Here is a 53,231-nt window from a genome sequence, read left to right as displayed (position 1 = left end):
CTGGCGAGCAAGCGCCATGCGGGCGGGGGCTGAGGCCATTGCATAATGGCGGTGCGTGGTTCGACAAGCTCACCATGAGGGAGGGTGAGGGTTGCAGGGAGCTATATTCTGCAGCGTCTAAGATTAGCTTTGCAGTCCACCCACTTCCCTCATGGTGAGCTTGTCGAACCACGCACCAAGAACCACGCTTATTGCAACTGCGACCGCCGCAAACAAATTCAGCGGCGGGACATTTCCCGGGCGATGCGGGTGAAATCCGCCTGCTTGATGCCGATATCGGCGCGGTCGGCCGGGCTCATGGCGTTGAGGAGAGCCATGGCGTTGCGGAAATCCTGGTCCTTGCGGCGGCGTCCGCGCGCGGTGAAATCGAAGATGAAGCTCATTGGTGTGTAACCCGTGTCGATGTAGTGTTACCCCAAGGATAAATCCACACGCCCGGATTGTGCAGTGCAATATGCGCATGGGTGGTATGTCGACATAAAGGGAAACGCCAAGACGATGGACAAGACGGTAACAACCAAGACCGAAAACCCCTCAGCGCTGATCGATGCGCGGATCAAAGAACTCAGCGACTGGCGCGGCCCGATGCTGGCGCATGTGCGCGCGCTCATCAGACAGGCGGACCCCGAGGTGGTGGAAGAGGTGAAGTGGCGCGGGGTGCCGGTCTGGGAGCATGCCGGGATCATCTGCACCGGCGAGACCTACAAGAGCGCGGTGAAGCTGACCTTTCTCAAGGGCGCGGCACTCGCCGACCCGGCAAAGCTTTTCAACTCCAGCCTCGAGGGCAATGCCCGGCGCGCCATCGACCTGCACGAGGGCGATGTCATCGACGAGGAAGCCTTCAAGGCGCTCATCCGCGCCGCCGTCGCGCTGAACACCGCCAAGCCGCGCACATAATCAGGCGGTCAGCGACCCACCTGTTCGGCCTGTTCGACCGTCAGCGGCTTGATCTCCGGCGGCAGCGGTTCCGGCCTGTCCGCCTGCAGGACAGGCGCCGACGGAACGGGCGGCCGCACCGTGGTGCAGGCGGCCGCACAGGCCAGAATGCCAAAAAGGGCGAGCATCCGCGCCAGGGCGCGGGGAAAACCGGCTTGCATCAAGCCTCAGTTATCGCTCATCTTCAGCGCCTGGATGAAGGCTTCCTGCGGGATTTCGACCTTGCCGAACTGCCGCATGCGCTTCTTGCCTTCCTTCTGCTTTTCCAGAAGCTTGCGCTTGCGCGAGACGTCGCCGCCATAGCATTTTGCCGTCACGTCCTTGCGCAGGGCCGAGATGGTTTCACGCGCGATCACCGTGCCGCCGATGGCCGCCTGGATCGGGATCTTGAACATGTGCTTGGGGATGAGGTCCTTCAGCTTTTCGCAGAGGTCGCGGCCGCGCTTTTCCGCGGCGGCGCGGTGCACCATCATCGACAGCGCATCGACCGGCTCGCCGTTGACCAGCACCGACATCTTGACCAGGTTGCCCTCGCGGTAATCCGAAAGGTGGTAGTCGAAGGAGGCATAGCCCTGGCTGATCGACTTCAACCGGTCGTAGAAATCGAACACGACTTCGTTGAGCGGCAGGTCATAGGTGACCATGGCGCGCTTGCCGACATAGTTGAGATCGATCTGGATGCCGCGGCGGTCCTGGCAGAGCTTCAGGATGGAGCCGAGATAATCATCGGGGGTGAGGATCGTCGCACGGATCCACGGTTCCTCGATGGTGGCGATCTTCATCACCTCGGGCATGTCAGCGGGGTTGTGCAACTCCTTCTGCGTGCCGTCGGTCATGTTGAGCTTGTAGACGACGCTCGGGGCGGTGGCGATGAGATCGAGGTTGAACTCGCGCTCCAGCCGTTCCTGGATGATTTCGAGATGCAGGAGCCCGAGGAAGCCGCAGCGGAAACCGAAACCCAGCGCGGCGGAGCTTTCCATTTCGAAGGAGAACGAGGCGTCGTTGAGGCGCAGGCGGCCCATGGCGGCGCGCAGATCCTCGAAATCGGCGGCATCGACCGGGAAGAGGCCGCAGAAGACCACCGGCTGCGCCGGCTTGAAACCGGGCAGGATGGAATCGGTCGGACGCTTGTCCTCGGTGATGGTATCGCCGACGCGGGTGTCGGCGACTTCCTTGATCGAGGCGGTGATGAAGCCGAATTCGCCCGGTCCAAGCTCGTCAACGGCCAGCATCTTCGGCGTGAACACGCCGGTGCGCTCGACCGGATATTTGGCGCCGGTGCCCATCATGCGGATGGTCTGGCCCTTTTTCAAAACGCCGTCGATGATGCGCACGAGAACGATAACGCCGAGATAGCTGTCGTACCAGCTGTCGACCAGCATGGCCTTCAGCGGCTTGGTGCGGTCGCCTTCGCGCGGCGGCGGCAGCTGGTTGACGATGGCTTCCAGAACATCGGGAATGCCGAGACCTGTCTTGGCGGAAATCAGCACGGCCTGGCTGGCATCGATGCCGATGACTTCCTCGACCTGTTCGCGGATGCGCTCGGGTTCGGCGGCCGGCAGATCGACCTTGTTCAGCACCACGACGATCTCGTGGTTGTTGTCGATGGCCTGATAGACATTGGCGAGGGTCTGCGCTTCGACGCCCTGCGAGGCGTCGACGACGAGCAGCGAACCTTCGCAGGCCGACAGGGACCGCGACACCTCATAGGCAAAGTCGACGTGGCCGGGCGTGTCGATCAGGTTGAGAACATAGGTCTCGCCGTTGTTGGCCTTGTAGTTCAGCCGGACGGTCTGCGCCTTGATGGTGATGCCGCGCTCGCGCTCGATATCCATCGAGTCGAGCACCTGTTCCTTCATGTCGCGCAGCTCAAGCCCGCCTGTCTGCTGGATCAGGCGGTCGGCAAGGGTGGATTTGCCATGGTCGATATGGGCGACGATGGAAAAATTACGGATGTGGTCAAGTGGAGTGCTCATGCGCGCGATTTAGCAGTGAACAGGCAAAACGCAAAGCGGGAAATGCAATCCGCCCGCCCGGACCGTCACAAGATTGCATCGTCTGTGCTATATTTTGCCCCTGCGCCACACACCGGGGATGTGATGATGGACGAATTCTTCAATTTCAAGGAGACGGATGGTTTCCGGGTCAAGCTCTGGCGGGGCGAGTATATGTGCCTGCTGGGCTTCGACGTAGATGCGCCGGAGGATGATTTTGTCGGTTTCGCGGTGGAGTACAAAGAGCCGAAGGGCGACACATTCCTCAACCTGCGCAACCGCATCGCCTTCGATTACGGCGAACCGGCCAAGAAGGCGGTGACCGGCGGGGTCAAGTTCCCCACCACCGAAGCGCCGCTGCAGATGTTCCGCTGGGTGCATTTTCCCTATGAGCCGCAGGACGGCATTTACACCTACCGCATCACCAAGATGCACATGCCGCAGGACGGCAAGCTGGTGCGCGGCACCATGATCGAGCTGCCGATCCGCTATGACAGCGTCACCTATGACGGCTTTCTCGATATCGGTTTTACCCGCAACTTCGCCTCGTCGCAGGCTTTCGAGGACAAGAAGAAGCGGCTGCACCTGACCAATGACATCATCCCCGCCAATGCGGATGACGGTCTCGCCTTTGCAGCCAGGAAAGCCGAAATCGCCAAGACGGGTATCTACGACTGGCTGGGGTTCGAGGCGCACCGGCTGCTGTTCGGCTTCCTCGACTGGGCGGTGAAGGACCCGACCATCGAGGTCGACGCGCTGGCCTACGACCTGAATGAGCCGGACTTTCTGGCACAGCTGGAAAAGCTCGGCAGCCGCCTGCGGGTGATCATCGACGATTCCGGCGTGGCGGACAAGAAGACCGGCGGACTAAAAAGCGGGCATGGCGCGCCGGAAAGTGCGGAAAGCCAGGCGGCGGCGCGGCTTGTTGCCAGCGCCGGGGCGGACCGTGTCAAACGCGGGCATTTTCGCGGGCTGCAGCACAACAAGGTGCTGATCGCCAAGCGCAACGGCGTGCCGGTGCGGGTGCTGGGCGGCTCCATGAACTTTTCGTTCCGCGGCTTTTACATCCAGGCCAACAACCTGTTCATCTTCGACGACGAGGCGGTGGCGGGCCTGTTCGCGCAGATGTTCACGCTGGCCTTCACCGACATGGCCAATTTCCAGAAAGACCCGTTTTCGAAAGTCTGGCATTCGGTGAAACGCGAAGGCCGCCCGGCGGTGCATGTCTGTTTCTCGCCGCACAAGACATCGGAACTGTCGCTGCGGCCGGTGGGCGGCGCCATCGACCAGGCGACATCCTCGGTGTTCTATTCCTTCGCCTTCATGAACCAGACCAAATCCGGCCCGGTGCGCGAGGCGCTGGACCGTCTGATCAAGAAGCCGCTGTTCAGCTATGGTGTGGTGGACAAGAAGAGCGGGATGGAAATCCAGAAGCCGAGCGGCGAGAACGGCCTTGTCGATTTCGCCTATCTGGCCAAGAACGCGCCGGAGCCGTTCAAGAGCGAATGGTCCGGCGGCAGCGGCATCAATATTCACCACAAGTTCGCGGTGGTGGATTTCGACAAGCCGACGGCCAAGGTGTTCACCGGATCGAGCAATTTCTCGCCTTCGGGGGAAACCGGCAATGGCGATCATCTCGTCATCATCGAGGATCAGCGGGTGGCGACGGCCTTTGCCATCGAGGCACTGCGCATGTTCGACCACCTGAACTTCCGCAACCGCATGCAGGTGGAAATCGCCGCGCTGCCGAAGCAGATCACCCTGAAGAAACCCAAGGCGATCTCGGGCGAAAGCACCGCGTGGTTCGACAAGTTCTACGTGGCGGGAAGCCAGCGCGAGCGCGACCGGCTGACCTTTTCGCGTCAGTCCTAGCGCAGGTCGCGCGCCTTGCCGCCGAACACCCGGTAGGCGAAGATGGAATAGCCGACGATGGCGGGCAGCACGACGATGACGCCGACGAGGATGATGCCAAGGCTTTCCGGCGCGCTGGCGGCGGCGAAAATCGTCAGCCGGTCCGGCACCACATAGGGATAGAAGGAATAGGCGAGCCCGGCAAAGCCGAGGGTGAAAATACCCGCCATCAGCGTGAATGGCAGCGCCGAATAGCGGTCATTGGCGGCGGGCAGCCTGGCAAGCACAGCCCAGAGTGCAGCAAAGAGCGCGGCAGTGACCAGCGGCAGCGGCGCGAGCAGGATCATCTGCGGCAGCACAAACCATTTGGCGAAAATGCGCGGGCTGGCCAAGGGCGTCGCCAGCGAAACCGCAACCATGCCGAGCGCGGCGAAAACCAGCGACCGGCGCATCAGGAGGACGGCCTTGTGCTGCAAGGCGCCCTCTGTCTTGTGGATGATCCATGCGGCGCCGATGGCGGCGTAAGACGCGGTGAGGCAAAGACCGACCAGCAGGCCGAACAGGATGCAGGCCGCTGACTGGTCAAGCCCCAGCACATAGACACCGAGCATGTAGCCCTGCGCCAGGGAAGCGGTGATCGAGCCGGCGGCGAAGGCAAAATTCCAGCGCGGCTTCACATGCAGGTCAACCTTGGCGCGAAAATCGAAGGCGACACCGCGCAGGATCAGGCTGATCAGCATGACGGTGACGGGAACATACAGCGCCGGCAGCACGATGCCGTGCGCTGCGGGAAAGGCCACCAGCAGCAGACCGATGGCGAGGACCAGCCAGGTTTCATTGGCGTCCCAGAACGGGCCGATGGCCGCGACCATCGTGTCGCGCTCCGCATCGTCCGTTGCGGCGAAAAGAATGCCGACGCCGAGATCAAAACCATCGAGGATGACATAGACCAGAATCGACAGGCCCATCAGCCCGGCAAAAATCAAGGGAAGGATGATGGCGGGATCAAAGGTCATGAATGATGCCGCGTCTGATTTTGGCTATGGCTTCAGAACACCCCCCTCTGTCCTGCCGGACATCTCCCCCACAAGGGGGGAGATCAGCTATCACAGCTGTTTCGAATAGTTCTGAGACATTGCAAAGTAAGCAAAAGCGTTGATGTCGATGTGATCTCCCCCCTTGTGGGGGAGATGTCCGGCAGGACAGAGGGGGGTGAGTTGTGAAAGAATGCATCATCAACTCCCCCGCACCGGCTGGCCCAGCGGCTGGTCCTCGACGCCGGGTTCCGGCTGCCGGTCACCCTCGCGGGCAGCCTTGACCGTCAGCCGCAGGATCACGCCGACATAGGCCAGCAGCAGCACGGCATAGACGATGAGATAGGCAGCAAGCGACGCGGCGACCGTACCGGCGGGCACCGGCCCGAGTGCGTCCGCCGCTTTGAGCACGCCGTTGACCAGCCAGGGCTGGCGGCCGATCTCCGCCGTGTACCAGCCGGCCAGCGTTGCCACCCAGCCGGACAGCGCCATGGGCACCAGCACGAGCGCGAGCGGCCGCGTGAGCGTGCCGCGCCGCCACAGCGTCCACGCGGCTGTCCACGACACCAGCAGCATCAGGATGCCGGTGCCGACCATGATGCGGAAGGCGAAAAACAGCGGCAGAACCGGCGGGTGATTACCCGCGAACTGGTCGAGGCCGGGCACGGCACCTGCAGCGTCGTGCCGCAGGATCAGGCTGGCACCATCCGGCACGGCGACCTCGACACGATTTTCGCGTGTCGTCTCGTCAGGCAAGGCAAACAGCAGCAGCGGCACATGGGAGCGGGTTTGCCAGTTGGCTTCGATCGCCGCGATCTTCTGCGGCTGATGCGCCAGCGTGTTCAGCCCGTGCTGTTCGCCCGCGACGATCTGCACCGGGATGAGCACCGCGGCGAGATAAACGCCGGTGCGCAGGGCTTTGCCCATGGCATCGCTGCGGTCGCCCAGCAGCCAGCGCAGGGCGGACAGGCCCGAGATCAGAAAGGATACGGTGAGCCCCGATGCCAGCAGCATGTGCACAAGCCGGTAGGGCATGGACGGGTTGAAGATGATGGCGGCCCAATCGGTGGCAAAGGCCTTGCCGCCGCGCATCTCGAAGCCATCGGGGGTCTGCATCCAGGAATTCAACGCAATGATCCAGAATGCCGACACCGTCGTGCCGAAGGCGACAAGCAGGGTTGCCAGCGTGTGGATGCGATTGGACACGCGGCGGAATCCGAACAGCATGATGCCGAGGAAGGCCGCCTCGAGAAAGAAGGCGGTGAGAATTTCATAGGCCAGCAGCGGCCCGGCGATATTGCCGACCGTTTGCATATAGCCCGGCCAGTTGGTGCCGAACTGGAAGCTCATGGTCACGCCGGACACGACGCCGAAAGCGAAGGACAGGGCGAAAACCTTGACCCAGAAATGGTAGGCCTTCATCCAGCCTTCGTCGCTGGACCGGCGATAGCGCAGCTTGAAATACAACAGCACCCAGCCGAGCGCGATGGTGATCGTCGGGAACAGGATATGGAACGAGATATTCGCAGCGAATTGTATTCTCGACAGAATGAACGGATCCATGACGGCGTCCTTTCGCTGCGGACATATGTCACCCGAACGGACGGCGTGAGAAGTAGACATGCTGTCGCGTGCGTGGTTCGACACGCTCACCATGAGGGAGGGCGAGGATTGCAGGGAGCCAGATTTAGCAACGCTGGCGATTGGCTTGCAGCCAAACCACATCCCTCATGGTGAGCTTGTCGAACCACGCACGATTGACCTGCAAATTGAGCCTCTGCACCTATACCTTGGTCTAAACCCACCTTCTTTGGCACGGATGTTGCGTTTCCATTCACGTTCTCTTGCGAGCAAATCCGCGATTTCGGTCCAACTCGCAGGAAATATCAATGTTTTAAAAATTTTTCGAGCGGCCCGAACCTTTGGGGGTAACGGCCCGCCAAACCAGGGGTTCTTGAGATGATACGATGGTTGAATAAACGCGCACGATGCGCGTGCCTATTTGCCGTGCTGCTTGCCGCTTTGGCAGGCTGTACCGGCGATGATACGGGGGCGCCGCAGCAGCAAGGCACTTTCGAGACGACACCGCCGGACGAATCGGTGCCGGATCAGGCCAATATACCGGAAGTGCCTGCCACACCCGCTTCCCAAGACGGGCAGGCGACCTTTGTCACCGATCAGGCCGGCATACCCCGCGAACCTGTCATCGGCACAGTGACGCCGGTTTCCGGCACGGAACCGCCGCCGCCTGTGGCGACGGGCGGTGAGGCGATACCTCTGAGCAGAGAGAGTGAACCTGTTCCGCCTGGTCCGGTTGCGATCGTTCCGCCCGCTGCGGACCGTCAGATCGTACTGCCTCGCCCCGAACCGGTCGTTCCACCGATTGTTGTTCCCGAAAAGATAACCCGCTTTACCGAAATCGCACCCGATACGATTGGCGGGGCGACCCATGTGTCATCGCCTGCGCTTTCATACGATCTCGGAAATCTCGTTGCGCAGTGGAGCGAAGATTCGACCGCCTTTACGTCTGCCACGACATTTATAACGCCAATAAAGGGCTGGGTCCGCTATCCTGAACAGCCAATAACTCCCTCGCCCCCCCCCCAATTACCCCGTGATCATATTCCTGCACGGTATGCACGCACCCAGCGATCCAAGCTACCAGGGATATGATTATCTGGCGAAAGATTTGGCAGAGCACGACTATGTGGTGCTATCAATCGACGCCAATGCGATTAACGCTACAGGTGCCTACCAAACCCCTGAAGGATACACATGGTATTCTGGAGATCAATCCAGCCATGCACGTGCTCAATTGATACTTGGCACGCTCGACCGTATGCGTCAAATCGACGGCTTTGGACAAGTTAACCTCGGCGGCACTCAGGGGAAACTCGATCCACTGAAGGGCAAGCTTGATTTTGACCGCATCGGCATCATGGGACACTCCCGTGGCGGTCAGGCGGTTGCCAATGCGATTGTCTTCAACAAAACCCGCCGTGGTGTGACGGAGACCGACTTCAAAAATGCATTACGCACAAAACCTGATGACTACAGGGCCTTGTTCCCAGATCTCGCTGCCGCAGTGAACCCCAAGACTGCGAAGACAGCGGCGAGTGTAGACGATAAAAAAGCCAAAAAAGCGATTGAGAAGTACAACATATTCTACGCTGCAGGCAGCGACGCCTCGGCTTACAAATTCAAAGGCGCATTCATGCTAGCACCAACCGATCTTGCAGGCGTGACCGGGCTCGACCACGTACCATTAGCCAATCTTCTGCCGTCTTGCGATGGAGATGTTTCGAATCTGCAGGGAGCAAGAGCATTCGACCACAATCGCTTCGGGCCTGCTGATGATATGACACCACGCTACCAAATCCTGCACCGCGGCGCCAACCACAATTTCTACAACACGATATGGTCGGCTCGTGATGGCGTAACAAACATCTGTAAATTCACCCGATCTTATCTCGACGCCAAGGAACAACGCCGTGGTGGCCTTTTTATCATCAATTCGTTCATGCGTTATCACGTCGGCGGCGAACAGAAATTCGCCGCCTACTGGAATGGTCTCGCTCAGATGCCAAAGCAGTCCTGTCCCGATCGCAAGACCACCTGCGACGAACGCGTGGTGCTGACCGTGCAGAAGGATGCAACCCGCATCAAATTGATACAACGTTTCGACGACCTAGACAGTATGATAAAGAACAAGCTTGGCGGTGCCGCATCATTTACCGGCTTCGACGAGACGCAGCGTTATGGCATGCCAAGTGGTGGCAACAGTGCAGGGTGGGAGACACCACCCCTCGACGGCTTCGGTGATATCAACTCGTTGGCCGACCATGTCGAACTTGTATGGACCAAGGAGAATCCGACGATCACCAACGACCTAACCGGTGCTTCAGCGACGGGATTGGATAGCCTGACAATCCGAGTCGCTGTAGTTCAGCCGGTAGGTCAGGAAATACTGGTTACGCTCGCAGACGATAAAGGCAAATCCGCAACCGTCACGGCAAGCGATTACACCGATGCGCTCTACAACTTCCCGCGCCCGAAGGGCGAAGGGCGTCCTTTGATAGACAACCCTGATGATGTGCCACTGGTAGGGGATACGGTTGTCAATGTCATGAACATGGTTGCCATCCCTCTCAAAGCTTTCGATGGGATCGATCTGACCAAGCTGAAAAAGCTGAAACTCACTTTCCCGAAGGAATGGGGCAAGGTTGCCATCACCGATATCGAACTGCAGAATCTCGGACGCGAAAAGCCTCAACAAGAAGTTGCAGCAAAAATGTGATCCAGCGCGCCCCAGAATTCGTTGGGGCGTGTTTTTTCACCAAAAGATATATCCGTTACATCCTGTGCATGATTCAATACGCTCACCATGAGGAAATTTACGGGCTGTTTCGACAAGTGCAACAATAGCAGAGCCTGCCTATCCGGAATCAATCCATGTTCCTCATCGTGAGCTTCCTGAGCTTGCCGAAGGGCGAACCACGCACCACGCACAATTGCCATGCAAATCGGGCCTTTGCCCTTATGCTGCGGCGATCAGCCCGCCATAGATATCCAGGTCCACATTGCCACCTGACAGGACCACGGCAACCGTCTTGCCTTGCAGCTCGTCCGCCCGCGCCGCCACGCCGGCAAGGCCGACGCAGCCGCCGGGCTCGACAATCACCTTGAGATAGGTCGCCGCATCGCGCATGGCGGCAGCAACCGCTTTATCGGAAACCGCGACGCCGCCCGCCAGGTTCTGCCGGTTGATGGGGAATGTCAGATCACCCGGCTGCTGGGTCAGGATCGCATCGCAGATCGAGCGGTAGCCCGGCTCGTTGGCAACCTGCCTGCCAGCCGCCAGCGACCGGCGCAGATCGTCGAAATGATCGGGCTCGACACCCCAGATGCGGGTGTGCGGGGAACGCGCCTTGACCGCAACGGAAATGCCGCTGATCAGCCCGCCGCCGCCGCTCGGCACGAACAGGTCGTCGAAGACAATGCCGCGTTCCTCCGCTTCGTCGATCAGCTCGATGCCGATCGTGCCCTGCCCGGCCATGATCGCGGGATCGTCATAGGGTGGCACCAGGATCATGCCGCGCCCGTTGATATACTCAGCCGCGATCTCCTCCCGGCTCTGCTTGTAACGGTCATAGAGCACGACGTCAGCGCCATAGGATCTCGTATTGGCAATTTTCAACTGCGGTGCATCGGATGGCATGATGATGACAGCCTTGATGCCGAAAAGCTGGGCGGAGCTTGCCACGCCCTGCGCATGGTTGCCGGAGGAAAAGGCGACGATGCCGCGCTTGCGCTCGTCCGCCGTCATCTGGCTGATGCGGTTGTAGGCGCCGCGGAACTTGAACGAACCGGTCCGCTGCAGGCATTCCGGCTTGAACAGGATGCGCGCGCCATATTTGGCATTGAGCGCTTCCGACTCGATCAGTCGGGTGGCGACAAGCTGGCCTTTGAGCCGGATGGCGGCATCGACGATATCGGTATTGGCAATGGCGAACGCGTTCATCATGTCCTCGGCTGCTGAATGGGCGGGTCTGGTCATTCATAGCACCGGCGCGGCGTTTCGGCATCCAAATCATTGTCATCATTGTCCCGGGCACCCTCTTGAAAAACCCGCCTGCTTTCTATAGTTTAGAATTATTCTAAATTAGGACAGTGTCATGCTCAGCCGCTTCTTCGGTCCCCGCCGCCACGAACTCAACGAATTGTCGGAACAGCAGCTCCTCGCGCTCGCCATTTCATCGGAAGAAGACGATGCGCGGATCTACCTTGCCTATGCCGACGGGCTGCGGGACGATTTCCCGCAGAGCGCCAAAGTCTTCGAGGATATGGCGGAGGAAGAAAACCTGCACCGGCAGGCGCTCATCGACATGCACCGCGAGCGCTTCGGCGACCGCATTCCGCTGATCCGGCGCGAACATGTGCGCGGCTATCTCGAGCGCAAGCCGGACTGGCTGGTGCGGCCGCTCGGCATCGACAAGGTGCGCGAGATGGCGGAAAAAATGGAGGAGCAGGCCTACCGCTTCTACACGGAAGCGGTGAAGCTGGTCAGCGATGCCTCGACGCGCAAGCTGCTCGGGGATCTTGCCATTGCCGAGAAAACCCACGAATCGCTGGCGCACCGGCTGGGCGAACAGCACACGCCCGATGCGGTGCAACAGGACGAGAAGCTGACGGAAAAACGCCAGTTCCTGCTCACCTATGTCCAGCCGGGGTTGGCGGGGCTGATGGACGGTTCCGTCTCGACGCTTGCGCCGATTTTCGCGGCGGCCTTCGCAACCCAGGACACCTGGCAGACATTTCTGGTCGGCCTCTCCGCCTCGCTCGGTGCCGGCATCTCGATGGGCTTCACGGAAGCGGCCCATGATGACGGCAAGCTGTCCGGGCGCGGATCGCCGCTGAAGCGCGGCCTCGCCAACGGCCTGATGACGGCGATCGGCGGCCTGGGCCATGCCCTGCCCTACCTGATCCCGGATTTCTGGACGGCCACGACGATCGCCGCACTGGTGGTTTTCGTCGAGCTTTGGGCGATTGCCTATATCCAGCACAAATATATGGAAACGCCGTTCTTCCGCGCGGCGATACAGGTGGTGCTGGGCGGCAGCCTCGTCCTGGCCACGGGCATTCTCATCGGCAATGCGTGACGACCGGCGCATGCAGGCGGGTCTTGTAAACGAATCAGAATTGACAAAACCCGGTGGTTAACACCGAGTTTCTTTTTGGCTTTTCAACCGGGAAATTACAGCCTGCCTCAGGTGTTAAAGCTAATTTTCCATGAATTCACCGGGCCTTAACCATCGGTATTCAGCAAGCGTTCATATTTATCGGTTAAATTTTAGCTAAATGATCGCTAACCGATTTTTTCGGGCGATCGAGATTCAGGAAATGAAGATATGACCATGCTCGTTCAACTGCGCGATACGCTTCGCGTCGTCCGTGAATTCATTGCACCGTCCTACCGGCCGGAACGCCATTACATGCGTGGCCCCGGCCCCGCCTGTGCACAGCGCAACCACGGTCAGGCATGATGGTAAACGCGCGCGTCAGACGGAGCCTCATCACGGGCTCGCAAGCCATAGTCACGCATAACAGTCGCAATCCGCAGCCGGTAATCGGCAAAGATTTCGGCGCGGCCAGCGCTCTGGGCAGCGCGATGTTCCTCGGTCTGGCGCCAAGCCGCAACTGAGGCTTCGTCGCGCCAGAACGACAGGGAGAGATAACGGTTCTCGTTGGCAAGGCTGCGGAACCGTTCGACGGAAATGAAGCCGTCCATCTTTTCCAGAAGCGGGCGCAAATTCGCCGCCCGCTCGAAATAATCTTTCTCGTGGCCTTCCCTCGGCTCCACTTCGAAAATCACAGCAATCATCGGATCAATTCCCCATTGTTTCCAGTAACCCGGCGCAGGAACGTGCGGTCCTCGCGGCGGATGAATTTCCGTTCGCGCGAAAATTCATAATTGGCGCGGCCCAGCGGATCGGCCATCAATTTTGCCCGGTACGCCTCATAGGCCGCCAGATCCGCGATGGTGTAAATCCCGTAGGCCAATGTGGCCGACCCCTCATGCGGGGCGAAATAGCCGATCAGGTCGGCACCGCAGCGCGGGATCGCCTCGTTCCAGGTGCGTGCATAGTGTTCGAATGCATCCTTCTGGTAGGGGTCGATCTCATATTTGATAATGCAGGTGATGCTCATGACAGCCGCTCCTTCGTGTGGACTGGCCTGTTTTAGAGCAGCCGGATGATCCGATGCTTCGATCGCGGCCGAACTATCGCGGCCGCAAAACAATCAGCCCCGCCAGGCATTTGGCGCGCGGCGGGGCTGGTTGCAAAACAGTATCGGTTCTATCAGGCGTCGAGGCCGTCGAAGAGTGCCGTCGACAAATACCGTTCAGCAAAGGACGGAATGATCACGACGATATTCTTACCCTTGTTTTCCGGACGCTTGCCGAGCTCGATAGCCGCCGTGAGCGCGGCGCCGGAGGAAATGCCGACCGGCACGCCTTCGAGCTTGGCCACCAGGCGGGCATAGGTGAAGGCATCCTCATTGGAGACCTGAATGACCTCGTCATAGATGTGCGTATCGAGCACCTGCGGCGCGAAACCGGCACCGATGCCCTGAATCTTGTGCGGGCCGGGATTGCCGCCTGATAGAACCGGCGAATCCTTCGGCTCGACCGCAACGATGCGCACGTCCGGCTTGCGCTGCTTCAGGACCTGGCCGACACCGGTGATGGTGCCGCCAGTGCCGATGCCGGACACAAAGATATCGACCTTGCCGTCCGTATCGTTCCAGATTTCCTCGGCGGTGGTCCTGCGGTGAATCTCGGGGTTGGCCGGATTGTCGAACTGGCCGGGAATGACCGCATCGGGCGTGGTTTCCACCAGTTCATTGGCCTTGGCGATGGCGCCCTTCATACCCTTGGCGCCCTCGGTCAGAACCAGTTCGGCACCGAGCAGCTTGAGCATCTTGCGGCGCTCGACCGACATGGTTTCCGGCATGGTGAGGATGAGACGGTAGCCCTTTGCGGCGGCGGCAAACGCCAGCGCAATACCGGTATTGCCGGAGGTCGGCTCGACGAATGTCGTCTTGCCCGGCGTTGCCTTGCCCTGTGCTTCCAGCGATTCGATCAGCGCGACGCCGATGCGATCCTTGACACTGGCAATCGGATTGAAGAATTCGAGCTTGGCCAACAGATTGGCTTCGACACCCTGATCCTTTGCCAGCTTATCAAGACGGATAATCGGCGTATCGCCGATGGTATCGACAATGGAATTGTAGATACGGCCGCGGCCGGGTTTGCGCGCATCACTCGTGCTCATGGAAATGCTCCCTCAATTGCTGTGGCAGCCATCTTATGGCGCGAGCTTGAAAATTCATAGTCGAGCCTATGCATAAACAGCCCGATCACGGGAATTTCATGCCAATATACCTACAGCCTTAGAATAAAATTCTATGGTCAAGACGCCCGGCCAGCGATGGCAAGCGCAGCGCCCGCCATGAATGCGGCGGCGGTGCGGTTCAGCCGTTTCAGGGCGCGCGGCGATTGCAGGAACCAGCGTGCCTTGGATGCAAGCGCGAGATAGGGCACCAGCACGACAAGCAGCGTCACAACCGTGACGCAGGCGAGCAGCGCATAATCGGTCGGGGTGATGGCGTGCAGATCGATCAGCGTCGGCGTCAGGGCGATATAGAAGATCATGGTCTTCGGATTGCCGAGGGTAACCGCAAGCCCGGAAAGCACGCTGGCGAGAGCCCCGCCGCTGCCGCGCTTGGCTTCAATCTTTTCGGCGGAAATTCCCGCGGTCCAGAAACTCCAGGCGAGATAGGCGAGATAGGCCACACCCGCCCATTTGATCAGCAGAAACAGTGTTCCGAACGTCTGCGCCACCATGGAAAGGCCGAGCACCACGGCTGTCAGATAGGTCAGATCGCCGAGGACGAGGCCGAGCGACATGAACAGGGCCGAGCGGAAACCGGAGCCGAGCGCCCGCGCGATGAGGGCGGTGAGACCGGGCCCGGGAATGGCGGCGGCAATGGCTAGGGCGCCCGAATAGGCGATGAAACCGGCAAGTGTCATGATCAATCTCTGCGTGAAGTCTGTGCGGCGGGAGAATACGCCGATTTTCCGCACTGGCAATCGGCCTCAAGTATTTGTCGTATTCATCATTTTCGGGGCTGTGCGACGACGTCGCCAGGCAAATGCCTCATATCATTCCAGCCAGATTTATGCGTGTTCGACCTAGAGTACCAGAAACCCCCGTCCCAGCGGATCATCGTCTTCAACGATGAACTCCGCCTTGCCGCTGTAATAGGCGTGGCCGGAGACACGCGCCGTGATGGCGTCGAAGGTTCCCGCCCTGGTGAGCGAGGCGACAGCCCCGGCAAAACGCGAGCCGACAATGCTTTCGAAAATCCGCGCTTCAGTGGCATGAATCTGGCCCTTGGCGTGCATGGCAGCCAGCCGCGCGGTCACGCCCGACCCGGTCGGCGAGCGGTCGAGCTGGGCATCGGCGAAAATGCAGACATTCCTTGTCGGCGCTTCCGACCAGCCGTCGAGACCGTCGGTGAGGATGGAACCATAGAGGAAGGCAAGGTCGCTGTGATCCGGGTGCGCCAGCGGCACGGCGTCCTTCACCGCTTCGGTGAGCAATGTTGCCGCCTCGATGAATTTGCGCGCGGGATCGCGGCCGAATTCAAGGCCGAACTGGCTGCAATGGGCGAGCGCGTAATAGGCGCCGCCATAGGCCACGTCGAACGTCACGTCGCCATAGGGCGGCAGATGGATGGTCCGGTCCCCGGCAAACAGAAAGGCCGGGACGCTTTCGAAGGAGACGCTGGCGGACTTGCCGTCCTTCACCTCGACGGAGGCCACCACCATGCCGCAGGGGCATTCGATGCGGACCGTGGTGACCGGCTCGACCTTCTCTACAAGGCCATAATCGATGGCATAGCGGCCAAGCGCGATGATGGCGTGGCCGCACATGGTCGAATAGCCCTCATTGTGCATGAACAGCACGGCAAGATCGGCCCCGGGCAGGTTCGGTTCGACCAGCAGCGCGCCATACATGTCGAAATGGCCGCGCGGCTCGAACATCAGGATTTTGCGGAGATGGTCGAGATTGTCCCGGACATAGGCGCGCTTCTCCAGGATCGTGCCCTTCGGCAGGACGGGATAGCCGCCGGTGATGATGCGCAGGGGCTCGCCGCCCGTGTGCATGTCGACGACGCTGAGCGGCGCGGCCATCAGGCGATGCCCAGAAGCGCGGGCAGCTTGCGCATATCGTCAAACAGGATACCACCCGCCGCCACGAGACCTTCATGGTCGGCATGCGCATCGCCGCAATAGGAAAACACCCGCATGCCGGCCGCCGTTCCCGCCGTTGTTCCCGCCACGCTGTCCTCGATCACCACTGAGCGGGACGGCTCGACTCCCATCTGCCGTGCCGCATGCAGGAAGAGATCGGGGAACGGCTTGCCGCGGGCCACCATGGATGCGCTGTACAGCACATCATGGAAATGGCCGATCAGCCCGGTTTTCCCCAGCGTCAGGTGCATTTTTTCCACATTGGCGGAGGAGGCCACGCAGTAGGACAGTTGCGCTTCCTTCACCGCATCGATGACCGTTTCGATGTGCGGGATGGCTTCAACGCCGTTTTCGAAAATGACGGGAATGGCCTGATACCAGCGCTCGACAAAATCGTCGCCAAGGGAATAGCCCTGCGCCTCGACCTTCTCCTTCACCGCGCGCATCGGCATGCCGCAGAGGTTCTTGCGCGCCTCGTCGAAGGTGATGGGATAGCCCGCGGCATTGAGCATCTTGATCAGATGCTGATTGGCAAGGGCTTCGGTATCGACCAGGACCCCGTCACAGTCGAAAATCACCAGATCGGGGCGAGTCATGCTTAATCTTCCTTGTCTGCGTCCTGCGCGTAGAGCTTTTGCAGCTCCCCGAACGTCACGCCGGTTTTTGAGAATTCGAACGTGCCCTTGTCGAGCACTTCGCGGGCCGCATCGCGAATGGCAGTGAAGGCGGCGGTGGTCAGCCGCGGCCCGAGCGAAACGCGGCGCACGCCGATCGATTTGAGTTCGCTGACGCTCAATGACGCTGGCGCGAGGACATTGACGGGCTTCGACACGGAAGCGCAGATGGTGCGGATACTCTCGAGATCCGAAATGCCGGGCGCAAAAAGCACATCGGCACCGGCCCTTTCGAACGCCTGCAGCCGCTTGATCGTGTCATCGAGATCGGCACGGCCATGCAGGAAATTCTCGGCACGCGCCGTGAAGACGAAATCGCTCTTCAGCGCCCGCGCGGCTTCCGCCGCCGCGTAGACACGCTCGACCGCATGGTCGAAATCATAGATCGGCTTGTCCGCATCGCCGGAGAAATCCTCGATGGAGCAGCCGGCAAGACCGGCGGCTTCGGCGGCGAAGATGGTCTCGCCGGCGCTGTCGGCGCTGTCACCTTTGCCCTTTTCCAGATCGCCGGAAATGGGAAGATCCGTTGCCGCCACGAGATCTCGGCAATGCTGCATCATGACATCGAAGGCGACGCCGCCATCGGGCAGAGCGCGCGAAAAGGCAAACCCGGCGCTGCTGGTGGCCAGCGCCTTGAAGCCGAGCGACGCGAGGAACCGGGTCGTACCGGGATCCCATGGATTGGGCATCAACAGAATTTCCGGTCCCTGATGCAGCTGACGGAAAACCTTGCCCTTGTCCATGCTATCCTCCCGCGATTACGACGTGCCCGTTGACCCGAACCCTCCGGCACCGCGTGCCGTTTCGCTGGCATGCTGCCGTTCTTCAACCTCGAGCTGCACGACCGGCGCCAGCACGACCTGCGCGATGCGCATGCCACGCTCGACGTAGAAGTCGTCATCTCCAAGATTGATCAGGATTACTTTTACCTCACCCCGGTAGTCGGAATCAATGGTCCCCGGCGTGTTGAGGCAGGTAATTCCGTGCTTGAGGGCAAGGCCGGAACGCGGCCTTACCTGCGCTTCATAGCCTTGCGGGATTTCAAAGACGAGGCCGGTCGGCACCAGGGCGCGGCGGCCGGGCAAAAGCAGCAGCGGACGGTCCTCGGGCACTGCGGCGCGCAGGTCCATTCCAGCCGAGCCGGGGGTTTCATAGGCGGGCAAATCGAGGTCCCGCCCATGCGGCAACCGGACAAGACCGAGAGCGGGATGCACGAGACGTGCGGAATCGGATGATTGAGACATGAGACCACCTTTTTCACCAGTCCGCCGGATTGGTCAACTCACAAGATTTGTCCGGATCATTGTTTACACACAATCTCTTTCTAGCAGTGGCTGAACCTGACGATTCCCAAGCGCCGCGCGACGCGCTATTGTCAGTCGGATCAAGAGTGAATCGGGTGAATCATGTGTCGATGGGCAGCCTATCTCGGACCTCAGCTTTATCTCGAAGATGTCATTGCTTCGCCGTGCCATTCGCTGATCGCCCAGAGCCATGATGCGCACGAGGCCAAGACCCGCACCAATGGCGACGGTTTCGGCGTTGCCTGGTATGGCGAGCGGCCGGAACCTGGCCTTTACCGCGATATCCTGCCCGCCTGGTCGGACCAGAACCTGAAGAGCCTGTCGCGGCAAATCCGGTCGCACCTGTTTCTCGCCCATGTGCGCGCCTCCACCGGCGGCTCGACCAGCCGGACCAATTGCCATCCATTCGTCTCGGGCCAATGGAGTTTCATGCACAATGGGCAGATCGGCCATTTCGACCGGCTGCGGCGCGGGTTGGAAGCCAAGCTCGACGATGCGCTTTATGTGCAGAAACTGGGATCGACGGATTCGGAGCTGATTTTCTTGCTGATGCTGCAGCACGGCCTCGACAAGGACCCGGCACAATCGCTGGTGGAGACGGTCAATGTCATCACCGCCGAGGCGGAGCGCGCCGGCGTGCCGCCCTTCATCCGGTTGACGGCGGCATTTTCCGACGGGACACAGCTCTACGCGGTGCGCTACGCCACCGACCGCTTTGCCCCGACGCTCTATACGGCGACGCTCTCACCGAGCTCGGGCCTGTGCGTGGTCTCGGAACCGCTGGACGGAGAAGCGGAAAACTGGATGCCGGTGCCGCCGAACAGTTTCGTGACCGTCAAGAACAGCAAGCGCATCGCCATCGAGCCGTTCATGGCGCAGGAAAAATCCGGGCCAGTGCTGGAGAAAGTATAAATTTCAAAATTTTGACTATGCCGCTTTGTCGGCTTTGCGCTTGAGCGCGACGATCCTGTCGATTTCAGTTTGCTTGTCGCGGGTTTCGATCTTGAGATCGTAGGACATCTGCATGTTCAGCCAGAACTCTGCGGACGTGTTGAAATATTTTCCCAGCCGCAGCGCCGTATCGGGAGTGACCGCCGTCTTCTCCGCAACCAGACGCTCGATACGCGTCCGCGGAACGTGCAGCGCTTTCGCCAAGGCACCGGCGCTCATCTTCAAGGGTTCGAGAAACTCCTCCCGTATAATTTCACCGGGATGGATGGGAGGTAAACCGTGTAAAATCGCCTCCGTCCATTTGTCCTTGAATGAACATATCATTATCGCCTCAAATGCCGCTATTCTACCGCCACGCATTCACCGGTCAAACAAAATGTATCACGCCGTGATACAACCTTCGTATAAGACGCCTTAGAATTGACAGTCGACGGCAGGGCCTCCGGCTGATAGAAGGCGCGCAACCCTACGATTACGAAATTTGAGCCGCTTCATGTCTTCTGCCGACCATCCCGTTTCGAAACGCCGTACCTTTGCGATCATCGCGCACCCGGACGCCGGTAAAACCACGCTGACCGAAAAGCTGCTGCTGTTCGGCGGAGCGATCCAGCTTGCCGGCGAGGTCAAGGCCAAGAAGGACCGTATCCAGACCCGCTCCGACTGGATGAACATCGAACGGGATCGCGGCATCTCGGTCGTCACCTCGGTGATGACCTTCGAGTACAAGGACTGCATCTTCAACCTTCTGGATACGCCCGGCCACGAAGATTTCGCCGACGACACCTACCGCACGCTCACCGCCGTCGACAGTGCCGTCATGGTCATCGACGCCGCCAAGGGTATCGAGGCGCGGACGCTGAAACTCTTCGAAGTCTGCCGCATGCGCGATATTCCGATCGTCACCTTCGTCAACAAGATGGACCGGGAAAGCCGCGATCCCTACGAAATCCTCGACGAAATCGAGCAGAAATTGGCGCTCGACACTGCCCCGATCACCTGGCCGATCGGACGCGGCAAGAGCTTTGCCGGTACCTACAACCTGCAGGACAATACCGTGCGGCGCCGCGATGAAGAGGAAAAGCCGACACCGGTCAACGGACCGGAAGCCGCCGGTGCCTCCGGCCTGCTGCCCGAGAACGAACGGCAGGCGTGGATCGACGAGGTGACGCTGGCGCGCGATGCCTGCAATCCCTTCGATCTGCAATCATTCCGCGAAGGCCATATGACGCCGGTCTATTTCGGCTCGGCGCTGCGCAATTACGGCGTGCGCGACCTGATCGAAGCCTTCTGCGATTTCGGGCCGAGCCCGCGCGCGCAGGACGCCGACATCCGCCGCGTCGAGGCAACCGAAGACAAGATGACCGGATTTGTCTTCAAGATCCAGGCCAACATGGACCCGAACCATCGCGACCGCATCGCCTTCCTGCGCGTCTGCTCCGGCAAACTGTCACGCGGCATGAAAGCCAAGCTGGTACGCACCGGCAAGCCGATGAGCCTGTCGGCACCGCAGTTCTTCTTCGCCCGCAGCCGCCAGATCGCCGACGAGGCCTGGGCCGGCGATGTGGTGGGCATTCCCAACCATGGCACCTTGCGCATCGGCGACACGCTGACGGAAGGCGAAGACATCCTGTTCCGCGGCGTGCCGAACTTTGCCCCTGAAATCCTGCGCCGCGTGCGGCTCGACGATGCGATGAAGGCGAAAAAACTGCGCGAGGCCCTGCAGCAGATGGCGGAAGAAGGCGTTGTCCAGCTGTTCCTGCCCGATGACGGTTCGCCCGCCATCGTCGGCGTGGTCGGCGCCCTGCAGATCGACGTCCTGACGGAACGCCTGAAAGTCGAATACACGCTTCCCGTCGGCTTCGAGCCCGCACGCTTTACCATTGCGCGCTGGATTTCGGCCGATGACCCGGCGGAGCTGCAGCGCTTCATCAATGCGCACCGGGCCGATATCGCCCATGATCTCGACAATGATCCGGTGTTCCTGGCGCAGAATTCCTTCTCGCTGTCCTATGAGGCAGAGCGCTGGAAGGCTATCCGCTTCGCCGCGATCAAGGATTATCAGGTCCGCGAAAAGGCCGCCTGAGCCAGCTTACCCTCCAACCGGATTGACCGCTGTTCGTTGCCCTGAACGGCCTCGCGCATTTATTCAACCAAATGGTTGACAATTGAAATCGCGCAGCTATATTAAACCTTATGGTTGAATATAGCACACCCACGCTCGACGCCGTTTTCCATGCCCTCTCCGACCCGACGCGGAGAGCCATGCTGCACCGGCTGTCGACAAGCGAGCGCACCGTCAGCGAGCTGGCGACGCCGTTCAATATGTCGCTCGCCGGCGCATCCAAGCACATCAAGGTGCTCGAGGCGGCCGGGCTGGTGCGGCGGCACGTGCAGGGCCGGACCCACATCTGCGCCCTGCAGGCGGCCCCGCTGGCCGAAGCGCAGGAATGGCTGCGCTATTACGAGCAGTTCTGGCAGGAACGGCTCGACGATCTGGAAGATATTCTGCGCGCGGAGGACCGTGCGCTTGCCGACACGGCGAAACACGGAGCCCGCAAGGCCCCCAAATCCAAACCGGATACCAAGGAGTAGAATGATGAGCCTGCATCAGGGAAACGACCAGCTTGGCATTGCAACAGCCCCGCGCACCGTTCGCATCGAACGGCTGCTTCCCGGTCCGGTGGAGCGCGTATGGGCCTATCTCACCGACGCGGAAAAGCGCGGCAAATGGCTCGCCAGGGGGCCGATGGCGGGCCATGCCGGCGGACCGGTGGAACTGACCTTCCGCCATTCCGAACTGTCCACCGCGCCCACCCCGGAAAAGTACCGGAAATATGAAGGCCACCGCAATGTCGGGAAGGTCATACGCTGCGAGCCGCCGACATACCTGTCCTTCACATGGGAGGAGGGCAATGGCACGGCATCGGAGGTGAGTTTTGAACTGCAGGCGGCCGGCGGCGACACTCTGCTGACCCTCACCCACAGCCGTCTCGCCGATCATGGCGCCATGGTCAGCGTCGCCAGCGGCTGGCACACGCATCTGAGCGTGCTGATCAATGTGCTGAACGGGGTCGAAACCGCCGATTTCTGGGCGAAGCTGGAGCACCTTGAGGCAGAATATGACAGGGCGCTGCCCGCATGACATTTTTGCTGCGTCAACGCTGGCGCACCACATTCCCGGAAGGATACCTCGCATGAAACCGCGCTATGAAGGCAATCACAACATCGCCATGAAAGTTCCGCCGCACCAGTATGAGGCAACCGTCGCCTTCTACCGCGATGTGATCGGCCTGAAACCCCTCGACAACCACCCTCCCCATGTCGGGTTCCATTTCGGTTCGAACCAGCTGTGGATCGACCGGGTGCCCGGCATGAGCCAGGCAGAACTGTGGCTGGAAATTGCCGCTGACGATGCCGGTGCGGCTGCGACACACCTGAACGCTGCCGGCGTTGTCCGCTGCGACGCAATCGAGGCGCTGCCGGAGGGTCACCGGGATTTCTGGATTACCAGTCCCTGTCAGATCGTCCACCACATATCGCAGAAGGGTGAAGGGTGGTAAGCGCTGACCGGCTAATATTGCCCGGTCAGCGTTTGAACCTGCGCTCGAGCAGCAGGACCGTTTCGCCGGTATAATCGGCCGTGCCAATCCGGCCGAAGCCGGTCTTTTCCGCTACCCGGAGCGAAGCGGTGTTTTCCGGCGAAATGATGCACAGGGCCCGGTCCTGCCTGAAAAAACCGTCGCCCCACGCCGCAGCCGCCGCAAGCGCTTCACTGGCATAGCCCTTGCCATGGATTTCCGGCGCGAGGACCCAGCCCATCTCCGGCGTGTCGCCAAAGGGTGGTTCGATATCACGCAGGAAATTGGCAAAGCCGATATCGCCGACATAACGGCCCGTGGCCTTGTCCTCGACCGCCCAGAATCCATAGCCGTTCAGGGCCCAGAGACCAGCATATTTGAGCAATCGGCCCCAGGAAGCCTCGCGGGTCGACGGCTTGCCCGAAATGAATTCATAAACCGCCGGTTGCGTCCACAGGCTGTGCAGCGCTTCAAAATCCTCCAGCCTGTGTGCGCGCAGATTGAGGCGTTCGGTTTCGACGATGGGCGTGGTGGTGGCGGTCATGGGGATTCCGTCTTCAACAATGATTTGCGTTTTCTGGAGATTATTGTTCATCAAGTCAAATGACTTGAAAAGTAAGCATATGCTTACCTTTCTGGCGCCCCGGCATCACACCTCGATCGTCTGCAAGGCGGCAGCGATCCGGGCGGCCAGCCGTTCCGCCACCTCTTCCTTGCTCATGTCGGGCCATTCTTCGACGCCGGAACGCGTGACGATGCGCACGGCATTGCGGTCGCCGCCCATCACGCCGGTGGCGTGGCTGACATCGTTGGCAACGATCCAGTCGGCACCCTTCTTGTCGAGCTTCTTCCGCGCATTGGCGAGGAGGTCCTGAGTCTCCGCAGCAAACCCCACCACGAGGCGCGGGCGCTGCCTGCTGTGCCCGACCCCGGCGAGAATATCGGGGTTTTCCACCATCTGCAGGGCTGGCGCCGCCTCGCCCGGCTGCTTCTTGATCTTCTCGCCCGCTTCGTTTGCCGTGCGCCAGTCGGCGACGGCAGCAACCATGACAGCCGCATCGGCGGGCAACAACCGTTCCACGGCATCGCGCATGTCGCGCGCGGATTCCACATGTGTGACGAACACGCCCTCGGGGTCCGCAATCGTGACCGGCCCGGAGACCAGATGCACCGTCGCCCCCAGCCGCGCCAGCGCAGCGGCGATGGCATGGCCCTGTTTGCCGGAAGAACGATTGGCGATGTAGCGCACGGGATCGATGGGCTCGTGCGTCGGGCCGGAGGTCATGACAATGGTCTTGCCGGCAAGCGGTTTCGGCCTGATATCCAGCAGCGTTTCAATCGCGGCGACGATCTCCAGCGGCTCGGCCATGCGCCCGGCACCCGCCTCGCCGCTTTCGGCCATCTCGCCGCTGTTCGGCCCGACAAAGCGGATGCCGTCATTGGCGAGGGTTGCCCGGTTGCGCCGGGTTGCCGGATGCGTCCACATTTTCGGATTCATGGCTGGGGCGATCAGGACGGGCTTGTCGGTTGCCAGCAGCACCGCCGAGGCCAGATCGTTGGCCAGACCACCCGCCATTTTTGCCATGAGATCCGCCGTTGCCGGGGCAACGACAATGAGATCCGCTTCACGCGACAGGCGGATATGCCCGACATCGTGCTCGTCCTCGCGGGAGAACAGGTCGGTAAAGACCTTGTCCGCGGCCAGCGCACCGACGGACAGGGGCGTGACAAATTCTTCCGCTGCCTTCGTCAGCACCGGGCGCACATGCGCACCACGCTCGCGCAGGCGGCGGATCAGGTCGAGACATTTATAGGCGGCAATGCCGCCGCCGATGATGAGAAGAATATGCCGCCCCGCAAGCGGTCCGGCAGCCAACGCTGATGAAGGTGCCGGGACCTGGGTGATGGAAGGGCCCGCATGCACATCCAGCGCCGCAAGCAGGAGGCGCACCTCCTCTTCCATCGACCGGCCGTGGGCGGCGGCGCGCAGCCGCAGCTTTTCCTTGGTCGCATCATCGAGATTGCGGATGGTGATGCTGGCCATATGATTGCACTCCCCATGGATTGATCGCATCAAATGCAATCATTGCAATCACATTAGCGCAATTGAGTTCAGAAAAGAAGGGCGTAAGTGATGATAACCAGACAGATTGCAATCACCCACAGGGCGACGCGGCCGGAACGGGTATGCCGCGCCTCCGCCCTGCCGATGGCCTTTGCCGTCTCGTCATCGAAGCGGAAACCCTGCTCCGCCATCCGGTCCATCTCTTTCGACAGGCGGTCAGCGCGCGCCACGAGTTCGGGCGCCTGACGGGCGAGATGCAGCAGGGCGCCGACGCCCTCGCGCGCATCGGCAAGAATTCCCTGCGGACCGAGATTGCGGCGGATCCAGTCGCCCACGACAGGTTCGGATGCCTTCCACATGTTGAAATGCGGATCGAGCGTGCGGGAGACACCTTCCACCACCACCATGGTCTTTTGCAGCATGACCAGTTCCGGCCGGGTCTCCATATCGAAAAGCTCGGTGACCTCGAACAGCAGGGTCAGGAGCTTGGCCATGGAAATGGTTTCGGCGGGCTGGCCGTGAATGGGTTCGCCAATGGCGCGGATGGCCTGGGCAAAGCTCGCCACGTCATGGTGATGCGGCACATAGCCCGCCTCGAAATGCACCTCGGCGACACGGACATAGTCACGCGTGATGAAGCCGTAGAGAATTTCGGCGAGAAACCGCCGTTCCTTCTTGCCGAGCCGCCCGGTGATGCCGAAATCCACGGCAACGATGTGCCCGCGATCATCGACGAACATGTTGCCGGGATGCATGTCGGCATGAAAGAAACCATCCCGCAATGTATGGCGCAGAAAAGACTGGATCAGCGTTTCGGCAAGGCCGACAAGATTGTGACCGGCGGCGCGCAGGCCATCGATATCCGACATCTTGATGCCGTCGATCCACTCGAGCGTCAGGACATCGCGCCCCGTGCGCTCCCAATCGACGGTCGGCACGCGGAAGCCCGGATCGTTCTTGGTGTTCTCGCCGATTTCCGAAAGCGCAGCCGCCTCCAGCCGCAGATCCATCTCGATCCGCGTCGTCTGCGCCAGGGTGCGCGTCACTTCGATCGGCCGCAGGCGGCGCGTCGCAGGCACGTAGCGCTCCTGCCACTTTGCCACGAGGAAGAAGCTTTCCAGATCATTGTTGAAGCGCTGGCGCACGCCCGGCCGGACAACCTTGACGGCGACCTTGCGGTCCTCGCCGCCTGTTCTGACATAGGCGGGGTGAACCTGCGCGATCGATGCCGCGGCAATGGGTTCGCCGAGGTTGACATAGAGATCGTCGACGGGGCGACCGAGCGAGCCCTCTATGGCCTTGACCGACGCTTCCATCGGGAAGAAATCAAGCTGATCCTGCAGCAGCGCCAGATCGTCAGCCACTTCGGTGCCGACCACATCCGGCCGTGTCGCCAGGAACTGGCCCAGCTTGACGTAGGACGGCCCGAGCTTGTTGATGGCGCGCGACATGCGCTCGGAACGGCGGGCCGTGCGGGCGCGCCGCCTTGCCAGCAGCCCGGCGATGCGGTGGCCGAATGCGGGAAGGCCGCTCAGGCCTTCGGCGGGCAGTGCGGAAATAACGCCTTCGCGCGTCATGATCCATCCGGCCCGGATCAGGCGAAATGTTGCGGTAAACTTACTCATTCAGAACGTCACAACTTCCAGCCGGAATGCAGGGCAGCGATACCGCCGGTAAAGTTGCGCCAGCTCACCCGCTCGAAACCTGCCGTGCGGATCATCTCGGCGAAATCCGCCTGGCGGGGGAATTTGCGGATGGACTCAACAAGATATTGATAGGAATCCGCATCCCCCGTGACCGCCCTGCCGATTTTCGGAATCGCATTGAACGACCAGGCGTCGTAAATCTTGTCGAGAACCGGCAGTTCCACTTCGGAAAATTCAAGGCAGAGGAAGCGGCCGCCCGGCTTCAGCACACGATAGGCTTCCGCCAGAGCGCGGTCGATATGCGGTACATTGCGGATGCCGAAAGCGATGGTATAGGCGTCGAAGCTGGCATTCTCGAATGGCAGTTCCTCGGCATTGGCTTCAACAAACTCGGTATTGTCGGCAAGGCCTTTTTTCGCCGCGCGGTCACGGCCGACACCCAGCATCGAGCCGTTGATGTCGAGCACGGTGGCATGGGCATTGCGATTCGAAGCCTCGACGATGCGGAAGGCGATATCACCCGTGCCGCCGGCAACATCGAGTGTCTTCCAGTTCGATGTCTTGGACGGGGCAAGCCAGGCGATCATCGAATCTTTCCAGACGCGGTGCAGCCCGCCGGACATCAGATCGTTCATCACATCGTAGCGCTTGGCGACGCGATGAAACACGTCATTGACGCGTGTCTGCTTTTCTCCGTCGCCGACATCCTGAAAACCGAAGGACGTTTCCATGCCGCCATGGGCACCGGTGCGTTGCTGGCTCATTGTGCTACCTGCTGATCTCTTTTGCGGGCGGAGCATAGAAGATTGAAACGCAGAAGGCTATTGTCTGTTGCGCGATGAAGCGACGCGCTGCACATTTTGTCGAATGGAGACCGCCCATGGTGTTGAAGGCCGAACTGCATTGCCACGTCGAAGGCGCAGCCTCTCCGGCCCTCGTCGAACGAAAAGCCGGCAAATATGGCGCCGATGTTTCGGCCTTCATCGTCGACGGCAGATTTGTCTGGCACGACTTCACCTCCTTCCTGCGCGCCTATGATCAGGCCTCGGCACTGTTCCGCACGGAGGAGGATTACGCGGATCTGACCGAGGACTACCTGTTGTCCCTCAGCGCACAGGACGCGATCTATTCGGAAGTGTTCATCTCCACCGACCATGCGATCAGTGCCGGGCTTTCGCCGCGCGCCTATATCGAGGGGCTGGCGGAAGGCATGCGGCGCGCCAAGGCCGCCACCGGCATCGAATCGCGCATGATCGCCACGGGCCTGCGCCACAAGGGGCCGGACGCGGTGATGGAAGCAGCAAGATATATCGCCGAGAATCCGCATCCGCTGGTGACCGGGTTCGGCATGGCTGGCGACGAACGCATGCACCACCCCAGGGATTTCGCCCGTGCCTTTGATGTCGCCCGCGATGCCGGACTGGGCATCACCGTGCATGCGGGCGAGCTTTCCGGCTGGGAAAGCGTTGCCGACGCGCTCGATGCGATCAGGCCGTCGCGCATCGGCCATGGCGTGCGCGCCATCGAGAAACCGGATCTGGTGCGGCGGCTGGCGGAGGAGCAGATCCTTCTGGAATGCTGCCCCGGCTCCAATATTTCACTGCAGGTCTACGCCGATTTCCCGTCCCATCCCTTTCCCATGCTGGCCAAAGCTGGCGTGCCTGTCACGCTGAATTCCGACGACCCGCCCTATTTCCATACGGACCTTGCGCGGGAGTACGATATCGCCGCCGCGTTCTTCGGCTGCGACGACGACGCGCTGACGGAGATCACGCGCACGGCGCTCAAGGCAGCTTATGTGGATGAAACCACGCGAAACACCCTGATTGAGCGCCTCGACGGCGACAAAACTGTGCGTGCCGGGGATGCGGACTTTGCGGGATCGGTTGCAAGCAGCTAAGGTCGGGGAAAATTCGAGTAGGAGTTCTCCATGGGCGTTACGATCGTTTCCCATCCGCTTGTCCAGCACAAGCTCACCATCATGCGCGACAAGGATACATCCACGGCGGGATTCCGGCGGCTGCTCAAGGAGATTTCGCTGCTGTTGTGCTACGAGGTGACGCGCGATCTCGAACTGACCACCATCCGCATCCAGACGCCGATGATGGAAATGGATGCGCCGGTGCTCGAAGGCAAGAAGCTGGTGTTCGCCTCGATCCTGCGCGCCGGCAACGGTCTGCTCGAAGGCATGCTCGACCTGGTGCCCGCCGCGCGCGTGGCGCATATCGGCCTGTACCGCGATCACGACACGCTGCAGCCGGTGGAATATTACTTCAAGGCACCCGAAGATATCGTCAATCGGCTGATCATCGTCGTTGACCCGATGCTGGCGACCGCCAATTCGGCCATCGCGGCAATCCAGAAGCTGAAGGATCGCGGCGCAACCAATATCCGCTTCCTCTGCCTGCTTGCGGCACCGGAAGGCATCGAGCGCTTCACCAAGGCCCATCCCGATGTGCCGGTGTTCACCGCGGCCATCGACAGCCACCTGAATGAAAAGGGCTACATCATGCCGGGCCTCGGCGATGCCGGTGACCGCATGTACGGCACGAAATAGGTCTGCTGCAATAACACTGTGCGTGGTTCGACAAGCTCACCATGAGGGAAGTGGTTTGGCTGCAATCCCTGCCCTCCCTCATGGTGAGCTTGTCGAACCACGCACAACGATCGTGCCGGGAGACCATTACCCGCCGATGCGGCGCAGGACGGGATTGACCGTGCGCGGCTTGCGGCCGGAGAAACCATAGGCGGCAAGAATGGCGCGGGCAGCCGCCTCGGCATCGCTCTGGCTGCGCGCATGGACAAGGGCAATCGGATCGCCCGCTTCCATCAGCGCACCGACCGGCTGCAGCGCCGTGATGCCCACCGCGTGGTCAACCGGGTCCTGCGGACGGATGCGCCCGCCGCCGAGCGCGACAACGGCGACACCAATCGCCCGGGTTTCCACCGACACGACATATCCTGCCTGCGGTGCCTTCACTTCCAGCGTCACCGGGGCAACCGGCAGATAATGGCGGGCGCGGGAGACAAAGTCCGTGGGTCCGCCAAGCCCGGCAACCATGCGGCCAAAGACCTCCGCTGCCTTGCCTGAATTCAGGGCTTCCCGTGCCTTGTCCATGGCGGCCTTGGGACTGGCGGCAAGCTTGGCCGAAACCAGCATTTCCGCAACAAGCGCCAGCGTCACCGCTTCAAGGCGTGGATCCCGGAGATCGCCGGTCAGGAAATCCACGGCATTGAGCACTTCCACGGCATTGCCTGCGGCAAGTGCCAGCGGCTCGTTCATGTCGGTCAGCAAAGCGGTGGTGGTCAGTCCAGCGCCACTTGCCACCGCGACAATGCTTTCGGCCAGGGCCACGGCATCGCGGCTGCGCGCCATGAATGCGCCATTGCCCGATTTCACATCGAGCACCAGCGCGTTGAGCCCGGCCGACAGTTTTTTCGACAGGATGGACGCGGTGATCAGCGGGATCGATTCGACCGTGGCTGTAACATCGCGGATGGAATAGAAGCGCTTGTCGGCCGGTGCGAGATTGGCGGTCTGGCCGATGATGGCGCAACCGACCTCGTGCACGACCTTGCGGAACAGCGCATTGTCGGGCTGGCTGCGATAGCCGGGGATTGAATCCATCTTGTCGAGCGTGCCGCCGGTATGGCCAAGGCCGCGCCCGGAAATCATCGGCACATAGGCCCCGCACGCGGCGGCAATGGGCGCAAGCATCAATGAGACATTGTCGCCGACACCGCCAGTCGAATGCTTGTCGACAGCCGGGCCCGGCAGATCGGACCAATCGAGAATATCGCCGGAATCGCGCATGGCGAGCGTCAGGGCGACCGCTTCGTCGCGCTTCATGCCGTTGAAGAACACCGCCATGGCAAAGGCGGCAACCTGCCCTTCGGTGATGGCGCCCGAGCTCATGGCGTTGACGAAGGCGGTGATGTCCGCCGCATCGAGCGCATGCCCATCGCGTTTGCGGCGGATGATTTCCTGCGGCAGCAACATGATCAGCCGATCTCCCGGACCAGCGCCCGGATAATTGTCTGCAGGCGCGCACCGCCCTTCGGCGCGACATCCTTGGTTTCCTCATGCGAGAGTTCCGCGCCCGTCATCCCCGCACCGTAATTGGTGATGACCGAACAGGCAGCAACACGCAGGCCGAAGAAGCGGGCGAGAATGACTTCAGGCACTGTCGACATTCCAACCGCATCGGCGCCGAGCGTGCGCGCCATGCGGATTTCCGCGGGGGTTTCGAACGAAGGGCCGGAGAACCACATATAAACGCCCATCGGCAGCTTCTCGCCCACCTCACCGGCGGCGATGACAAAGGCATCCTTGAGCTTCCTGTCGTAGGCGGCTGTCATGCCGACAAAGCGCTGATCGGAGGCTTCGCCGATCAGCGGATTGAGCCCGGAATAGTTGATGTGATCGTCAATCAGCATGACGCTGCCCGGCGCAAGGTCGTGGCGCACCGAGCCCGCCGCATTGGTCAGGATCAGCATTTCGATGCCAAGGTCGGCCAGCGCCGCCATGACCGGACGCATGACCGCGGCATCGCCCTTTTCGTAGTAATGGGCGCGGCCCGCCAGCATCAGCACCGGCTTGCCGGAGAGATAGCCGGCAACCACTTCCCCGGCGTGGCCGGAGACACCGCTGTGCGGGAAACCCGGCAGATCGGCGTAGGGAATGCGGATGGCATTCTCGACCGCATCCACGAGGGATCCCAGACCGGACCCGAGGACGAGCGCGACACGCGGCGCCAAGCCCTGCAACTTGTGGATGAGCGCTCCAGTAGCAGGCGCAATCATGCGGCACTTCCTTTTCCCAGAACTTCCGCTTCAAAGCCGTAGGGGAAAATCTCTTTCATCGTCAGGGTTTCGACGACGCCGTCATTGTCGCACAGGTGCAGGCGCGTCTCGGGACCGGCGAACTCCGCCAGCCGCTGGCGGCAGCCGCCGCAGGGCGTGCATTTCGCCTTCTTTTCTGCAACCACTAGAATATCTGTGATTGTACCGCCGCCGCCCATGACGAAATGCGACAGGGTGGTGGTTTCGGCGCACCATCCCTCCGGATAGGAAATGACTTCGATGTTGCAGCCGGAATAAATCCGGCCATCGCTGGTGCGCACGGCAGCGCCCACCGGGAACTGCGAATAGGGCGCATGGGCTTTCTGCATGGCCGCAAAGGCGGCATCGAACAGGTCTGTATTCATTCTATCGCTCTTTCACATAGGCCACACCACCCGCCTTGGGCGGAATTGCCTTGCCGATGAAACCAGCCAGCAGCACGATGGTGAGAATATAGGGCAAGGCCTGCATCAGCTGTACGGGAACCTCACCGATGAGTGGCAGGGGATGCCCCTGCATGCGGATGGCAATGGCATCGAGAAAGCCGAAGAGCAGGCAGGCAAACATGGCATGGACCGGCCGCCACTTGGCGAAGATCAGGGCGGCGAGCGCGATATAGCCCTTGCCAGCGGTCATATCCTTGACGAAACCCGCCCCTTGCGCTGTCGCCAGATAGGCACCGGCGATGCCGCAGAGCAAGCCGCAGCAGATCACCGCGCGGTAACGCAGCCACGGCACGGAAATGCCAGCCGTATCGACCGCCGCCGGGTTTTCGCCGACCGCGCGCAGGCGCAGGCCGAAGCGCGTGCGGTACAGCACCCACCAGGTGAACGGCACCAGCAGGAAAGCGAGATAGACCAGCACGGAGTGACCGGAAATCAGCTCGGAATAGATCGCGCCGATGACCGGAATGCCGTTCAGCGTTTCCACGCCCGGCAGGTCGATCGGGTTGAAGCGTGCGGCGTTGGGCAGCGACGGCGTGCGCCCGCCCTGCTGGAACCAGGCCTGGCCGAGAATGACGGTGGTGCCGGCGGCAATGAAGTTGATGGCAACGCCCGAAACGATCTGGTTGCCGCGATGGGTGATGGAGGCAAAGCCATGCACCAGCCCCAGCGCAACGGAAACCACAACGGCCGCGAGCAGCCCGGCATAGGCCGAGCCGGAATAGGTGGCCGCGGCACCTGCCGCGAAGGCGCCGGCCAGCATCTTGCCTTCCAGACCGATATCGAAAATACCGGCACGCTCGGAATAGAGCCCGGCAAGACAGGCCAGCAGCAGCGGCACGGAGAGGCGGATGGTCGAATCGAGAACCTGCAGGACGACGGTGAAGCTATCCATTATTGACCTCCCTCGGCGGCAACGGCCGGTGTGGACTGGCGCTTCGTCCGGGCGAACCGCTGCAGGACGCGCAACAGGGTCGGGCGGAACATGTGCTCCAGCGCGCCGGCAAACAGGATCACCAGGCCCTGGATGATGACGATCATGTCACGGGAAATATTGGGCATGTCGAAGGCGATTTCCGCACCGCCCTGGTAGAGCATGCCGAACAGGATGGCGGCGAGAACGATGCCCGCCGGATGCGAACGTCCCATCAGCGCCACGGCAATGCCGACGAAACCGGCGCCGGCGACGAAATCAAGCTGTACGCGGTGCTGCGCCCCCATGATCGGGTTCAGCGCCATCATGCCGGCCAGCGCGCCCGATATCATCATGGTGATGACGATGATCCTGACCTCGCCGATACCGGCATAGCGCGCGGCCTTGGGGCTGTAGCCCATGGTGCGGATTTCATAGCCGAGCTTGGTGCGCCAGATGAGCACCCAGACAAGGAAGGCGGCAACCAGCGCCAGGAGGAAGCTGATGTTGAGCGGTGCGGAGCGCATGTTCAGCCCGATCAGGCTGAGCAGCCAGCCGAGGCCCGGCAATTGCCCGCCATCGCCGAAGACACGGGTTTCCGGTGCCTGCGTGCCCGACGCCTTGAGATATCCCACCAGCAGATAGACCATGATGCTGGCGGCAATGAAGTTGAACATGATCGTGGTGATGACCACGTGCGAGCCGCGCTTGGCCTGCAGCCAGGCCGGAATGAGGGCCCAGAGCGCGCCGACCAGCCCCGAGGCAATGATCGCCAGCGGAAAGGTGATCCACCAGGGCAGGACATTGCCGAGGCCAAGGCCGACCACCGCAACACCGAGGCCGCCAATATAGGCCTGCCCCTCGCCGCCGATGTTGAACAGGCCGCAATGGAACGCCACGGCGACGCAAAGGCCGGTGAAAATGAAGTTCGTCGCATAGTACAGCGTGTAGCCGACACCGTCGCCGGAGCCGAAGGCGCCTTTGACCATCAGGACGGCGGCATCGATCGGGCTTTCGCCGACCAGCAGAACGACGAGACCCGCAACAAAAAACGCCACGATCAGATTGATCAGCGGCAGCAGGCCATAGTCAGCCCAGGCGGGCAGTTTGGCAAAGGGCTGGCTCATGGCAGGGCCTCGATGATGGCGTCGGAGGTGGAGATTTTGGCATATTCGCCATCAAGAACGGACAGCGCCAACGCGTGAACATCTTCCGCGCTCCAGCTCTTGCCGCGATGATCGGTGCGATCGATGCTGGCCACGGCATCCTCGGGAACAATCACCTCAAAGCCGAGATTGGCCGCCATGCGCACGGTCGCATCAACGGAGTTTTCGAGAAGGACACCCGTTACCACAAGGCTGTGCACCTGCAGTTCGTCGAGCACGTCCATCAGATCGGTGCCAATGAAGGCATTGTTGGTGCGCTTGTCGACCACGGGCTCGCCTACCTGCGGCGCCACCTCGGGCTTGAAATCATTGCCCGGCGTGCCGGGGCGATAGGGCGATGCCGGATCGGTGGAATCGTGCTTGATATGGACGACCGGCAGGCGGCGCTCCCGCCATGCGCCGAGCAGCCGCGCAATCTGTGCCTCGGCGTCCGGCTGGCCGCGGCGGCCCCATTTCGGATCATCGATGGCATTCTGCACATCGATGACGAGAAGTGCCTGGGTGGTGGTCATTCCGCCGCCTCCTGATTTTCAACGCCGGCCATCAGAAGACCCAGCTCGCCTTCGCTCGCATCCGCGTCGCGTTCTCCGACGATGCGTCCGGCAAACATCACCAGAATGCGGTCGGACAGGGAGCGGATTTCATCCAGCTCAACCGAAACAAGCAGCACGGCCTTGCCCGCATCGCGCATCTCGATGATCCGCTTGTGGATGAATTCAATCGCACCGACGTCAACACCGCGCGTTGGCTGGCCGATGATCAGCACGCCCGGGTCACGCTCGATCTCGCGGGCCAGGACGATCTTCTGCTGGTTGCCGCCGGAAAAATTCGCGGTTTTCAGGCGCGGATCGCTCGGGCGGATGTCGTATTTCTCGATCTTCTTGCGTGCATCAGCCTTGATGGCGTCGATATCGAGGAACGGCCCGTTCAGATAGAGCGGATCATCGTGGTAGCCGAGGATGGAATTCTCATATTCCTCGAAGGCAAGAACCAGCCCCATGTGATGCCGGTCTTCCGGCACATGGGCGAGGCCGCGATCGCGCAATTCGCCCGGATCGGCGGCACCGGTGATATCGATGACCTGCCCATCCAGGAGCACGCGGCCGGACACGGCCGTGCGAATGCCGGCGACCGTCTCGATCAGCTGCGACTGGCCATTGCCCGCCACACCGGCAATGCCGACGATTTCGCCGGCGCGAACCGTGAAGGACGCATTGTCGACCATGACCACGCCGCGGCTGTCGCGCACCGTGAGATTTTCCACCGAGAGCTTGACCTCGCCCGGCTTGGCTTCGCCTTTCTGCACGCGCAGGAGAACCCGGCGTCCGACCATCAGTTCGGCCAGTTCCTCGACCGTCGTCTCCGCGGTCTTGCGCGTTGCCACGACCGAGCCCTGGCGCATGACCGAAACATTGTCGGTGACGGCCATGATCTCACGCAATTTGTGGGTGATGAGGACGATGGTTTTACCCTGCGCCTTGAGCTGCTCCAGAATACGGAACAGATGATCGGCTTCAGCCGGCGTCAACACACCGGTCGGCTCGTCGAGCACCAGAATATCAGCGCCGCGATACAGGGCCTTGAGGATTTCAACACGCTGCTGCAGACCGACCGGCAATTCCTCGATCAGCGCATCGGGATCGACATCCAGCTGGTATTCCTGTTCCAGCCGCTTCAGCTCGGCGCGGGCCTTGGCAATGCCCCGCTTCAGGAGCGGTGCGCCCTCGACACCGAGCATGACATTTTCAAGCACGGTGAAATTTTCAACCAGCATGAAATGCTGATGCACCATGCCGATGCCCAGCCCGATGGCGGCATTGGGATCGCTGATCCTGACCGGCGCGCCATTGATGCGGATTTCGCCATTATCGGCCTGATAAAACCCGTAGAGAATGGACATAAGCGTGGACTTGCCAGCGCCATTTTCCCCGATAATACCGTGAATAGTGCCTTTTTCGACGCGCAAATGAATGTCGCGATTGGCGTGAACTGCACCAAACCGCTTATCAATTCCAACAAGTTCAATCGCCGGTTCTGCCATGTCCCCATCCGCTGTTGATCAGCTTTTTATCGTTCCGAACTTTTGACCCTAGAGCAAAGAAAAATCAAATGGAACCGGTTCCGTTGGGTCCCCGATTGCTCGTTCACCGGATTTTTTACTTTTTAGTCAAGAATTGCATATTTCCCGTTCCGTAGCGGGCCTCGACAAACCGGGCCCGGCTCTGGCAATCTCCTGACATGGCCGACATCATCGCTCCCTTCGCTTTCCACACCACGCCGCGCATCGTCTTTGCGGCAGGCGCCAGCGGCGATATCGCCGCGCACCTGCGCATAAAGCCCAGGGACCGGCTGCTTGTCGTCACGGATGCCACCATCCTGGCCCTTGGACTGGCGCAACCGGCCATTGCCAGCCTGCAAGCCGCCGGAGCCGATATCACGGTGTTCGGCGAGGTGGAAGCGGATCCATCGCTCGATACACTGCTGAATGCCGTGGACGTGGCCCGGGAGAACAGCGTGAACCATGTGCTCGGCTTTGGCGGCGGTTCCTCGCTGGATGTGGCCAAACTCGTCGCGCTGCTCGCAGGTTCAAATGAAAATCTCGACGATGCCTGGGGCGTGGGCAATGCCAGGGGACCGCGCCTGAAATTGACGCTTGTTCCCACCACCGCCGGAACCGGCTCCGAGGTGACGCCGGTTTCCATCATCACCGTCGGCAGCAATGAAAAACGCGGCGTCTCGTCACCGCTCATCCTGCCCGATGTGGCGCTGCTTGACCCGGACCTCACCCTCGGCCTTCCGCCGCATGTGACGGCGGCGACGGGCATCGACGCCATGGTGCATGCCATCGAGGCTTATGCCTCGAAGAACGCCAACAACAATCCGCTCTCCCGGGCGCTGGCCGTCGAGGCCCTGCGGCTTCTCGGCGCGAACATCGAGACCGCGGTTTTCCATGGCCGGGACAAGGCGGCGCGTTCGGCCATGCTGCTCGGTTCGATGCTGGCCGGACAGGCCTTCGCCAACTCTCCCGTTGCCGCTGTCCACGCCCTTGCCTACCCCATCGGCGGGACCTTCCATGTACCGCATGGCCTGTCCAATGCCTTGGTTTTGCCCCATGTGCTGCGGTACAACGCGGCCGATTCGATGAATGGGGCGGCAACACACTATGCTGCTTTGGCGCCGCATGCTTTCGCCGGTATCGATGTATCGGGAGGGGCAGAGCGCATCTGCAACAGGTTTATCGACCGCCTGGCTGGCCTCTCGGCCCAACTGGGGCTGCAGACGCGGCTGCGCGATGTCGGCATTGGCGAGGATGATCTGCCTGTGATGGCGGCCGATGCCATGAAGCAGGGGCGGCTTCTCGTCAACAACCCGCGGGATGTGACCGAGGCCGATGCCTTGGCGATCTACAGAACGGCCTGGTAACGGAGAGAGAAATGACCGCTGATACGGACCGTGTCACCAGCCTGGAAATCCTGGTGACGGAACAGGAAAAAACCATTGAAGAGCTTTCTGCCCAGATTGCCGAACAATGGACAGTGATCGAAGCCATGCGCCGGAAGCTCGATGCCTTGACGGACCGCTTCCTTGTTCTCGAAGAACAAACCACGCCGGACATTCCGGTGACCAAACCACCCCACTGGTAGGCCGGATATTCCATGATCACCGTAGAACCCTTGGAAAATCGCCCCGAGCTTGTTCCCGTATGCGCGCGCTGGAATTTTCATGAATGGGGCCATGCCGATGGCCGGAGCATGGAGCAGACCATCGACGCCTTCATGGAGCTGCTGGCGCCCGGCAGCCGGCAGAAAGCCTTTGTCGCGCTCGTGTCCGGCTTTCCCTCCGGACTGGTGCTTCTGATCGACAATGATCTCGACAGCCATGCCCATCTCACGCCCTGGCTGGCCAGCCTGTATGTCGACCCTGCCTTCCGCAACAAGGGTGTCGGAAAGCAGCTGATCGCGGCGGCGGAAAATGCTGCCCGCGACCAAGGCCATTCAGAGCTTTATCTCTACACGGACAAGCCCGACTACTACCGCGCCGCAGGCTGGCAACACCACGAAGCGCTGGCCGGCGAGAACGCTGGAATGGCGATCCTCAATCGCGCCCTCTGATCAGATCCTGTGCGTCTTGAACGCCTCGACGATCAGCTTCATGCCCAGCGCACCCATGACGGCCCCGGCGCCGCGGTCGATCCATGCCTTGAACCCGGCATAGGCCGCACGGGCTCTTGTCGTCGAGAACATGGTGGCAACGAGCGTGTACCAGCCCGTCTCAATCAGAAACACCATGGGCGGCAGCGCCAACAACAGCCAGAGCGGTGCGTCAGCGGGCAACAGCGCGGCAAAGAGGCTGGCATAGAAAATTGCTGTCTTGGGATTGCTCAACTGGGTCATCAGGGCAAAGGAGAATGACCGGGCCAGCGACATATGCCCGCCAGTTCCCGTCAAAGCCAGGGGTTCGGATGCATTGCTCCAGATGCGAACGGCAATGTAGATCAGATAGGCCCCGCCGGCGACTTTCAGGATCAGATAAAGCCATTCGACCTGCATCAGCAGGGCTGTCAGCCCCAGAACGGCCAAACAGCAAAAAATCGCGCCGCCTATGCCCATGCCCAGCGCGGCCGCCACGCCGTGCAAACGCGGCGAGGTGATGGCAATGCGGGAAACCAGGACGAAGCTTGGGCCGGGGCTCATCGCGCCCAGCAGCAGAACCCCAAGAATGGTGAAGAAAACGGCGATCGCAGACATGGGATGATCTCCAGCGTGCGTCAGTGACGCGGAGCGGCATATTCTCATGTTTCATGGATAAAACAAGCAGCCACGGCGCGCAAAACAAAGCCGCCGGTCTTGCAACCGGCGGCCCGTCAGATACGTGAAACATCAGCCCTTGTAAGGGCAGGCATTGTCCGTGTTGTAGTTGTGAACCTTGACCTTGCCCGAAATGATATCGGCCTTTGCCGCCTCGACGGCCTTCTTGACATCGTCGGTCAGCAGCTTGGCGTTGTTTTCGTCGGCGGCATAGTCGACGCCGCCTTCCTTGACGCCGAGAACATTGACGCCGGCGGTGAACTTGCCGTCCGCGCCGTCCTTGAACGCGTTGTAGGTGGCCACGTCGACGCGCTTCATCATCGAGGTCAGAACCTTGCCCGGATGCAGGCCGTTCTGGTTGGAATCGACGCCGATACCGAGCTTGTTTGCATCGGCAGCCGCCTGCAGCACACCGATACCGGTGCCGCCGGCCGCCGCGAAGATCACGTCAGAGCCCTGATCCATCTGCGACTTGGCAATTTCACCACCCTTGGCAGGGTCGTTCCAGGCGGCAGGCGTGTCGCCTGTCATGTTCTGGATGACCTTGGCAGCCGGATTTGTCGCCTTCACGCCGCCGACATAGCCGCAGGCAAAGTTGCGGATCAACGGTACGTCCATGCCGCCGACAAAGCTTACCGTGCCGCTCTTCGAGGTCTTGGCGGCGATAACACCAACGAGATAGGAGCCTTCATTGTCGTTGAAGACAACCGACCGCACGTTTGGCTTGTCGACAACCGCATCGATGATGACGAATTTCGTATCCGGAAATTCCGTCGAGACCTTTTCAATGGCCGCAGCAGCGGAGAAACCGGCGATCACGATCGGCGAGTTGCCATCGGAAGCGAATTTGCGCAGAGCCTGTTCGCGCTGGGCTTCGTTCTGGATTTCGAACTCGCGGAATTTTACGCCGGATTCCTTGGTGTATTTTTCTGCGCCATGAAACGCAGCCTCGTTGAAGGATTTGTCGAATTTGCCGCCGAGATCGAAGATCAAGGCAGGTTTGTTGTCCGCGGCATAGGCCGAGAAGGACATGGCTGTGGCAGCCAGCAGACCAAGAACAATACGCTTCATTTGATACCAACCCTCTGGATTTTGTTAAGCAGGACCGGCATTCCGCCGGTTCCCGACTGTGTTGCGGCCCATCCCGTCACAGCCGCCCCGAAAGCAATCTTGCACGGCTCACGGCAAAATTCACGCGGAATTTTGCCTCCCGGTCAAATATTGCGAAATAACCAAGCCCTATCAGTACCTTATGCAGATTTCGCCTGTGGAACAGGGCAAGCTATGCCCGCTGCCGCGCAGGCCGCGGCAGACCACCGGATTCCGGGCGGGATCGCGCCTCAGCGCGCGGCAAAGCGGCCGGCACGGTTTTCGCGCCGGTAGCCCAGGCTATAGAGAAGCAGGGCCAGGATGGTGAACACGACGAAGGTGGGCGTTGCAAGAATCCACAGCATCAGCGGATCCCACAGCACGGGATAGAGACGGGCCTTGAAATAGGCCTCGACGACGCCGAGGGATGAGGCGGAGAGCGATTGCCAGCTTTCCTGCAGAGGGGTGGTCACCAGATGCGACGCCCCCACGGACCGCGCCGCGTCAAGAACCGCAGCGATGATTGCCATGGCAAGCGCAATATAGGCAAAAAGCCTCAATACAGGTCGGATCACGTCTTTCTCCAAAGTCATCGGCCGGTGCCATCAGGCGCCGGGAAAACGGTATTCTAGCGTGGAACGCCTACCGGTTGAATGCAAACTTACCGGCATTTTGGGACCGAACGATGAAGTTTCCCTGAAAATTCGCAGCAATTTCAGTGACAAAGGAATGAAATTATGCCAAAGCGCATTTATGTTGAAATAGGTGTTGAACAAGAGCCTGTTCTGACTATAGTGCGCGCCGCACGGGGTCGTTGTTGGCTAACCATCTTCAAGTGACTCGCGCAAACTCCAAAGACTGAGTGACCGATGGTTGACGGTGCTCCTGAGCCGGGTTTTCCGGCTGAGAACGACCAACCCGACCGGCCCCATGCCGGACGAATTGCGGAGAGGTGGCCGAGTGGTTGAAGGCGCACGCCTGGAAAGTGTGTTTACGTCAAAAGCGTAACGCGGGTTCGAATCCCGCTCTCTCCGCCAGTTCCCTTCCCTTCACGCCGATCCCTCAGATATAGCCGAGAGATGCCAGCAGGCGCTTTGCCGCCGGCGGAACATCGTCATCGGAAAATAGCGCGGTGTAGGCCCCCGTGTGGGCAAACGGGTTTTCCGCGACATAATCGTCATTCGACTGCTCATCCGCGCCAAGAACGACGTGCCGCGCATGATCCGCACTCGACAGCCGGATGCCGCAATACCGGGCGATATAGGCGCCGACTTCCGCGGGATATCGCAGCAGATCCTCCTGCCTTATGGCGATGTGATCGACCTCGTTTTCCCAGGACCGCCACGCCCCGATGGCGCTGACCCACTGTTCGAAACCGTCATTGACGTCGTCGGCTATTTGCTTGCGCAGCATGCTCGCCACCACATCCCGGCCATCCCTGTAGATGTAGATCACCTTGGCATTGGGGAAATGCGCCTTGATTTCCCGCATGTGAAACACGTAGTCAGGCCATTTGTCGCCCCATTTCCAGCGCGGCTTGTTGCCATAAACCGCGTGAAGCGCGGCGGGGAAGCCAAGCTCCGCCTCCTCGCCCGAAAGCTTCATTCGATAATTCCAGTGTTGCAGCCATTCCGTGTTTTCAACTTCCAGATGCTTGTTGTGCAGCCAGTCGGAAAGTGAAAATTCATGCTTCCATGCGCCCCAAGCAAACAGAGCCCATTCATTAGAAATAGTAATACCGTTCTCATTCAATATTCGAACGAGCGCTGTTGTACCACTTCTCTTGCATCCACAGATTATCACTGGACTAAATTTTGAATCGTCCCCCATATACCCCTGCATCACCGCCCCAATATCATTATATTCTTTTATTGTTTTAATTTATGTCAAGGGTTTCAGCGAAATATACAGCAGAAAATACACTGTATCGCCGGGTATCACTTAGATTTGAACAGTATATCCCTCGGGAGCGCCGGCCGGCCAAAGCCTCGAACCGCACGCGAAACCTCTGTGATTGTGCATTGATCCGCACTGTGGAAAACTATTTGCGGGAGAACGGGACGGTCCCACGATTCGGCACAGGGGCCGGAGCGACGGGCCGGCATCATGGGGAGGTGTGCATTGCTCGGCTTGCCAGCACTGATCGGCATGATTGTTGTCGGTATTTCAGTCGGCGTCCTTGCCGTGCACCTGGCTGGCGGCAGCGCGCGGCCGCAGCTCGCCGATGATGACGAGACCCGATCGATCTTCCTTGCCGATTTCCCCGAAAGCCGTATCGGGCCGATTGTCTACACGCACGACCGGCGGACGGCGTTTTTCGAACTCCCCACGCACTGCACCGGCATTGTGCATGGCATCGGCAACAAGTTCCTGACGCGTTGTATTTCCGCGCCCGATGTTGCAGGCGCAGAACCGGCGGGCGATCGCGCGCTCAACGTGCGCTGGCACGACATCACATGGCCGCGCCAGACATTTTCATTTGCCAGCGAAACAGAGAGACGTATCGTCCAGGCCTGGCTTCAGGCTCCAGCGATGTCTGCCGAAGGGATCACCCATGAACGCGCCCATGTTCTTTGACGTCACGAAACTGGCCGTCCCGTTCTATATCCTCGCCATCCTCATTGAACTTGCGGCCATCCGCTACTGGCACCGCAAAGGCGACTTCGAGACGCGCGATACACTGACCAGCCTGCTGATGGGCACGGGCAATGTCGCCGCCGGGCTGCTTCTGGGTTTCGTTTCGGTGACAGCCCTGATGTGGGTCTGGCAGTTCCGCCTGTTCGATCTCGGCCTGCACTGGTGGGTGTTCATCGCGGCGTTCGTTTTCGACGATCTGCGCTATTACTGCTATCACCGTATTGCCCACCGCGTGCGCTGGGTCTGGGCGGAGCATGTCAACCATCACTCCAGCCAGCATTACAACCTTTCCACGGCCCTGCGCCAATCCTGGACCGGTCAGATAACCGGCATGTTCATTCTGCAGGTGCCGATGGTGCTGCTCGGGTTCCACCCCGCCGTGATCGCCTTTGTCTACGGGTTCAACCTCGTCTACCAGTTCTGGATTCACACCGAAGCCATCGGCAAGATGTGGCGCCCGTTCGAATTCATCTTCAACACCCCGTCGCATCACCGCGTGCATCACGCCACCAACCCGCGTTATCTCGATGCCAATTTTGCCGGCACGCTGATCATCTGGGACCGCATGTTCGGGACATTCGTCGAAGAGCTGGATGAGGATGTCCCGCGCTATGGGATCGTCCGGAATATCGGCACATTCAACCCGGTGCGCGTGGCCTTCCACGAATGGGCCGGCATGCTCAAGGATGTTTTCTCGCCGGGCCTGACCTTGCGCGAGCGGCTGCTCTATATGGCCGCCCCGCCGGGCTGGAGCCATGACGGCAGCCGCAGAACCTCGGAAGACCTGAAAGCGGATTATGTCAGGCTGCATCCCGGGGAAGCGGGCAAGGCCGGACTGCCAAAACTGTGACACGGCACTGAAACCTTGCGGGGGACGGCAATGACACCCAAGACACAACCGGCCATCCGGCCGGCGCTGCACAGGCTGTTCGCGATTGCGGCGGTGGCAGCCATTGCCAGCGCGCTGCTCGGCACGGACGGGCGCTGGCTGCACTACATCAGCAAGCCGCTGGCGACGGCGCTGCTGCTGCTCCTGGTCGTGCAGACGGCCAACCCGGTTTCAAAGCGCTATCAATGGGCGATTGCCGCGGGCCTGGTCTTTTCGCTGTGCGGCGATATTTTCCTGATGCTGCCGCAGGATTTGTTCGTCGCCGGGCTGATCTGTTTTCTCATCACGCACTGCGCCTATCTCATCGCGCTGACAGGCGATGTCCGCCTTGGCGCCGTGCCCCTCACCTTCGCCGCCTGCGCCCTCTTGGCGCTGGCAATCGTCTGGGGCCTGTGGTCAAGCCTGCCTGCGGAACTGAAGCTTCCTGTCACGGTTTATGCGGCGGTTCTGGCCGCGATGGGCGCCCAGGCCATCAGCCGGGCCCAACGTCTTGCAACGTCCCCTGCCCGGCTGGCGGGCATGGGCGGCATGCTGTTTCTGGCCAGCGACACGCTGCTGGCCTATGGGAAATTCCGCTTCGCCATGCCGCTTGGCCCCCTCTGGGTGCTGGGAACCTATTATGCAGCGCAATGGTTCATTGCGCGGTCGGTCGCATCATCCGGTCAGTGAAACTCCACCGTTTCTCCCGATCAACGCATTGGCGGTTTTCCGGCGGGAGAATTGCGGGTAGATTTACCGATAGACAGGAAACAGTGACAGGTCTGATCATCATGCGGAACACGGTTGCCTCGCTTTTTCTCATGGCCATCCTGCCGGTAACGGCGGCACTGGCTGAAGATCTCAAACCGATGGATATGGATGCCGTCGATCCCGACCTGCTCGAAAGCTTTTTTGGCCCATGGCAAATTCGCGACGAAGGCGGCAACAGGCTGTGCAAGGTGACGCTCAAACGGGACGAGACCATTGGCGGCTCGCAGATCGATATTGATCCGGCCTGCGTCAAGGCGTTTCCCGTCATGGGCGACATCACCGCCTGGCGGCTGAAGGAAAACTGGACCATCGAACTCGTCGACGCGACGCGCAAGACGCGCATCACCTTCGAGACACCGGACGAGACCTACATTGCGCAGCCGCAGACGGACGGCATATTCACCATCGAGCAACTGGCTGGCGAATGAGCGGCCGGCCGCTCAGATTTCGGGTCCGGGCGCGGCCTGCATCATGCGGACGGCATTGATCTTCCAGCTGCCGTCGGGCTGTTTCGTCAACTGGTACAGCGCCGTCCAGTCCTTGCCGTCGGGACCGCGGATGACGACTTCCTGCACGATCTCGCTATCCGACACCTTGCTGCGGCCGAAGGCAAAATTGCCCGGCCGGTATACGGGCTGGTAGGCCCGCTTGACCATCTCGAAAAACATGTCCTGATTGACGAACTTGCCCTGAATGGCCGGCGAGGCGAAGGAATAGGCGGTTGCCGCATCGTCACTGAGAAAGGCGGCGATCTGCTTCCTGATGATCGACTGTCCCGTATCCAGCGGTTCATCGGCCATCGCCGCGCCCGGCATGGCGATCAACAGGAACAGGCCGAAAATGATATAAGCGGGAAATGTCTTCATCATGCCGTCTCCTTGCATCTGCCGGGACAACCAGCCGACAGGATAAACCTCTTGCGGATGAAGTCCATTGTCCGGTTCTTCCGCTGCAATACGTGGCGGTCAGGGTGATGGATCACTTTGCTGCGAATCCCGGCGATTGCGACTTGTTGCCACTTCAAGCCGGTCGGACGATTGCTATTGGCTGGCTGCGGTGAAACAGTGCGAACGAGTTCGGTGCTCGAAAGAGTGAGAGGCACGGCAGCCCCCCTGCCGCGAAAACATGTTTCCATGAATACACCTGATCAACAGCATGGCACGGGCGGTACAACCGTGACCGCTGCGCCCGCTCCGGCCATTGCCGGTGAATCCGAGACTGAATCGCGCTATTGGCGCCAGAACCTTGTCGTCTGCCTCATCGGATCGTTCACGACGATCGTGGCCATGACGCTGCTTCTGCCCTTCCTGCCGCTCTATGTCGAACAGCTGGGCGTCAAGGAACACGCGGCAATCGTGCAATGGTCAGGCGTGGCCTATGGCGCCACCTTTTTCACCGCGGCCCTCGTCGCACCGCTCTGGGGGCGGCTCGCCGATCTCTATGGCCGCAAGCTGATGCTCATCCGCGCGAGCCTCGGCATGGCCGTCGCCATGTCGCTGATCGGCATGGCGACGGACGTGTGGCAGCTCGTGGCGCTGCGCCTTGCTGCCGGACTGCTCGGCGGCTATGCCTCCGGTTCCACCGTGCTGGTGGCGACCCAGACGCCGAAGGCACGCACCGGCTGGGCGCTCGGCACCCTGTCGTCGGGCATCATGGCGGGCAATCTGGTGGGCCCGCTCATCGGCGGCGGCCTGCCGCCCCTGATCGGCATCCGCCAGACGTTCTGGCTGGCGGGCGGCGTGATTTTCCTGACCTTCATCGCCACCAGTCTTTTCATCAAGGAGGAGCGGCGCCCGCCGAAGAGCAAGGGCGCCAAGGTGACGGGCGGCTGGTCGGCGATTCCCGACAAGCGCCCCATCATCGCCATGCTGGCGACCGGTCTGCTGCTGATGCTGGCCAACATGTCGATCGAACCGATCATCACGGTCTATGTGGCGCAGCTGGTCACCGATGCCAGCAAGGTGACGATTGTTTCCGGCGTCGTCATGTCGGCGGCGGCGCTCGGCAGCATCCTGTCGGCGTCACGGCTGGGCAAGCTGGCCGACCGCGTCGGCCATTGGAACGTGATCATTGCCGCCCTCGCCGTATCGGCTTTGCTGCTGATACCCCAGGCTTTCGTGACCGAGGGCTGGCAGCTGATCGGACTGCGGTTCCTGATGGGGCTGGCGCTTGGCGGGCTGCTGCCCTGCATCACCAGCGTCATCCGGCACAACGTTCCGGACCGGGTCGCAGGCGGCATCCTGGGCTATTCGACATCATCGCAATATGCCGGACAGGTCGTCGGCCCCCTGGCGGGCGGCTTCATCGGCGGGCATTTCGGCATGCGCGCCGTGTTTCTGGCAACCTGCGTGCTGCTGGCCCTCGGTTCGGCCTATTGCTGGCTGGCGCGGCCGCGGCAGTCTTAGTAAGCAAACACTTACGCGTTACCGGCTTTCGCGGCGGCGGCGGCAAGCGCCTCGCCATCCATCCGGTAAAAAAGCTTGTCCGGCAGCGGAGACGCGCTGAAACCATTGTAGAAGGCCAGGACCTTCGGATTATTGCGGTCGGCGGTCCAGTCGACGCGCTTGTAACCCCGCTCCAGCGCCAGTTTGGCCAGTGCATGCATCAGCGAGGTCCCGGCTCCGCTGCTGCGATGCGCCTTTGAAACGAAGAGCTCCTTGAGAAACAGGCCGGATTGCAGACCCGGCCCCGGATAGATCGACGAGAACGCGGCAAAGCCAACGAGCTCATCCGTGCCGGCGACCAGGATTTCCGTCCCATCGGGCATATCGCGCAATCCGCGCAGTATTTCCGCGCGCGGCGGACAGGGCACGTTGTAATGGGCCTGCATTTCCTCAAACAGGGCCGCAAGCTGCGGGTGATCCGACGGATTGGACAAACTGACTTTCATCAATCCCGCATTCCTTTCCATGCAAAGGCGGCTCCAGCAAATACCGGAACCGCCTCTTTCGTCTCTTCGGCCTTACGCCCTATTCGCCAGCATTGATGGTAACGGGCGCCAGCTTGTTGGCCTTCAAACCATACTTTTCCAAAAGTGCATCATAGGTACCATTCGCCTGCAGTTTTTCAAGCGCCACTTTCACCGCATCGCGCAATTGGGTCTCGCTTTTCAGGACCGGAATGCCGGCCAGCGACTGGCTGAATGCCTCGCCGAGCGTAACGTAAGTATCGGGTTCCAGCTTCTGGTTGTAGGGAAGGGTTTCATTGCCCTGGGCCGCTGCCTGAAGACGCTGGCTCTTGATCTGCGTGCGGGCATCGGCGGACCCTTCCGTGCCCATGACATTGATCGCAGGCTTGCCCTTGGCGACGCAGTTGGCTTCGCTCCAGGCGGTGATCTGCGCGGGCCAATCCGTCGAGCGGCTGGCGCCCACCGACTTGCCGCAAAGATCGTCCACCGACTTGATTTCGCCGGCCAGGGCCTTGGATGTGTAGAACTGCGCACCCGACTTCATGTAATCGACGAAGTCCGCCGTTTCCTGGCGGGCCTTCTTGTCGCTCATGCCGGCCATCGCCAGATCGACGCGGCCTGTCTGCAGGGACGGCAGCATCTGGGCAAACGCGATTTCCTGCCATTCGACTTTCAGACCAAGTTCCTTGCCGATGGCTTCACCAAGCTCGATGTCAAAACCCTGCAGCACATTGGTGGCCGGGTCCTTGTAGGTGATCGGCGGATAGTTCGGCATGGTCGCGATAACAAGTTTACCGGCATCCTTGATGCGAGCCGGAAGGTCCTGTGCCATGGCAGAAAAGCTGAATGCCAGCGCTCCACCGAGAATTGCAAGCCGTGTCATGGTTTTCATGTCTGGTTCCTCTCTGGCCGGTTCTTCCGGCCTGTTGATTTCAGTTCGGTTCAGGACAACACCGCTGCGATGAAGTCCTGTGTGCGTTTTTCTTTCGGGCTGCTGAGGATGTCGTGCGGGGTTCCGGTCTCGACAATCCGGCCGCGGTCCATGAACACCACCCGGTGCGCAACCTCGCGGGCGAAACCCAGTTCATGCGTGACCACGATCATCGTCATGCCACTGGTGGCGAGATCGCGCATGACACTCAGCACGTCGCCAACCAGTTCCGGATCGAGTGCCGATGTCGGCTCGTCGAACAGCATCAGTTTGGGCTGCATGGCGAGGGCGCGGGCAATGGCGATGCGCTGCTGCTGCCCGCCGGAAAGCTCGCTGGGATAGGCATCCTTCTTGTCGGCCAGACCGACCCGTTCGAGCAAAGCCATGGCTTCCGGGATGACGCTGCCTTTCGCACGCTTCTGGACGATAACCGGCCCTTCGACGATGTTTTCCAGCACCGTCATATGCGCGAAAAGGTTGAACCGCTGGAACACCATGCCGCTTGCCAGGCGCTGGCGCGAAATCTCCGCATCGGTCAGTTCATAGAGCTTGTTGCCCTCCTGGCGAAAGCCGACCAGTTCGTCGTCGACCCAGATGGCGCCGGAGTCGATGCGCTCCAGCTGGTTGACACAGCGCAGGAGCGTGCTTTTGCCGGAGCCCGAAGGCCCGATGATACACAGGACTTCGCCGTGACTGATTTCAAGCGACACGTTCTGCAACGCGTGAAACGGCCCGAAATACTTGTTGACGTCTACCGCTACGACCATGGCTGACATGTTCAGACTCCTTCCGCTGCGGCAGGTTCGGTGCGCTTGCCGGTCCGGCGCCCCAGGCTTTTCGAATAGTGCTTCTCGAGGAGATGCTGGCCGATGGAAAGAATGGTCACAACCGCCAGATACCAGATGGCCGAAACGATCAGCAGTTCCATGACGCGGTTGTTGGCGTAGTACACGGCCTGTGCGTTGCGCAGGATTTCCGCGTACTGGATGACGCTGGCAACCGAGGTCAGCTTGACCATGCTGATCACTTCATTGCCGACAGGCGGAATGATCACGCGCATGGCCTGCGGCAGCACGATACGGCGCAGCATGGTCAGCCGTGTCATGCCGATGACCTTGGCGGCTTCGATCTGGCCGTTGTCGACGGACAGGATGCCGCCGCGCACGACCTCGGCGGTGTAGGCCCCCTGATTGATGCCAAGGCCGAGCAGCGTGGCCATGAACGGCGTCATGAAATCGACGGTGCGCATTTCAAACAGGCCGGGAATGCCGAGTGTCGGAAAGATCAGGGCGAGATTGAACCAGAGCAGCAGCTGCAGCAGCAGCGGCGTTCCCCGGAAAAACCAGATGTAGAAAACCGCCACATATTTCAGCACCGGATTGGGCGACATGATCATGATGGCAAAGACGACACCGAGCAGCAGGCCGAGGGCCATGGCACAGATCGTCATCAGGATGGTGTTCCACAGACCGGCGAGAATGGCCGGTGCGGTGAAGAACTGGCCGACCACCGGCCAGGCAATCTGGCCCTGGGCAAAGGCCTTGACGATCATGGCCAGTGCCAGAATGATCAGGGCGGCGGCCAGCCAGCGGCCATAGTGGCGCCGGGGCTGGTGCTTCAGGTGCGCAATGGAATATTTGGCAGGCGGGACGGAAACCGTGTGTTCGATATTGGCCATCGTACTCATCCTTTCAAAGCCGCTGTCGGGCTCGCATAGGAGGATAGCCACTCCCGCTGCGATTCCAACACGGTTTTGAGCCTGACGATCTGCTCGCGAACCCGGTCCGGAGCCGTTCCGCCATAGCCCTTGCGCGCGTCGACAGCCGCCTGCGGCGACAGGCTTGACCGGATCGACGGCAGCAGCCTGACATCGACGGCGGCAAGGTCATCGTCGCTCACATCCTCAAGGCCGATGTTCCTGTCTTCACAGTAACGCACCAGCGCGCCCGTGATTTCATGCGCCTCGGAGAAGGGCACGCCTGTCTTGGCCAGCCAGTCGGCAACTTCCGTTGCCAATGTGAAGCCATCGACCGACTGCCTGCGCATGATATCGGTGTTGACGCGCATTGTCCGGATCAGGCCGGCCATGGCAGGCACGACGAGCGTCAGGGCATCGATCGTATCGAAGGCGGCATGCTTGTCCTCGGCAAGGTCACGGTTATAGGCGAAAGGCAGCCCCTTGAGGGCGACGAGCATCGTCGTCAGGCTGCCGATCAGCCGGGAAGCACGGCCCCGCGTCAGTTCGGCGATATCGCAGTTCTTCTTCTGCGGCATGATCGACGAGCCGGTGGCATAGCCATCATCCATGTCGATCCAGCGGAACTGGCGCGAGGACCACAGGAAAAGCTCCTCGGCAAGACGCGACAGGTGCACGCCGAACATGGCCGTGACAAAGAGGAATTCCGCCACATGGTCGCGGCTGCCCACCGCATCGATGGAGTTTTCGCACGGCGCGTCATAGCCAAGCTCGTGCGCCGATAGCTCCGGCTGCACGGCGATGCTTGAACCAGCCATGGCAGCCGCTCCGAGCGGCGAGCGTGCGGCGCGCCTGTCCCAATCGCGCAGCCGGTCAAGATCGCGGGCAAAGGTCTGGGCATGGGCCAGCAGCTGATGGGCAAAGCTGATGGGCTGGGCCGGCTGCAAATGGGTGAAACCCGCGGTGAGCGTCGTCACGTGGGCTTCCGCCTGGCCGGTCAGCGCCTGCTGCAGGAGAAGAATATCCGCGCCGAGCCCGCGCGCCACGTCGCGCAGATAGAGCTTCAGGTCGTTGGCGGCCTGATCATTGCGGGAACGGCCCGCCCGCAGCTTGCCGCCGAGCGCGCCGATGCGTTCGCCCAGAACCCGCTCCAGGAATGTATGAATGTCCTCATCGGCGGCGGATGGCTCGATCGCGCCGGCCGCATAGTCGGCGCCGATGCCCTTGATCGCCGCGAAAACCGTTTCCGCTTCGGCCTCGGTCAAAATCCCGGCGCGCACCAGTTCCCGCGCATGGGACAGCGACGAGGTCAGGTCATACGGGACAAGCCGGAAATAGCTGCTTTCCGAACGGGAAAGCGCTGTCAGCTCAGGTGACGGACTCGTCCTGAAACGCGCCCCCCACAAACGGACGGACTGCTCGGTCATGGCATTTATTCCCCTTTTTCTCGTTGTTGGAAGCTTATGGTTGTGTTTTTGACACGACAAACGAAATGAATTCGCATATCCATTCCAAAAAGGAATACCCTCTGTTCCGAAGAACCAGCGAGGCGAAGCGATGGTATCCGGCCGGATATATCCGTCTACACGGGCATTGCAGGTCATTGCGGCGATTGCCGAACATGGCAGCACGACGGCCTGCGCCAAGGCATTGAACATGACGCAGAGTGCCGTCAGCAAGCAATTGCTGGCACTGGAAGCACTGGCCGGCGTTCCGCTGTTTGTCCGCACGCCCTACGGCCTCTCGACCACGGAAGCAGGCAGGATTTATGTGGTCGAAGCCCGCATCGCGCTTGGCGCCATGGAGAATGCGGCCTTGCGGGTTGCCGCATTGGGATCGTCGCCCAATGCCATCAAGCTGCACATCCTGCCGATCATGGGCGACCGCTGGCTGATCCCGCGCTTTGCCAGCTTCGCCGAAGCGCATCCGGACATCAATGTCGAACTGTCGACCTTTGCCAATAACGATCTGATCAACCAGGCGGATGCCGCGTTTCGTTTCGGCGAAGGCGATTGGCCCGATCAGGACAACCACTACCTCTTTGGCCGCGAGGTGGCGCTTGTCGGTGCGCCGCACTTCATTGCCCGGCTTGGCGGCATCCGGCATCCCGGCGACATCGGCGCGTTTCCGCTGCTCCACCACAAGTACACGCCCCTGCGCTGGGAAGAGTTTGCCGAAGCGCAGCGCATCACCGATTTCGCGCCGGACCGTATTACACATTTCGGCTTCTATGCGCTGGTCATCCGGGCGGCGATTGCCGGGCAGGGGCTGGCACTGGTGCCGCGCGGCCTGATCGCCGACGAGCTGGCCAGCGGCAAGCTCGTCAATCCGCAAGGCTTCGGGTTCGTCAGCCGCCACGCCTATTGGCTGACCTGTCCGCAGGACCGTCCGCAACGGCCGGCCATGCGCATATTCCTTGACTGGCTGCTCCGGGAAGTCAGTTCCATGCCGTCCGACATGCGGTGAACCGGCCGATCAAACCTGCGTGTTTTCAGGGCCCAACCCATTCAAAAATATTTAATCAACTTGTCATGGAACCGGACGGACTCCCGACGCATTTCCTCGTCTAGTCTGGCACTGCCAAACAGCATGCCATGCTCATCAGAATACTCAGGGAGGAAGTGATGAACGACAAGCGTTTTCCCATACCGGTCATGGTGAAACTGGACGCTACGGGCCAAAGGGCCATCACCAGTGTCTGGGAGGCGATGGAGTGCCTGCAGCGCTACTGGCCGTCGAAGACCGGCGCGAGCTATCGCCGCGCATTGCAGGCCTGTCTCGATGCCCTGGACGGGTGGAAACCCGCCCACAAGGCGCGCCACGCCTTTATCAGCGCCGCGCGCGATGCCGGGGTGTTTCTCGACACGAGACTGCGTCAGTAACCGGAGCGGGCAACGCCGGGCCCCATATGCTCCGGCGGCGCTCCATCTCCGATATCAGCGAATATCCGCCCGCGCCCGCGGGCGTTTTTCATTCAGCTCATGGCTGAACACAGCGGGCGGCAGCGGCGCAAGCTTGCGGATGATATCGGCGCCCTTTTCGCCCATCATGATGGTCGGTGCATTGGTGTTGCACGAGGGAACCCGCGGCATGACGGAACTGTCGCAGACGCGCAGCCCCTCCAGCCCATGCACCTTCAGGTCGAGGCCGACAACAGCCATGGAATCGGTGCCCATCCTGCAGGTGCCGACCGGATGATGATCGGTCTTGGCATTGGCGCAGCCATAATCGAACAATTCCTCGTCCGAATTGTATTTCGGCCCCGGCAGGCGTTCCGCCATGACGAAGGGCTTCAGTGCCGCCTGGT

General features: G+C 60.9%; 61 protein-coding genes and 1 tRNA gene (2 of these 62 cut by a window edge). 25 read left to right on the top strand and 37 right to left on the bottom strand.

The features are described from left to right. On the top strand, positions 1-33 hold the end of the coding sequence (locus tag ACZ5FP_RS03935) for a helix-turn-helix domain-containing protein (protein WP_223612294.1). The gene continues 300 nt to the left of window position 1, outside the view; only the last 33 of its 333 coding nucleotides appear in the window; its start codon lies off the left edge, out of view; its stop codon occupies positions 31-33. Between the two features lie 185 nt (positions 34-218). Here the strand turns inward: ACZ5FP_RS03935 and ACZ5FP_RS03930 are convergent, their stop codons facing one another. Further along, complete coding sequence (locus tag ACZ5FP_RS03930) at positions 219-383, bottom strand: hypothetical protein (RefSeq protein ID WP_223612295.1); 165 nt, start codon at positions 381-383, stop codon at positions 219-221. Between the two features lie 115 nt (positions 384-498). On the opposite strand from ACZ5FP_RS03930, the gene ACZ5FP_RS03925 reads away from it, so the two are divergent. Beyond that, positions 499-897: a DUF1801 domain-containing protein gene (locus tag ACZ5FP_RS03925; RefSeq protein ID WP_464662254.1), complete on the top strand. Its 399-nt coding sequence runs from the start codon at positions 499-501 to the stop codon at positions 895-897. 8 nt (positions 898-905) lie between these two features. On the opposite strand, the gene ACZ5FP_RS03920 is transcribed toward ACZ5FP_RS03925, so the two are convergent. Both ACZ5FP_RS03920 and lepA read right to left on the bottom strand, forming a co-directional pair. Further along, positions 906-1,097, bottom strand: coding sequence for a hypothetical protein (locus tag ACZ5FP_RS03920; RefSeq protein ID WP_346307216.1), 192 nt, complete (start codon positions 1,095-1,097; stop codon positions 906-908). Between the two features lie 6 nt (positions 1,098-1,103). Continuing rightward, a complete protein-coding gene (gene lepA / locus ACZ5FP_RS03915) occupies positions 1,104-2,912 on the bottom strand; it encodes a translation elongation factor 4 (protein WP_223612298.1) in 1,809 nt (602 codons plus the stop codon). A gap of 123 nt (positions 2,913-3,035) precedes the next feature. Here lepA and ACZ5FP_RS03910 point away from each other — a divergent pair, with 123 nt between their 5' ends. Next, a complete protein-coding gene (locus ACZ5FP_RS03910; RefSeq protein ID WP_464662251.1) occupies positions 3,036-4,802 on the top strand; it encodes a phospholipase D-like domain-containing protein in 1,767 nt (588 codons plus the stop codon). Here ACZ5FP_RS03910 and ACZ5FP_RS03905 read toward each other — a convergent pair. Next, complete coding sequence (locus ACZ5FP_RS03905) at positions 4,799-5,797, bottom strand: cytochrome d ubiquinol oxidase subunit II (RefSeq protein ID WP_464662249.1); 999 nt, start codon at positions 5,795-5,797, stop codon at positions 4,799-4,801. The genes ACZ5FP_RS03910 and ACZ5FP_RS03905 overlap by 4 nt on opposite strands. Before the next feature lie 219 nt (positions 5,798-6,016). Beyond that, the gene (locus tag ACZ5FP_RS03900; RefSeq protein ID WP_464662248.1) at positions 6,017-7,378 is read right to left on the bottom strand and encodes a cytochrome ubiquinol oxidase subunit I; all 1,362 of its coding nucleotides are present in this window, start codon (positions 7,376-7,378) and stop codon (positions 6,017-6,019) included. A 408-nt stretch (positions 7,379-7,786) separates the two neighbouring features. Between ACZ5FP_RS03900 and ACZ5FP_RS03895 the strand changes: the two genes are divergently transcribed. Both ACZ5FP_RS03895 and ACZ5FP_RS03890 read left to right on the top strand, forming a co-directional pair. Next, on the top strand, positions 7,787-8,488 hold the full coding sequence (locus tag ACZ5FP_RS03895) for a hypothetical protein (RefSeq protein ID WP_464662246.1): 702 nt from the start codon (positions 7,787-7,789) through the stop codon (positions 8,486-8,488). Then, the gene (locus tag ACZ5FP_RS03890; protein WP_464662245.1) at positions 8,430-10,112 is read left to right on the top strand and encodes a hypothetical protein; all 1,683 of its coding nucleotides are present in this window, start codon (positions 8,430-8,432) and stop codon (positions 10,110-10,112) included. Before ACZ5FP_RS03895 ends, ACZ5FP_RS03890 begins: the two co-directional genes overlap by 59 nt. 240 nt (positions 10,113-10,352) lie before the next feature. Here the strand turns inward: ACZ5FP_RS03890 and ACZ5FP_RS03885 are convergent, their stop codons facing one another. Next, on the bottom strand, positions 10,353-11,336 hold the full coding sequence (locus tag ACZ5FP_RS03885; protein WP_464663167.1) for a threonine ammonia-lyase: 984 nt from the start codon (positions 11,334-11,336) through the stop codon (positions 10,353-10,355). A gap of 154 nt (positions 11,337-11,490) precedes the next feature. Here ACZ5FP_RS03885 and mbfA point away from each other — a divergent pair, with 154 nt between their 5' ends. Together mbfA and ACZ5FP_RS03875 are read left to right on the top strand one after the other, a co-directional pair. After that, positions 11,491-12,474, top strand: a complete 984-nt coding sequence (mbfA, locus tag ACZ5FP_RS03880; RefSeq protein WP_105733908.1) for an iron exporter MbfA — start codon at positions 11,491-11,493, stop codon at positions 12,472-12,474. Between the two features lie 249 nt (positions 12,475-12,723). Further along, positions 12,724-12,858, top strand: a complete 135-nt coding sequence (locus tag ACZ5FP_RS03875) for a hypothetical protein (RefSeq protein WP_264319104.1) — start codon at positions 12,724-12,726, stop codon at positions 12,856-12,858. On the opposite strand, the gene ACZ5FP_RS03870 is transcribed toward ACZ5FP_RS03875, so the two are convergent. The 8 genes from ACZ5FP_RS03870 to dut all read right to left on the bottom strand — a co-directional run bounded on the left by ACZ5FP_RS03870 (position 12,849) and on the right by dut (position 18,552). Further along, positions 12,849-13,196 carry an antibiotic biosynthesis monooxygenase family protein gene (locus ACZ5FP_RS03870; protein WP_464662242.1) on the bottom strand — a complete coding sequence of 116 codons (348 nt, stop codon included), beginning with the start codon at positions 13,194-13,196 and terminating at the stop codon, positions 12,849-12,851. The genes ACZ5FP_RS03875 and ACZ5FP_RS03870 overlap by 10 nt on opposite strands. Then, complete coding sequence (locus tag ACZ5FP_RS03865; RefSeq protein WP_464662241.1) at positions 13,193-13,522, bottom strand: NIPSNAP family protein; 330 nt, start codon at positions 13,520-13,522, stop codon at positions 13,193-13,195. Before ACZ5FP_RS03865 ends, ACZ5FP_RS03870 begins: the two co-directional genes overlap by 4 nt. 152 nt (positions 13,523-13,674) lie before the next feature. Continuing rightward, positions 13,675-14,649, bottom strand: a complete 975-nt coding sequence (cysK, locus tag ACZ5FP_RS03860; RefSeq protein WP_346308396.1) for a cysteine synthase A — start codon at positions 14,647-14,649, stop codon at positions 13,675-13,677. Positions 14,650-14,786: 137 nt separating this feature from the next. Then, positions 14,787-15,407, bottom strand: coding sequence for a LysE family translocator (locus ACZ5FP_RS03855; RefSeq protein WP_223612308.1), 621 nt, complete (start codon positions 15,405-15,407; stop codon positions 14,787-14,789). Positions 15,408-15,569: 162 nt separating this feature from the next. Next, a complete protein-coding gene (locus tag ACZ5FP_RS03850) occupies positions 15,570-16,574 on the bottom strand; it encodes a proline racemase family protein (protein ID WP_464662239.1) in 1,005 nt (334 codons plus the stop codon). Further along, complete coding sequence (locus ACZ5FP_RS03845; protein WP_288192605.1) at positions 16,574-17,230, bottom strand: HAD family hydrolase; 657 nt, start codon at positions 17,228-17,230, stop codon at positions 16,574-16,576. Before ACZ5FP_RS03845 ends, ACZ5FP_RS03850 begins: the two co-directional genes overlap by 1 nt. Before the next feature lie 2 nt (positions 17,231-17,232). After that, a complete protein-coding gene (locus ACZ5FP_RS03840) occupies positions 17,233-18,051 on the bottom strand; it encodes an isocitrate lyase/PEP mutase family protein (protein WP_464662238.1) in 819 nt (272 codons plus the stop codon). 15 nt (positions 18,052-18,066) lie between these two features. Further along, positions 18,067-18,552 carry a dUTP diphosphatase gene (gene dut, locus ACZ5FP_RS03835; protein ID WP_464662236.1) on the bottom strand — a complete coding sequence of 162 codons (486 nt, stop codon included), beginning with the start codon at positions 18,550-18,552 and terminating at the stop codon, positions 18,067-18,069. Between the two features lie 162 nt (positions 18,553-18,714). Between dut and ACZ5FP_RS03830 the strand changes: the two genes are divergently transcribed. Beyond that, positions 18,715-19,524, top strand: coding sequence for a class II glutamine amidotransferase (locus tag ACZ5FP_RS03830; protein ID WP_464662234.1), 810 nt, complete (start codon positions 18,715-18,717; stop codon positions 19,522-19,524). A gap of 15 nt (positions 19,525-19,539) precedes the next feature. Here ACZ5FP_RS03830 and ACZ5FP_RS03825 read toward each other — a convergent pair whose 3' ends face one another. Further along, positions 19,540-19,887 (bottom strand): HigA family addiction module antitoxin, encoded by a 348-nt coding sequence (locus ACZ5FP_RS03825; RefSeq protein WP_464662232.1) that lies wholly within the window; start codon positions 19,885-19,887, stop codon positions 19,540-19,542. Between the two features lie 169 nt (positions 19,888-20,056). On the opposite strand from ACZ5FP_RS03825, the gene ACZ5FP_RS03820 reads away from it, so the two are divergent. The 4 genes from ACZ5FP_RS03820 (at position 20,057) to ACZ5FP_RS03805 (ending at position 23,123) form a co-directional block, all read left to right on the top strand. Then, entirely contained in the window at positions 20,057-21,646 is a 1,590-nt protein-coding gene (locus ACZ5FP_RS03820) for a peptide chain release factor 3 (protein ID WP_223612314.1), read from the top strand. A 110-nt stretch (positions 21,647-21,756) separates the two neighbouring features. Then, entirely contained in the window at positions 21,757-22,155 is a 399-nt protein-coding gene (locus tag ACZ5FP_RS03815) for an ArsR/SmtB family transcription factor (RefSeq protein ID WP_464662230.1), read from the top strand. Position 22,156: 1 nt separating this feature from the next. Then, positions 22,157-22,705, top strand: a complete 549-nt coding sequence (locus ACZ5FP_RS03810; RefSeq protein WP_464662228.1) for an SRPBCC family protein — start codon at positions 22,157-22,159, stop codon at positions 22,703-22,705. A 52-nt stretch (positions 22,706-22,757) separates the two neighbouring features. Then, complete coding sequence (locus tag ACZ5FP_RS03805) at positions 22,758-23,123, top strand: hypothetical protein (RefSeq protein WP_464662227.1); 366 nt, start codon at positions 22,758-22,760, stop codon at positions 23,121-23,123. A gap of 25 nt (positions 23,124-23,148) precedes the next feature. Here the strand turns inward: ACZ5FP_RS03805 and ACZ5FP_RS03800 are convergent, their stop codons facing one another. The 4 genes from ACZ5FP_RS03800 to ubiE all read right to left on the bottom strand — a co-directional run bounded on the left by ACZ5FP_RS03800 (position 23,149) and on the right by ubiE (position 27,616). Then, on the bottom strand, positions 23,149-23,685 hold the full coding sequence (locus ACZ5FP_RS03800; protein WP_464662225.1) for a GNAT family N-acetyltransferase: 537 nt from the start codon (positions 23,683-23,685) through the stop codon (positions 23,149-23,151). 105 nt (positions 23,686-23,790) lie between these two features. Beyond that, a complete protein-coding gene (gene coaBC / locus ACZ5FP_RS03795; protein WP_464662223.1) occupies positions 23,791-25,185 on the bottom strand; it encodes a bifunctional phosphopantothenoylcysteine decarboxylase/phosphopantothenate--cysteine ligase CoaBC in 1,395 nt (464 codons plus the stop codon). A gap of 68 nt (positions 25,186-25,253) precedes the next feature. After that, entirely contained in the window at positions 25,254-26,831 is a 1,578-nt protein-coding gene (gene ubiB / locus ACZ5FP_RS03790; protein ID WP_464662222.1) for a 2-polyprenylphenol 6-hydroxylase, read from the bottom strand. 8 nt (positions 26,832-26,839) lie between these two features. After that, entirely contained in the window at positions 26,840-27,616 is a 777-nt protein-coding gene (gene ubiE, locus ACZ5FP_RS03785) for a bifunctional demethylmenaquinone methyltransferase/2-methoxy-6-polyprenyl-1,4-benzoquinol methylase UbiE (RefSeq protein WP_464662221.1), read from the bottom strand. A gap of 116 nt (positions 27,617-27,732) precedes the next feature. Here ubiE and ACZ5FP_RS03780 point away from each other — a divergent pair, with 116 nt between their 5' ends. Beyond that, positions 27,733-28,752, top strand: a complete 1,020-nt coding sequence (locus tag ACZ5FP_RS03780) for an adenosine deaminase (protein ID WP_464662220.1) — start codon at positions 27,733-27,735, stop codon at positions 28,750-28,752. A 30-nt stretch (positions 28,753-28,782) separates the two neighbouring features. Continuing rightward, positions 28,783-29,409 (top strand): uracil phosphoribosyltransferase, encoded by a 627-nt coding sequence (gene upp, locus ACZ5FP_RS03775; RefSeq protein WP_105733928.1) that lies wholly within the window; start codon positions 28,783-28,785, stop codon positions 29,407-29,409. Positions 29,410-29,535: 126 nt separating this feature from the next. Here upp and deoA read toward each other — a convergent pair whose 3' ends face one another. The 7 genes from deoA to ACZ5FP_RS03740 are packed head-to-tail and all read right to left on the bottom strand — an operon-like array spanning position 29,536 to position 36,257. After that, a complete protein-coding gene (gene deoA / locus ACZ5FP_RS03770) occupies positions 29,536-30,849 on the bottom strand; it encodes a thymidine phosphorylase (protein WP_464663165.1) in 1,314 nt (437 codons plus the stop codon). Positions 30,850-30,854: 5 nt separating this feature from the next. Then, the gene (locus tag ACZ5FP_RS03765) at positions 30,855-31,655 is read right to left on the bottom strand and encodes a purine-nucleoside phosphorylase (protein WP_403169104.1); all 801 of its coding nucleotides are present in this window, start codon (positions 31,653-31,655) and stop codon (positions 30,855-30,857) included. Next, entirely contained in the window at positions 31,652-32,059 is a 408-nt protein-coding gene (locus ACZ5FP_RS03760; protein WP_223612323.1) for a cytidine deaminase, read from the bottom strand. Before ACZ5FP_RS03760 ends, ACZ5FP_RS03765 begins: the two co-directional genes overlap by 4 nt. A 1-nt stretch (position 32,060) precedes the next feature. After that, positions 32,061-33,032 (bottom strand): ABC transporter permease, encoded by a 972-nt coding sequence (locus tag ACZ5FP_RS03755; protein WP_223612324.1) that lies wholly within the window; start codon positions 33,030-33,032, stop codon positions 32,061-32,063. Next, a complete protein-coding gene (locus ACZ5FP_RS03750) occupies positions 33,032-34,177 on the bottom strand; it encodes an ABC transporter permease (protein WP_288192615.1) in 1,146 nt (381 codons plus the stop codon). The genes ACZ5FP_RS03755 and ACZ5FP_RS03750 overlap by 1 nt, the downstream gene beginning before the upstream one ends. After that, entirely contained in the window at positions 34,174-34,728 is a 555-nt protein-coding gene (locus ACZ5FP_RS03745) for a cysteine hydrolase family protein (RefSeq protein ID WP_403169097.1), read from the bottom strand. The genes ACZ5FP_RS03750 and ACZ5FP_RS03745 overlap by 4 nt, the downstream gene beginning before the upstream one ends. Continuing rightward, entirely contained in the window at positions 34,725-36,257 is a 1,533-nt protein-coding gene (locus ACZ5FP_RS03740) for an ABC transporter ATP-binding protein (RefSeq protein ID WP_223612327.1), read from the bottom strand. Before ACZ5FP_RS03740 ends, ACZ5FP_RS03745 begins: the two co-directional genes overlap by 4 nt. A 209-nt stretch (positions 36,258-36,466) precedes the next feature. Here ACZ5FP_RS03740 and ACZ5FP_RS03735 point away from each other — a divergent pair, with 209 nt between their 5' ends. Genes ACZ5FP_RS03735 through ACZ5FP_RS03725 form a run of 3 tightly spaced genes read left to right on the top strand, consistent with a single transcriptional unit; the run spans position 36,467 to position 38,328 of the window. Further along, on the top strand, positions 36,467-37,639 hold the full coding sequence (locus ACZ5FP_RS03735; RefSeq protein ID WP_464663164.1) for an iron-containing alcohol dehydrogenase: 1,173 nt from the start codon (positions 36,467-36,469) through the stop codon (positions 37,637-37,639). 11 nt (positions 37,640-37,650) lie between these two features. Then, positions 37,651-37,860: a SlyX family protein gene (locus ACZ5FP_RS03730; protein WP_105733935.1), complete on the top strand. Its 210-nt coding sequence runs from the start codon at positions 37,651-37,653 to the stop codon at positions 37,858-37,860. Positions 37,861-37,872: 12 nt separating this feature from the next. Next, the gene (locus tag ACZ5FP_RS03725) at positions 37,873-38,328 is read left to right on the top strand and encodes a GNAT family N-acetyltransferase (RefSeq protein WP_464662219.1); all 456 of its coding nucleotides are present in this window, start codon (positions 37,873-37,875) and stop codon (positions 38,326-38,328) included. On the opposite strand, the gene ACZ5FP_RS03720 is transcribed toward ACZ5FP_RS03725, so the two are convergent. The 3 genes from ACZ5FP_RS03720 to ACZ5FP_RS03710 form a co-directional block, all read right to left on the bottom strand. After that, entirely contained in the window at positions 38,329-38,964 is a 636-nt protein-coding gene (locus ACZ5FP_RS03720; protein ID WP_464662217.1) for a LysE family translocator, read from the bottom strand. Between the two features lie 132 nt (positions 38,965-39,096). After that, positions 39,097-40,095 carry a BMP family lipoprotein gene (locus ACZ5FP_RS03715; RefSeq protein ID WP_223612330.1) on the bottom strand — a complete coding sequence of 333 codons (999 nt, stop codon included), beginning with the start codon at positions 40,093-40,095 and terminating at the stop codon, positions 39,097-39,099. A gap of 269 nt (positions 40,096-40,364) precedes the next feature. Next, entirely contained in the window at positions 40,365-40,688 is a 324-nt protein-coding gene (locus ACZ5FP_RS03710) for a hypothetical protein (RefSeq protein WP_464662216.1), read from the bottom strand. 371 nt (positions 40,689-41,059) lie between these two features. Here ACZ5FP_RS03710 and ACZ5FP_RS03705 point away from each other — a divergent pair. Beyond that, positions 41,060-41,150, top strand: a tRNA-Ser gene (locus tag ACZ5FP_RS03705). Between the two features lie 25 nt (positions 41,151-41,175). On the opposite strand, the gene ACZ5FP_RS03700 is transcribed toward ACZ5FP_RS03705, so the two are convergent. Continuing rightward, positions 41,176-41,943, bottom strand: a complete 768-nt coding sequence (locus ACZ5FP_RS03700; protein ID WP_464662215.1) for a sulfotransferase family protein — start codon at positions 41,941-41,943, stop codon at positions 41,176-41,178. A 291-nt stretch (positions 41,944-42,234) separates the two neighbouring features. Here ACZ5FP_RS03700 and ACZ5FP_RS03695 point away from each other — a divergent pair, with 291 nt between their 5' ends. From ACZ5FP_RS03695 to ACZ5FP_RS03680, 4 genes are all read left to right on the top strand, one after another. Then, on the top strand, positions 42,235-42,690 hold the full coding sequence (locus ACZ5FP_RS03695) for a hypothetical protein (protein WP_464662213.1): 456 nt from the start codon (positions 42,235-42,237) through the stop codon (positions 42,688-42,690). Further along, positions 42,668-43,600, top strand: coding sequence for a sterol desaturase family protein (locus ACZ5FP_RS03690; protein WP_464662211.1), 933 nt, complete (start codon positions 42,668-42,670; stop codon positions 43,598-43,600). The genes ACZ5FP_RS03695 and ACZ5FP_RS03690 overlap by 23 nt, the downstream gene beginning before the upstream one ends. A 30-nt stretch (positions 43,601-43,630) precedes the next feature. Beyond that, positions 43,631-44,308, top strand: a complete 678-nt coding sequence (locus tag ACZ5FP_RS03685; RefSeq protein ID WP_464662209.1) for a lysoplasmalogenase — start codon at positions 43,631-43,633, stop codon at positions 44,306-44,308. 83 nt (positions 44,309-44,391) lie between these two features. Next, positions 44,392-44,817 (top strand): AprI/Inh family metalloprotease inhibitor, encoded by a 426-nt coding sequence (locus ACZ5FP_RS03680; RefSeq protein WP_288194799.1) that lies wholly within the window; start codon positions 44,392-44,394, stop codon positions 44,815-44,817. Positions 44,818-44,829: 12 nt separating this feature from the next. Here the strand turns inward: ACZ5FP_RS03680 and ACZ5FP_RS03675 are convergent, their stop codons facing one another. Beyond that, positions 44,830-45,258, bottom strand: a complete 429-nt coding sequence (locus ACZ5FP_RS03675) for a DUF4864 domain-containing protein (protein ID WP_374042785.1) — start codon at positions 45,256-45,258, stop codon at positions 44,830-44,832. 264 nt (positions 45,259-45,522) lie between these two features. Between ACZ5FP_RS03675 and ACZ5FP_RS03670 the strand changes: the two genes are divergently transcribed. After that, a complete protein-coding gene (locus tag ACZ5FP_RS03670) occupies positions 45,523-46,794 on the top strand; it encodes a multidrug efflux MFS transporter (RefSeq protein WP_464662207.1) in 1,272 nt (423 codons plus the stop codon). A gap of 11 nt (positions 46,795-46,805) precedes the next feature. Here the strand turns inward: ACZ5FP_RS03670 and ACZ5FP_RS03665 are convergent, their stop codons facing one another. From ACZ5FP_RS03665 to argH, 5 genes are all read right to left on the bottom strand, one after another. Further along, positions 46,806-47,279, bottom strand: coding sequence for a GNAT family N-acetyltransferase (locus ACZ5FP_RS03665; RefSeq protein WP_346307625.1), 474 nt, complete (start codon positions 47,277-47,279; stop codon positions 46,806-46,808). A gap of 79 nt (positions 47,280-47,358) precedes the next feature. Continuing rightward, positions 47,359-48,180 carry an ABC transporter substrate-binding protein gene (locus ACZ5FP_RS03660; protein WP_464663163.1) on the bottom strand — a complete coding sequence of 274 codons (822 nt, stop codon included), beginning with the start codon at positions 48,178-48,180 and terminating at the stop codon, positions 47,359-47,361. A 59-nt stretch (positions 48,181-48,239) separates the two neighbouring features. Then, a complete protein-coding gene (locus tag ACZ5FP_RS03655) occupies positions 48,240-49,004 on the bottom strand; it encodes an amino acid ABC transporter ATP-binding protein (protein ID WP_464662205.1) in 765 nt (254 codons plus the stop codon). A 2-nt stretch (positions 49,005-49,006) separates the two neighbouring features. Continuing rightward, on the bottom strand, positions 49,007-49,906 hold the full coding sequence (locus ACZ5FP_RS03650) for an amino acid ABC transporter permease (RefSeq protein ID WP_464662203.1): 900 nt from the start codon (positions 49,904-49,906) through the stop codon (positions 49,007-49,009). Positions 49,907-49,911: 5 nt separating this feature from the next. Beyond that, positions 49,912-51,351 (bottom strand): argininosuccinate lyase, encoded by a 1,440-nt coding sequence (argH, locus tag ACZ5FP_RS03645; RefSeq protein ID WP_464662202.1) that lies wholly within the window; start codon positions 51,349-51,351, stop codon positions 49,912-49,914. Positions 51,352-51,481: 130 nt separating this feature from the next. On the opposite strand from argH, the gene ACZ5FP_RS03640 reads away from it, so the two are divergent. Further along, positions 51,482-52,390, top strand: a complete 909-nt coding sequence (locus tag ACZ5FP_RS03640; RefSeq protein ID WP_464662201.1) for a LysR substrate-binding domain-containing protein — start codon at positions 51,482-51,484, stop codon at positions 52,388-52,390. Positions 52,391-52,548: 158 nt separating this feature from the next. Continuing rightward, positions 52,549-52,806 (top strand): DUF982 domain-containing protein, encoded by a 258-nt coding sequence (locus tag ACZ5FP_RS03635; protein ID WP_464662199.1) that lies wholly within the window; start codon positions 52,549-52,551, stop codon positions 52,804-52,806. Between the two features lie 54 nt (positions 52,807-52,860). Here ACZ5FP_RS03635 and ACZ5FP_RS03630 read toward each other — a convergent pair whose 3' ends face one another. Continuing rightward, on the bottom strand, positions 52,861-53,231 hold the end of the coding sequence (locus ACZ5FP_RS03630; protein WP_464662197.1) for a GMC family oxidoreductase. It continues 1,285 nt past the right edge of the window; only the last 371 of its 1,656 coding nucleotides appear in the window; its start codon lies beyond the right edge, outside the window — the gene reads right to left on this strand; it ends in the stop codon at positions 52,861-52,863.

Source organism: Phyllobacterium sp. T2-21 (genome assembly GCF_055378485.1).
This window is presented reverse-complemented; position numbering and strand designations above follow the sequence as displayed.

What these genes read in the sequence shown, in the direction of transcription:
- ACZ5FP_RS03765 (WP_403169104.1), bottom strand. Translation starts at nt 31,655, where the DNA reads ATGATTGCGCCTGCTACTGGAGCGCTCATCCACAAGTTGCAGGGCTTG.
- ACZ5FP_RS03780 (WP_464662220.1), top strand. Translation starts at nt 27,733, where the DNA reads ATGGTGTTGAAGGCCGAACTGCATTGCCACGTCGAAGGCGCAGCCTCT.
- ACZ5FP_RS03720 (WP_464662217.1), bottom strand. Translation starts at nt 38,964, where the DNA reads ATGTCTGCGATCGCCGTTTTCTTCACCATTCTTGGGGTTCTGCTGCTG.
- ACZ5FP_RS03905 (WP_464662249.1), bottom strand. Translation starts at nt 5,797, where the DNA reads ATGACCTTTGATCCCGCCATCATCCTTCCCTTGATTTTTGCCGGGCTG.
- ACZ5FP_RS03850 (WP_464662239.1), bottom strand. Translation starts at nt 16,574, where the DNA reads ATGGCCGCGCCGCTCAGCGTCGTCGACATGCACACGGGCGGCGAGCCC.
- ACZ5FP_RS03685 (WP_464662209.1), top strand. Translation starts at nt 43,631, where the DNA reads ATGACACCCAAGACACAACCGGCCATCCGGCCGGCGCTGCACAGGCTG.
- ACZ5FP_RS03925 (WP_464662254.1), top strand. Translation starts at nt 499, where the DNA reads ATGGACAAGACGGTAACAACCAAGACCGAAAACCCCTCAGCGCTGATC.
- upp (WP_105733928.1), top strand. Translation starts at nt 28,783, where the DNA reads ATGGGCGTTACGATCGTTTCCCATCCGCTTGTCCAGCACAAGCTCACC.
- ACZ5FP_RS03825 (WP_464662232.1), bottom strand. Translation starts at nt 19,887, where the DNA reads ATGATATGTTCATTCAAGGACAAATGGACGGAGGCGATTTTACACGGT.
- ACZ5FP_RS03750 (WP_288192615.1), bottom strand. Translation starts at nt 34,177, where the DNA reads ATGAGCCAGCCCTTTGCCAAACTGCCCGCCTGGGCTGACTATGGCCTG.
- ACZ5FP_RS03820 (WP_223612314.1), top strand. Translation starts at nt 20,057, where the DNA reads ATGTCTTCTGCCGACCATCCCGTTTCGAAACGCCGTACCTTTGCGATC.
- ACZ5FP_RS03675 (WP_374042785.1), bottom strand. Translation starts at nt 45,258, where the DNA reads ATGATGAAGACATTTCCCGCTTATATCATTTTCGGCCTGTTCCTGTTG.
- ACZ5FP_RS03920 (WP_346307216.1), bottom strand. Translation starts at nt 1,097, where the DNA reads ATGCAAGCCGGTTTTCCCCGCGCCCTGGCGCGGATGCTCGCCCTTTTT.
- ACZ5FP_RS03855 (WP_223612308.1), bottom strand. Translation starts at nt 15,407, where the DNA reads ATGACACTTGCCGGTTTCATCGCCTATTCGGGCGCCCTAGCCATTGCC.
- ACZ5FP_RS03700 (WP_464662215.1), bottom strand. Translation starts at nt 41,943, where the DNA reads ATGGGGGACGATTCAAAATTTAGTCCAGTGATAATCTGTGGATGCAAG.
- cysK (WP_346308396.1), bottom strand. Translation starts at nt 14,649, where the DNA reads ATGAGCACGAGTGATGCGCGCAAACCCGGCCGCGGCCGTATCTACAAT.
- ACZ5FP_RS03690 (WP_464662211.1), top strand. Translation starts at nt 42,668, where the DNA reads ATGAACGCGCCCATGTTCTTTGACGTCACGAAACTGGCCGTCCCGTTC.
- coaBC (WP_464662223.1), bottom strand. Translation starts at nt 25,185, where the DNA reads ATGGCCAGCATCACCATCCGCAATCTCGATGATGCGACCAAGGAAAAG.
- ACZ5FP_RS03810 (WP_464662228.1), top strand. Translation starts at nt 22,157, where the DNA reads ATGATGAGCCTGCATCAGGGAAACGACCAGCTTGGCATTGCAACAGCC.
- ACZ5FP_RS03805 (WP_464662227.1), top strand. Translation starts at nt 22,758, where the DNA reads ATGAAACCGCGCTATGAAGGCAATCACAACATCGCCATGAAAGTTCCG.
- ACZ5FP_RS03845 (WP_288192605.1), bottom strand. Translation starts at nt 17,230, where the DNA reads ATGACTCGCCCCGATCTGGTGATTTTCGACTGTGACGGGGTCCTGGTC.
- ACZ5FP_RS03870 (WP_464662242.1), bottom strand. Translation starts at nt 13,196, where the DNA reads ATGATTGCTGTGATTTTCGAAGTGGAGCCGAGGGAAGGCCACGAGAAA.
- ACZ5FP_RS03930 (WP_223612295.1), bottom strand. Translation starts at nt 383, where the DNA reads ATGAGCTTCATCTTCGATTTCACCGCGCGCGGACGCCGCCGCAAGGAC.
- ACZ5FP_RS03875 (WP_264319104.1), top strand. Translation starts at nt 12,724, where the DNA reads ATGACCATGCTCGTTCAACTGCGCGATACGCTTCGCGTCGTCCGTGAA.
- ACZ5FP_RS03715 (WP_223612330.1), bottom strand. Translation starts at nt 40,095, where the DNA reads ATGAAGCGTATTGTTCTTGGTCTGCTGGCTGCCACAGCCATGTCCTTC.
- ACZ5FP_RS03745 (WP_403169097.1), bottom strand. Translation starts at nt 34,728, where the DNA reads ATGACCACCACCCAGGCACTTCTCGTCATCGATGTGCAGAATGCCATC.
- ubiE (WP_464662221.1), bottom strand. Translation starts at nt 27,616, where the DNA reads ATGAGCCAGCAACGCACCGGTGCCCATGGCGGCATGGAAACGTCCTTC.
- ACZ5FP_RS03740 (WP_223612327.1), bottom strand. Translation starts at nt 36,257, where the DNA reads ATGGCAGAACCGGCGATTGAACTTGTTGGAATTGATAAGCGGTTTGGT.
- mbfA (WP_105733908.1), top strand. Translation starts at nt 11,491, where the DNA reads ATGCTCAGCCGCTTCTTCGGTCCCCGCCGCCACGAACTCAACGAATTG.
- dut (WP_464662236.1), bottom strand. Translation starts at nt 18,552, where the DNA reads ATGTCTCAATCATCCGATTCCGCACGTCTCGTGCATCCCGCTCTCGGT.
- ACZ5FP_RS03725 (WP_464662219.1), top strand. Translation starts at nt 37,873, where the DNA reads ATGATCACCGTAGAACCCTTGGAAAATCGCCCCGAGCTTGTTCCCGTA.
- ACZ5FP_RS03815 (WP_464662230.1), top strand. Translation starts at nt 21,757, where the DNA reads ATGGTTGAATATAGCACACCCACGCTCGACGCCGTTTTCCATGCCCTC.
- ACZ5FP_RS03660 (WP_464663163.1), bottom strand. Translation starts at nt 48,180, where the DNA reads ATGACACGGCTTGCAATTCTCGGTGGAGCGCTGGCATTCAGCTTTTCT.
- ACZ5FP_RS03830 (WP_464662234.1), top strand. Translation starts at nt 18,715, where the DNA reads ATGTGTCGATGGGCAGCCTATCTCGGACCTCAGCTTTATCTCGAAGAT.
- ACZ5FP_RS03670 (WP_464662207.1), top strand. Translation starts at nt 45,523, where the DNA reads ATGAATACACCTGATCAACAGCATGGCACGGGCGGTACAACCGTGACC.
- ACZ5FP_RS03885 (WP_464663167.1), bottom strand. Translation starts at nt 11,336, where the DNA reads ATGAACGCGTTCGCCATTGCCAATACCGATATCGTCGATGCCGCCATC.
- argH (WP_464662202.1), bottom strand. Translation starts at nt 51,351, where the DNA reads ATGACCGAGCAGTCCGTCCGTTTGTGGGGGGCGCGTTTCAGGACGAGT.
- ACZ5FP_RS03640 (WP_464662201.1), top strand. Translation starts at nt 51,482, where the DNA reads ATGGTATCCGGCCGGATATATCCGTCTACACGGGCATTGCAGGTCATT.
- ACZ5FP_RS03665 (WP_346307625.1), bottom strand. Translation starts at nt 47,279, where the DNA reads ATGAAAGTCAGTTTGTCCAATCCGTCGGATCACCCGCAGCTTGCGGCC.
- ACZ5FP_RS03800 (WP_464662225.1), bottom strand. Translation starts at nt 23,685, where the DNA reads ATGACCGCCACCACCACGCCCATCGTCGAAACCGAACGCCTCAATCTG.
- ACZ5FP_RS03655 (WP_464662205.1), bottom strand. Translation starts at nt 49,004, where the DNA reads ATGTCAGCCATGGTCGTAGCGGTAGACGTCAACAAGTATTTCGGGCCG.
- ACZ5FP_RS03840 (WP_464662238.1), bottom strand. Translation starts at nt 18,051, where the DNA reads ATGGACAAGGGCAAGGTTTTCCGTCAGCTGCATCAGGGACCGGAAATT.
- ubiB (WP_464662222.1), bottom strand. Translation starts at nt 26,831, where the DNA reads ATGAGTAAGTTTACCGCAACATTTCGCCTGATCCGGGCCGGATGGATC.
- ACZ5FP_RS03910 (WP_464662251.1), top strand. Translation starts at nt 3,036, where the DNA reads ATGATGGACGAATTCTTCAATTTCAAGGAGACGGATGGTTTCCGGGTC.
- ACZ5FP_RS03755 (WP_223612324.1), bottom strand. Translation starts at nt 33,032, where the DNA reads ATGGATAGCTTCACCGTCGTCCTGCAGGTTCTCGATTCGACCATCCGC.
- ACZ5FP_RS03900 (WP_464662248.1), bottom strand. Translation starts at nt 7,378, where the DNA reads ATGGATCCGTTCATTCTGTCGAGAATACAATTCGCTGCGAATATCTCG.
- ACZ5FP_RS03730 (WP_105733935.1), top strand. Translation starts at nt 37,651, where the DNA reads ATGACCGCTGATACGGACCGTGTCACCAGCCTGGAAATCCTGGTGACG.
- ACZ5FP_RS03760 (WP_223612323.1), bottom strand. Translation starts at nt 32,059, where the DNA reads ATGAATACAGACCTGTTCGATGCCGCCTTTGCGGCCATGCAGAAAGCC.
- ACZ5FP_RS03650 (WP_464662203.1), bottom strand. Translation starts at nt 49,906, where the DNA reads ATGGCCAATATCGAACACACGGTTTCCGTCCCGCCTGCCAAATATTCC.
- ACZ5FP_RS03865 (WP_464662241.1), bottom strand. Translation starts at nt 13,522, where the DNA reads ATGAGCATCACCTGCATTATCAAATATGAGATCGACCCCTACCAGAAG.
- lepA (WP_223612298.1), bottom strand. Translation starts at nt 2,912, where the DNA reads ATGAGCACTCCACTTGACCACATCCGTAATTTTTCCATCGTCGCCCAT.
- ACZ5FP_RS03635 (WP_464662199.1), top strand. Translation starts at nt 52,549, where the DNA reads ATGAACGACAAGCGTTTTCCCATACCGGTCATGGTGAAACTGGACGCT.